A 57,671-nucleotide genomic window follows, 5' to 3' on the forward strand; every position below is an offset into this window, starting at 1 on the left:
AGCTGATTGCCAATAAGACGGGGGTGATTACCGCACGCCATATCGAAGTTGGCCAGGTGCTGGCCGCAGGTCAGGCAGCCTTTGAGCTGGCGATTGCCGGAGAGCGTGAGGTGGTCATTGGAGTGCCTGAACAGGCAATTGCCGGAATCAAAACCGGACAGGCCGCCGAGGTCACGCTCTGGTCCAAACCCGAAGAGAAATTTGCCGCTTTTGTACGCGAGATTTCACCTGCTGCGGATCAGTCACGTACCTTTAGGGTCAAGGTTGCCCTGCGCGAAGGCAACAGTCAGATTCAGCTCGGACAAAGTGCCCGGGTCTTCTTTCAGCACCAGCATGACAATATATTGAGTGTGCCCCTGTCCAGTGTGTCTGCCCATGGACAGCAGGCTTATGTGATGATGGTCAAGCCGGACCATACGGTGCAGAAGCTGCCCGTGCAACTGGGCGCCTATGGCCGTGACAGTGTCGCGGTATTAAGTGGTCTGAATGCCACTGATTATGTGGTGGTGGGCGGTGTGCATCTACTGCATGAACGGCAGAAAATCCATCCGATTGATCGGGAAAACCGTAGCGTGACAATTCAGGCAGGGAGTTAAACATGAACTTTAACCTGTCTGAATGGGCCTTAAAAAATAAGGGGCTGGTGCTATATTTTATGATCCTGCTGGGTCTGATCGGGATCGTCTCTTATTCCAAGCTGTCACAGAGCGAAGACCCGCCATTTACCTTTAAAGTCATGGTGGTACAGACTTACTGGCCGGGCGCGAGCGCCAAGGAAGTCTCTTTGCATGTCACGGACCGGATTGAAAAAGAGCTGATGACCACCGGGCAATATGAGCGGATCATGGCCTATTCACGTCCGGGTGAATCCATGGTGACCTTTATTGCTAAGGATTCTTTACATTCCAATGAAGTTGCCGATGTTTGGTATAACGTTCGTAAAAAGATCAATGACATCCGCCATGAACTGCCGCAAGGTGTACAAGGCCCATTTTTCAATGATGAGTTTGGCGATACCTTCGGGAATATCTATGTAATCAAGGGCGCAGACTTTGATTATGCCACGCTAAAAGACTATGCAGACCGTCTGCAACTCCAGCTGCAGCGTGTTAAAGATGTGGCCAAGGTGGAACTGATTGGCTTGCAGGACCAGAAAATCTGGATTGAAATCTCCAATACCAAAGCCACCCAGCTCGGTATTCCGGTGACTGCCATTCAACAGGCACTACAGCAGCAAAATGCCATGACCCATGCCGGTTTTTTTGAAACCGCCTCAGACCGGATTCAGGTTCGGGTGAGTGGTGCATTGCAGAGTGTGGAAGAGCTGCAACAACTGCCACTGTATGTCAATGGACAGACCATCCAGCTGGGAGATGTGGCGGAGGTTTATCGCGGTTTTACTGATCCGGCCCAGCCTCGTATGCGCTTTATGGGCGAGAAAGGGATTGGTATTGCGGTGTCGATGCGCAAAGGCGGCGATATTATTGCCCTGGGTAAAAATCTGGAACAGGAATTTGCCCGTCTGCAAAAAACCTTGCCACTGGGCATGCAGCTACAGAAAGTTTCCGATCAGCCGGTTGCGGTCAAGCGCAGTATCCTCGAGTTTATGAAAGTGCTGGCTGAGGCCGTAATTATTGTGCTGCTGGTCAGTTTTTTCTCTCTCGGTTTCCGGACCGGTCTGGTGGTGGCCTTTTCGATTCCGCTGGTGCTGGCCATGACTTTTGCCGGCATGAATTTATTTGATGTCGGGCTGCATAAAATTTCTCTGGGGGCTTTGATTCTGGCCCTCGGTCTGCTGGTAGATGACGCTATCATTGCGATTGAAATGATGGCGATCAAGATGGAACAGGGCTTCAATCGCTTACAGGCTGCAGGTCATGCCTGGCGTACGACCGCTTTTCCGATGCTGACCGGTACCTTGATTACTACTGCCGGTTTCCTGCCGATTGCAACAGCCGCGTCCAGTACCGGTGAATATACCCGTTCCATTTTCCAGGTGGTGACCATTGCCTTATTGATGTCCTGGGTGGCTGCAGTTCTGTTTGTGCCCTATCTGGGGGACAAGCTGCTGCCGGACTTTAATCAGGATTTAGTGCAAAAAGCGCCTTGGTATCAGCGTATATGGGCACGTCTGCGCAAACAGCCTGAACCTGCACCGGTCGTGCATCAGGCCGGGGAAGTGCATGATCCTTATCAGACCCGGTTTTATCAGGGCTTTCGGCGCTGGGTCAATACCTGTGTGACCTATCGCAAAACCGTGATTGCTGCGACCCTGGGTATTTTTATCTTATCGATTGTGATGTTTAAACTGGTTCCTCAGCAGTTCTTCCCGCCCTCGAATCGTGCTGAAATTCTGGTGGATTTAAAACTGGAAGAAGGGGCTTCACTAAAAGCCACCGAAGCAGCGGTTAGGAAGGTCGAGCAGTTCCTGTCCAAGCAGGAGGGCATCGACAATTATGTGGCCTATGTGGGCATCGGTTCGCCACGTTTCTATTTGCCGCTGGACCAGCAGTTGCCCCAGACCAGTTTTGCCCAGTTTGTAGTATTGGCTTCTTCCCTGGAAGATCGGAATGAAATCCGCACAGCCTTAAGTGACCAGATTCGGGTGCTATTGCCCGAGGTCAGGACACGTGTGTCTTTACTGGAAAATGGCCCACCTGTTGGCTATCCGCTGCAATTCCGGATTTCGGGAGAAGATCTGGTTCAGGTTCGTGAATGGGCACAGAAAGTGGCGACAACGGTGAGCCAAAACCCGAACAGTACCAATGTCCATCTGGACTGGGGTGAGCCGAGCAAAATGATTCAGCTGGAGATTGATCAGGACCGTGCCCGTCAGCTCGGAGTCAGCAGTACAGACCTGGCCAATTTCCTGAACAGCTCGATTTCAGGGGCAGCCATAGACCAGTTCCGGGAAAAACGCGAGCTGATTGAAATCCGGTTGCGGGGGGATGAAGCTGAACGGGTCGATGTCGGTTCACTCAGCAGTCTGGCGGTGCCGACTGCAACAGGTCATGCGGTGCCTCTGGCGCAAATTGCCAAGATTGAATATCGCTTTGAAGAAGGTCTGATCTGGCATCGTAACCGCTTGCCCACCATTACCGTACGTGCCGATATTCGCAGCCAGTTGCAACCTGCAACGGTGGTCAAGCAGTTGCAAGATGAGCTGGACCAAATCCGTACTGAGCTGCCGAGTGGTTATCTGCTGGAGGTAGGGGGGACTGTAGAAGAGTCTGCCCGTGGCCAGCGTTCGGTCAATGCTGGTATGCCGTTATTTTTAGCTGTGGTTATGACTCTGCTGATGATTCAGCTCAAGAGTATTTCCCGGGCTGTGATTGTGTTTTTAACCGCACCACTGGGGCTGATTGGTGTGGTCTTATTCTTGTTAATTTTCAATAAACCTTTCGGCTTTGTTGCCATGCTCGGCACGATTGCGCTGTCGGGCATGATCATGCGGAACTCACTCATCCTGATTGACCAGATTGAACAGGATATTCGGGCCGGGGAATCGCAGTGGGATGCCATTATCAATGCCACGGTGCGCCGTTGCCGGCCTATTGTGCTGACTGCTTTGGCGGCAGTTCTCGCTATGATTCCCTTATCCCGGAGTATCTTTTTTGGACCGATGGCCGTTGCCATCATGGGAGGATTGATTGTAGCGACTTTATTGACGCTATTTTTCCTGCCTGCCTTATATGCGCAGTGGTTTAAAGTAAGAAAAAGTGTAGATTCTGTTTAAATTTGTCATAATTTTAGGTGCGAAATATTGAAAATTTCAATATAGTAGGGCCTGCTATTTTAATAATTCGAACAAGATACGCTGCTGTAAATTTGGCGCTGTGCTGAACAGCACACTAAGGTTGAAAAACATGAATTCAGACACTCTTACCAAGATGCGACGTTCCCTGGGGATGGCTTATGTGTTCATGTTTTTGGCCTTGTTTACGGTGGTCAGTGGTTTATTGGCCTACTGGCTGGCACGTAAAGTCAGCCAGCTGGATTATGCCGAAGTTTGGTTACAGGCACAGGCCTTGTGGATCATGCGCAATATCGTGATTTATATCGTTCTGGCAGCCTTTGCAGCACTGTGGTTTATTCCTCTGTTTTTCTTTGCCTGGGACAGTCAGCTTTGGGTAAAAGCTTGTACGGTAACTGGTGTCATCTTCAGCTTTATTGCCTTTATTTTCCTGATTAATGCTTGGTTTAAAGGCATTCATAAATTTACGCAAAGAAAAGCTGTTTTCTAAAATCTACATTTTTTTCAGTATTCCCCTTGTAAAACTTGGTTTGACCCCAATTTCAGACCACAGTTGAGTATGAAATAAATTCCGTGAGGAGCATCGCCAGACATGGCTAAACGTGATTATTATGAGGTTTTGGGTATCGCTAAAACCGCTAGTGATGATGAAATTAAAAAAGCCTACCGTAAGTTGGCGATGAAATATCATCCAGACCGTAACCCGGACAACCCTGAAGCTGAAGAGAAGTTTAAAGAAGCTGCGGAAGCCTATGAAGTGCTGTCCGATAGTGAAAAACGCAGCATGTATGACCGTATGGGCCATCAGGCCTTTGAAGGTGGCATGGGGGGCGGCGCAGGCGGCTTTGGCGGATTCAGCGCAGAAGATATTTTCAGCCAGTTTGGTGATATTTTCGGGGGAGCGTTTGGCGGAGGTGGCCGTGGCCAGCAACGCCAGCGCCGTGGTTCAGACCTGCGCTATGTGATGGAACTGACGCTGGAAGAAGCGGTCAAGGGCGTCAAAAAAACCATTACTTTTACTGCACCGGCACCTTGTGAGGCTTGTGATGGTAAAGGTTCTAAAAACCCACATGATGTAGAAACCTGTCCGACCTGTCATGGTGCCGGTCAGGTGCGTATGCAGCAAGGCTTCTTCTCGGTACAGCAAACCTGTAGCACCTGTCGTGGTCAGGGCAAGATCATTAAGAATCCATGTAATAAATGTCATGGCTCGGGTGTATCTGAACGTCAGCAAACGCTGGAAGTGACTATTCCTGCGGGCGTGGACAATGGCGACCGTGTACGTCTGACCGGTAAAGGTGAAGCGATCCGTGATGGTCAGTCAGGCGATCTATACGTTGAAGTGGTGGTGCGTGAGCATGAAATCTTCCAGCGTGATGGGGCCGACCTGTATATGGATGTGCCTGTTTCGATTGCGGATGCAGCTTTGGGTAAAGAAGTGCAGATTCCAACTCTGGATGGGCGTGTCAGTCTGAAAATTCCTGAAGGCACTCAAACCGGTAAACTGTTCCGTTTACGGGGTAAGGGCGTGAAGCCGGTACGTTCGACCATGCAAGGTGATTTGCTCTGTCGTATCGTGGTGGAAACACCTGTCAATCTGTCCGCACGTCAACGTGAATTACTGAAAGAGTTGCAAGCGACTATGGAAGGTGAGGGAAGTAAGACCTCCCCAAAGAAAAAATCATTCTTTGACCGCTTATTTGACTGATCCAGCTTTCAGAGCACTAAAAAGGACGCTTAGGCGTCCTTTTTATGGGCTATAAGAAATTTTCACCTTAGATAGGTTTCTATTTTAATCTCAATCCTGCTTAGGCCCAGGTTTTATACACTTGAATAGTTGGCTTGTTTTTATAATCTCTCTGATAGGCGTATCCAGTCGTGTAAATGTCTGCTTCAAGAAGCTGGATGACTTTATTCTTTTGCGTAGTGGCCTTTTTATAAAATAAATAAATATATATATAAGAAAACTTGATTATTTTTATTTTTAGTGTATAGTGGTTTTAACTAGAAAAAAGTCTTGTTTCGGTAAATCTTCTTTAAGTATCGCAGTTTTATTTATAATCCTTCGTTTTTTCAGATTTTAAGTCTCATTCTTTATTATTTCAAAGTTATACTCAGTCAATAGCTTGGCTAAAAATTATTAAAAATTAATAGGATATATATATGTCAAACTCTAATGTCGTTAAAGGTACGGTAAAGTGGTTCAATGAAACTAAAGGTTTTGGTTTTATTCAACAAGAAGCTGGTCCAGACGTTTTTGCTCATTTTAGTGAAATTGCGAACTCAGGTTTTAAAACCTTATTTGAAGGCCAACAAGTTGAATTCAGCGTAGCACAAGGACAAAAAGGCCCGAATGCTGTAAATATTGTTGCTATCTAAGTAATTGTAAGTAGTACTATAAAAAAAGCACTTATGAGTGCTTTTTTTATGATGTTTAAATTTAATAAGAGCTTTACCCATTGGGAAAATCTAACAACTAGGATATAAATTGTTAAAAAATAATAATTTAATTGCAAAATCTCAAAATGGTACTGAAATTTTAGTATCGTTAACCCCGTTAAATAAAATGCAAAATACACGTCAAGGTTTAAAAACAGTGGAAGTCGGTAAAAGAGTTCTTCTAGAGTCAGGTATTGAAGTTGACTTAAATCTAGATGGGCGTAGTTTCTACACTTCTTCAAATAATTTATTTAAGCTCAATCATAGAGTTTCTAAAATTTAAAATCTTTTAGTATTAACACCTTATATTGATATTTCCTTATTATAATATTTCCAGAGAAAAAAATGCTTAAACAAAATATCTGTGTTAAAGATCAGTTTGGGGTTAAATACTCCATACAAGCTACTTTTAATGATCATGCTTCTAATTTTCATTCTAATGTAAAACATATCACGGTAGAGGGTGAAAATATCCGCCCCAGTCTTGAAATGTTGTTTAAAAGTGGGTTAAGTGGGAAAATTTTCAAAATTTTATCCTTAATTTAAATTTGCATGTGAAGTGTAATACCATGTTGTTGTCATCCTGCCTGACTCGGGCTGTTAAAGCCGCGTCTTTTTCTCGAACGATGATTCAAACATGGCATGGTTTTTGAAAGCTATGCATCCGTATCGTCATCCAAATCGCTGACTTTTCTAATAATCCTCTGATTAAGCCATTGGTATTTTTCTTCGAGTCTTGTTGCCAAGCGCTATAGACATCAGCAAAATATTCATTTATCTCTCTTTCTTCAGCAGCAGGTTCATGCAGGCTGAACTCCTTACCATTGTCTGCGGTAATGATTTTTAGCAGATCTTGGATAGGTTGGAACAGACGGATTGTGGTTTGGCAGATTTTCTCTGCCTGAGGTGAGCGGCAATTTATTCAACCAGAGATAGCCTGTCTGCCGATCTTCAATCGAAACCAGTGCTTGCGAATGGTTTTCTTGCCCACCATTTATCTATTTCCAGATCAGCAAAGCCAGTCTACTGCTCAATTTTAATAAGCCGATCCTGAATACGTTTACACTTACTCAACGGGTGACGGGTTCCAGAAAAGCCCTCCATCGGATAGGGCATAAATCTGATATTTTTCTTCCTTTCCCTATTTTAAGCTCTGTTGCATTGTATTTGAAAATTCAAGCAATAAAAAAAGCACCATTTGGCGCTTTTTTTAAGATCGAAATTTTAGCGTTTGACCACGATGGAATCGATACCACTATTTTGCAAGGTTTGCTGGGCAATAATGGCGGCTTCGGCTGAATCATAAGGGCCGGAAACAACACGGTACCAGATCTTGCCATTTTCCACACTACGTACCACATCTGCTGAGAGGCCATTTAAAATAATTTCAGCACGACGTGCATCTGCCTGATCCGGATCATCAAAACTGCGGACCTGCAGAATATAACTGGCGGGTGCGGGTTGTGGTGCTTCCGTCATTTCCTGACCGGGTTCTAGTGTGCTTTCAGGTTCAGTCACTTCAGGCTTAGGAGCTTCCACAATCACAATGGTATCTTGGGATTTGGCTTCAGGAACGGCCTGCTCTGGAATTGGGGTAACTTGTTGCTGTGGCAACAGATCATAAAAACGGTAATCCTCATTGGTCTCTTCTTCCTGATAATGCTGGGAAGTGACCTGATTTTTAGGTTTGACGGGCTCCCAGGGTTTCCACAACAGGAGAGCCATTAAAAAACTTAACACGATTAAAATGATCACGAGTGTGCCAAGCCAAGCTGGAATCAGTGGCTTTTTAGGCTTATTCGGTCTTTGAGATACACCGCGCTGCGTTTTTCCAAACACTGGGGATTTCCTCTTCTTTATATTTTGATAGGAAAAGCATAACAGCAGTTATGCCCTTACTATAGCGCAATCCTGAGACATCAGGATCTAAATATTCTTATTTAGATTGCAAACTTTCAAGATTTTATAATTTACTTGAACTTTCAAATAGATATAAAAGTCAGGAAAACCATGAGCAAGGCAGAGCAATGGCAAAAGGTCGCCTGCTGGCTCTGCACAGCTTTCATCTTCTAAGCATGTAAAGCAGTGCTTTGCTTTATAGACTTTTTTCGTGCCAAGCTCTCGTCTTGCGTCAATGTAAAAGCAGTGCTTTACATTGACTCGGGTGCAGAGACGCCCAGAAGTTCCAGACCATTACGCAGAACCTGACGTACGTTGACCGATAACAGCAAACGTGCCTGGGTTAATTCTGCATCATTACCCAGTACCTTGTTTTCGTTATACCAGCCATGGAACAGGGCAGCCAGTTCTTTCAGGTAGTTCCCAATCTGATGCGGTTCATAGCTGTTGGCAGCGCGCAGTACAATTTCAGGATAGGCAGCCAGTTTGGCCAGAATTTCAGTTTCGGCCTCCAGTTCCAGTTTTGCAGCCAGAGTACGTGCACTCGCTGCATCAAAGTTCACTCCGGTAGTCACAGCTTTTTCTAACATACGGCAGATACGGGCATGTGCGTACTGGATGTAATACACCGCATTGTCTTTGCTTTGCGATACTGCCAGATCCAGGTCAAAGTCGATGTGCTGTTCAGATTTACGCATGACATAATAGAAGCGGGCCGCATCGTTACCCACTTCTTTACGCAGGTCACGCAAGGTCACGAACTGGCCTGAACGGGATGACATTTGCACCATTTCGCCGCCACGCCATAAGCTGACGAACTGTACCAAAAGTACGGTCAGTTTCTTTGAGTCATAACCTAGCGCATCAATGGCTGCTTTCACACGTGCAATATAGCCATGGTGGTCTGAACCCCAGATATCAATAATATCGGTATAGCCACGTTGTAATTTGTTCAGGTGGTAGGCAATGTCAGAAGCGAAATAAGTGGTCTGTCCGTTACGGCGTTTGACCACACGGTCTTTTTCATCGCCAAATTCAGTTGACTTGAACCAGATATTGCCTTCAGCTTCATACAGGAAACCACGCTGATCCAGCGTTTGTAATGCTTCTTCAATTTTTTCAGTCAAGGAGGCTTCACTGAACCATTGGTTAAAAGTAACTCCAAACTCGCCCAGGTCATCTTTAATGTCATCCAGAATGGCTTTGAGCGCAGCCTGATGGAAGACACGGTAGCCTTTACCGAGCAGGGTTTGTGAGTTAAAAATCAGGCCATCAATATGTTTTTCTTTATCGCCTGACAGAACCACTTTATTGCCTTCAGCATCTAATTCAGCGGCGTATTGCACATCTTCAGGCACGTCTTTATACACGTCAGCCACAGGGCGTACATGTGCATCGCCATCTTGGTCGATAATACTTTGTGCGATTTCTTTAACGTAATTGCCTTGGTATGCATTTTTCGGGAACACCAGTTCCTGACCGTTTAATTGCAGATAACGTAAATAGGTTGACGTTGCCAGAATATCCATCTGACGGCCGGCATCATTGACATAGTATTCGCGGTCTACTTTGGCACCGGTGGCCTCAAGTAAATTAGCCACAGTCATGCCATAAGCTGCCCCACGGCCATGACCTACATGCAGGCTAGACGTCGGGTTAGCCGAAACAAATTCGACCTGAATGCGTTTTTCCGCATTGGCCTGAGTACGGCCATAAGTCGCTTGTTGGGCCTGAATCTGATCCAGTACGGCAAAGCGCTGATTGGCATTCAGAAAGAAGTTGATAAAGCCCGGACCTGCAATTTCGGCCTTGCTGATATCTGCCACTTCAGGTAACGCAGTCAGGATTTTTTCTGCTAAATCACGTGGCTTCATACCGGCAGCTTTAGACGCGATCATGGCAATATTTGAGGCAAAGTCACCATGGCTTCGGTCCTTGGTACGCGTCAAACTACTTGTGTTGTTCCAGTCAGATGGGAGTACGCCTTGTGCCTGTAAAGTTTGCACTGCATGATCGAGAGCTGCTTGTATTGCCGTATTCATAATCAGTCGAAAATAGATATCGCAGAAAAACAGCAAATATAGCAAATTTCATGCTCTTTAGGTAAAACCATTTGGACGAAATACAATTTATGACAATGCAGAAAAAATCACTCATCCAGAAATTTTTTTATTTAAACTTGAAAAAATCAAAATAGGTATCATGTGAAAATCATGATAATTTCGAATGCTCTACTTTAAGGCCCAAACACTGCTTTCAAAGGAATGAATTTGGCTTAATATGAGTATTCTGCACACAGTCTAAGAGTCAGTATGAATTCGCAACAACGCCCGGTCCTGATCGGCAATATTCCTAAACTTCCGGCGAAATGGGCCTTAATTATAGTACCTTTTATTTTGTCCTGCCTGATGAGCGGCATTATTTCCATGATCAACATGCTGCGCAATTTAGGCTGGATCGAAGGCTTTATGGCACTCTGGTTTCACAACTGGATGATTTCCTGGGCCATTGCCTTTCCTATTGTGGTAACGCTATTGCCTTTTGTACGTAAATTCACAGGTTTATTTGTGGATATGTCGGGCAATCCACCCTCCAAATAAACATTGATCCGGCAACCCTCCTGCTACTGAATCCTGCTCAATAAAAAATAAGGTCCGGCTGTTTTAGGGCAGAGGCGTGTAGGAGGCGGAGTCAAGCTAAATCAGGTGCTCAACCACAGCACGGATAATGCCCAGTACTAAACCGATACAGGCACCCACCACAACGCCATTAACCCGGATCATATGCAGGTCGCCACCCACTTCATTTTCAATCTTGTCGATCATCTCGGTTGAATCCCATTCGTGAATGCGTTCGCTGATAAAACGAATCACTTTTTCACTATACTGGTCACTGAGCTCAACCGCGAGGCTACTCAGGCGCTGGTTGAGCAGCTCCCGTACAGCCGTATTGGAAACGATATTTTCCCCGACCTGCTGTATGGCCACGCGCAGGTTCTCTGCAATCCCCGAGTCCGGTTTTTGTAGATCGTCCTTGATCGCATCGCATAAAATCACCACCGCACCACTGATAAAGTTCAGTACCTGCGGACTGTCAAGCAGGGCATTTTTAGTGTTATTCAAACGCTGGCTGGCCAGACTGTCATGATCCGCCAGTTGCAGCATCAGTTCCTGAGCTGCGGCCTCAATGTGAAGACGCCAAGGATGAGCCGGATCTGCCAGCATGGCTTCCACCCGCTGGATGACGGAGTCTATACTGCGCTGCTGCACATCAATACCGATCCAGCTGGCACCTTTGGCCAGTCGCCAGACTCCCATTTCCTTAAACAGGGTACGGGTCAGTTCGCGGGTCTGTTCCGGATGCGAGGTCATCCAGGCATGTACCACATCCAGACCGCGTTGTAATACATCCTGGTGGAAATCATTTTCTAAAACGGCGCGTAGCATTTCACTGGCCAGGGTATTGATCTGGGTGTTTCTGACCCATTGCACACTGTTGCTGTGGACAAATCCGGCAATTTGCTGCTGTCCGACAAATTCAAACACTTTAGGAACGGTCTGTTGAATGACCTGGGTGACCTGAGTGCTGTTATGCGGGTTGGCCAGCCAGCGTCCCGCCGCTAGACTCAAATCGGTATCGGCTAGGCTGCGCTCGACAATTTGGGGTGAGAGGAAATTTTCCTGAACAAAGCGTCCCATCGACTCGGCAATCCGGGCCTTGTTGCGCGGAATAATTTCGGTATGATCCCGCAGGAATTTTGGAATAGGCAGCTGGCCAAAAGGATTGCGGAACAGCACCGTAATGGCATACCAGTCAGCCAGTCCACCCACCACGCCCGCTTCGGCTGAAAGCATCAAGATATGAATCAGCCAGACATATTCAGGCAGCAGCTTGGCAGCAACCATCAGGGCCAACCAGGCCAGTACCGCCACCACCAGAGCGATCGTGGCAAAACGTTTACTGCGTTGTAAGCTCGGTGATGGTTGTTCTTTCTGCATACATGATCCTGTTATTGAGGAGTTGCCGGCTGGGGTTGCAGGACTGTACCGGATGGACTCACTCCATATTTAGCCCCAAGTGACTGTAAAATCAAGCGCGCATCAAAGGCATCCTGAGGTGCCTGGCCGGCCCGGAAGCACTCAATGGTATAGGCCACCTGGGCCGGGTCCAGAGTCACGGTATAAGGGCGGTCATAAAATGGGTCTGGCCAGAACCCCGGATAACGGCGGTAGTAAGCAGAGGGATAGAAGCTCGGTGCAGGATAGACAATCGCCTGGCGGGGGGGCTGCTGAGTCCGGTTGCTTGGATCATCCAGAACGCGAAAAAACTGGAAGCCATTCTGTACCGTCGTTTGGGCGGCTTTCAGCAGGGTAATTTCTTCTGCCGTAGCAAAACTCATATTGGGACGGGCCTGAAAGCTAATCCGGTAAGTCGTGGCATTTAAGGGCGTCGTGTTATAGCGCCCTAACTGATCAAAGGTCAAAGGTTTGGAGGGTGTGGTTGCGCAGCCACTCAGGCCAAGTGCAACAACTAGACCAAGTCCTAATAGGGTGTTTTTCATCTCCAATCTCCTGATAGATGATCCAGCAGTCGCAGAGCTTGAAAGGGAGAATCAAAAACTGCTGTCTGGCTGGGTCAGGAAAGTTAACTCTTCAGCGGTCGATGGGCGACCTAAAATCCGGTTACGGTGAGGATAACGCCCAAAGCGGTCAATAATCACCTTATGCTTTTTTTCAAACTCCAGATTAACCGGATTGCCCAGATGCTGGAACAGCTCCAAGGCATATTCATGAATCAGTCTGGATTCGCTATGCATGAACGGCATGTACAGGAAACTGCATTGTTCCGGGCTGAGCTGTTTGTCCAGATCCAGGCTAATTGTCTCCTGAGCCAGAGCCAGAGCCAAGGGATCCTGAGCAAAGGCCTGAGGAGAGTCACGAAACAGATTACGGGAAAACTGATCCAACACAATAATTTCAGCCAGTCGGCCTGCTATGCTTTTGCGCCAGCACCAGAGTTCGCCACGAGCTGCCTGTTGATGGATACTCATGAATTGTTGTGCAATATGCTGATCAAATTCCAGACTTTTGCTAAACCAGAAGGGCTGATGGTCGGCGTGGAACCAAAAGTCTAAAACATCTTGATAATTCATAGTATTTACAATTCTTTAGTCTGTATTGGTTAATAAATCACAAATTTCACATGTCTTATAGAGGAACTTTGTGTTAAAAAATTGCCCAGTTAAAAATCAATAGTTTGCCTGAAAACCCGGCAGGATGTAATGTGCCGACCAGAAATCACGTTATACTGCTATAAATTGATGATTCTACTTTATTAATAGTTACCCCCATGAAGCGAGATTGTAATGAGTCAACCTGAATCGACCGCCCACGATGTATTACCTGACTGGGTGGATTCATCGCTCATCCAAGGAATGCTGCGCGGTATCGAGCGCGAAAGCTTGCGTATGCAAAGCAACGGTTTCTTGTCCCAAGCGCCGCATCCTCGTGCCCTAGGTTCAGCCCTGACTCATCCACATATCACCACTGACTATTCTGAAGCCTTAATGGAGTTTATCACTCCACCGCAAAGCAGCATTCAAAAAGCCTTGGACTATCTGACCGATATTCATGCCGTCGCGCATCGCCAGCTGGAGAATGATGAAAAGCTCTGGCCGCTGTCGATGCCGTGCATGCTGGACCACAGTGATGAAAATATTCCGCTGGCCCAATATGGGACGTCTAATATCGGGCTGTTTAAAACCCTGTACCGTCATGGCTTGGGGGTGCGTTATGGCCGCCGTATGCAGACCATTTCCGGGGTGCATTATAACCTGTCTTTCCCGGATCATTTCTTTGAAGCCCTGCAACAGCAAGAAAGCGATGAAAATTTACGGGCACTCAGCTTGCAGGACTATCGCAGTCACCGTTATATGGGGCTGATCCGTAACTTTATCCGCCTGACGCCACTGGTAATTTTTCTGGTCGGGGCCAGCCCGGCGGTCTGCCAGTGCTTTATGAGTGGCCGAGATCATCATTTACTGCCGCTGGTTAAAGGCACCCTGTATACCCCGTATGCGACCGCTTTGCGCATGGGACGTTTTGGCTATCAGAACTCTGCACAGAAGCAACTGGGCATTCACTACAATGACCTGCAAGGCTATCTGGAAGGACTGCAAAAAGCCGTCAAAACCCCTTATAAGCCATTTAGTCGTCTGGGCCTGAATGACCCGCAGGGACAGCCAATCCAGATCAATGATCATGTACTGCAAATTGAAAATGAATATTACAGTCTGGTGCGTCCCAAACAGGTCCCCGAAGCCGGTGAGACCCCGTCACAGGCCCTGCAAAACCGCGGGATTGGCTATGTCGAGCTACGGGCGGTAGACGTCAACCCGTATAGCCCGATTGGTATTAATGAAGATACTGCCGGTTTCCTGGAAGTGGTTGCATTGTACTGTCTGCTGCAAGACAGCCCGGCATTGTTGGCTGCAGAGCAGGAAATTATTGAACGAAATCAGACCGAAGTGGTCAATCGTGGCCGTGCCTTCAATGCCGCTATTGTCGAAGATGGCCAGCATTATCCGATTGAAGACTGGTGTGCCCAGCTGCTGACACGTATGCAGCCCTTGGCTGAGCTGCTTGACCAGACTTATGACACAGGACTTTATCAGCATGCCATGCAGATCATGCAAGGTCGGGTGGATGAAGTCGATGCCACTTTATCTGCCTTAATTGTCGGAGATATCCGTGCTGCAAGCAGCATGTGGCATTTTGGACAGCATCTGGCCCAGCAGCATAGTCAAGTCTATGAATCGCATCCGCTCAGTGCCGAAACAGCAGCTTATTTTGATGAAATATCACAAAGCTCATTGCAGCAACAACAGCAGCTCGAGCAAGCGTGCAGTATCAACTTCAGTGATTATTTAGCGCAATATCGATAAAACAAGAAAAGAGGATTGACCATGCAATGGAGTTATCGCGGGGTAAGCGGCATGCTGTTTTTGGCTGCCGTGGTCGGGATGGTATTTGCACTTTATCTTGAACATGTCCAGGGACTGGCCCCTTGTCCGCTCTGCGTGTTTCAACGCATCGGGCTTATTGGCTTGGGACTCATCTCCCTGATCGCTTTTTTGCACAATCCAGCCTCCAGTCTGGGCAAGCGTCTGTATGCCTTGTTAGGTGCTTTGAGCATGTTATGGTCAGCCGGGGTGGCTGCACGGCATGTCTGGCTACAGAGTCTGCCACCGGATAAGGTGCCGAGCTGTGGTCCCGGTCTGGAGTACTGGCTGGATACCCTGCCGATGAAGGCAGTATTACAGCAGGTACTGAATGGTTCAGGGGAGTGTGCAGTGGTTGATTGGAGCTTTCTGGGGCAGTCCTTGCCGCTATGGTCACTGGTATTCTTCAGCGTATTATTACTGATTAGCCTGTGGCAGCTCTTGCGTAAATATCCGGCCAAGCCGCTAAAACGCCTGCGAGATCAATACTAAGCAATCTAAAAAGCCCTCATCAGAGGGCTTTTTTTCAGGTTAAGGCAATGCCTTCAATACTGTTCAGATCGACCAGGTGCTGATAAATCTGGGTACAATTCTCATCCTCCACACTTGGGTAAAACCAGCGTGCAATCTGTTCAGCCACCAAGGGATGGTATTGAATTTCAAAATGGTTCAGGCCATAGAAAATTGCCTTATGGGCATCTGGAACTTTTAGATCGTAGCGTGGATTTGGATGTTCTCCCAGCGCACTTTTGACGCTGACCAGATAGTCTCCAATCACATTACGGGTCTTGTTCTTGCGCTTTTCCAGTTCGATCGTTCCGGCCACCAGATAGGCATCGATATGTGAAGGAATCGGTGCCGGTTTGCGGTTGTCATCCATAAAGCCAATCCGTACCGGATTATGCTCCCAGTCATCATCGCGTACGCTGCCATAGCGCAAGTCCAGAATACCGTTGCTGCGAATATTGACGAGATGCCCGACAATTTTCACCAAAGGAAAATGTCCGAGTTTGTCTTGGAGGTTAAAACCGAAACGTTCCAGTACTGCCCCATGATGAGGCGAACCCAGACAGACCAGATTCTCGACCATGGGAATCCAGTCATGAACATTCTGCTTGCCATAAAACAGGGCACTTCGGGAGACCAGTCCCCCCATGCTGTGGCCGATCAGGTCAATGCTGGTAATCCCCGGATTACACTGGACAAGTTCCTGCAAGGTGTTGGCCAGACTATGACCATTGGCAGAAATCCGTCGTCCGGTATTGTAGTGCAGATAGAGCATGGTATTGCGGTCACGTTGCGCCAGCAGTTTTTCACCAATTCCTTCATATTTGTGGTTGGACCAGTCTAAATGATTCATACAGAGTCCATGCACAAACAGGCTAATCCGTCCGGTCAGCTCACCTTGCTGTAAAGAACCATAATGATCATAAATGAGCATTGGCAGGGCCAGCGGATTCTGATGTTTTATCAAATAGTCACCAATAATACCGTTCAAGGCACTGACTAAAAAATGCAGGGTCGGAGTTAAAGGCTTATGATGCAATTTGGGAAAGTGTTCAATAATTTGACGCAAACCGGGTGCAATCAGAGTATTGCCATAATGAAAAATCATGTCGTACGACGACTGGTACAGTCGGGCAATATAAGGGATATTTTGCAGGCTTTTGGCGTTCTGGTCACTAAGGCCAAACATGCTGAGTAAAATTTCACGCTGAATGGTTTTAATCAGTTCCTGGGCCACATCGTTCAGGCGCATGGTCACCAGCTGGGCCAGACCTTCCAGTACATCTGCCTGGCTGGGTGGCGTTCGATCCCATCGGCAGTAAGTTTCATGCAATGGTGTTAAACTGGGCATTTGCTTCTGTCCTTTTAATCAACCGTGTAGAGATCTCTTTCTTTTTAAAGTACTTCACGGTATAAATTCTTTTTCTGTAAAGAGTCTGAATCCTTTGCAATACTTTTAACATAGCGAGAATTACACAACATTCAGGGCTTTTTTGTCTGACAATTTAAGCAATTTCAGCTGAGAAAAATGCGAGGTATTTCACATTTTCCAGAGAAATTTCAATCATTGATCAATATGATTAAATACTGATGAATATTATTTATTTACATGGATTTCAGAGTGGAAGCCATTCCATTAAAGGACAGTTATTACTACAATTTTGTAAAAAATATCCTGAAATCACCCTACATTTACCAGATTTAAATATGCCGCCCCAGGCTGCAGTTGAAAAGGTTTCGGAACTGATCCGCAGTTTGCCTCAGGTAGCACTGGTCGGCAGCAGTCTGGGCGGATTCTATGCGACATATCTAGTCGCAAAACATGCGGTTCCGGCTGTACTGATTAACCCGGCAATGCGACCATGGCAGCTGTTTCGTGAACTGTTTCAGGCGGAGTTGCCCTATCCTGTGCATCCGAATTGGAGTCTGGAGGTGGCAGATCTGGCACAGCTGGAGCAACTGGCGCTAAATCCTGCTCAAGATGCAGACAAAATACTGGTGCTGCTGCAACAAGGCGATGAAGTTTTGGATTATCGTGAAGCACATCGTTATTATAGTGCTGCCCGTCCTCCGGCCATGTTAATGACAGAAGCCCATGGCAATCACGGGATGGATGATTTTGCGGAGAAAATTCCGCTGCTTTTACAGTTTTTATCCGACTGCGTCAAAAAGGAAACCGAATAACGTGTCTCAATATACGGCTCAATCTCTTGAAGTTTTATCTGGTCTGGATCCGGTGCGCCGTCGCCCGGGCATGTATACCGATACCTCGCGTCCGAACCATCTGGCGCAGGAAGTGATTGACAATGCGGTAGATGAGGCATTGGCCGGATATGCCAACAAGGTCACAGTGACGGTATATAAGGATGGCTCGCTGTCTGTAGAAGATAATGGTCGCGGCATGCCCGTGGATATTCATCCGGAATATGGCCAAAGCGGGATTGAAATCATTATGACCAAACTGCATGCCGGCGGTAAATTCAGCACCGATAATTATCAGTTTTCTGGTGGCCTGCATGGCGTGGGTATCTCTGTCGTCAATGCCTTGTCCAGCCGGATTGAAGTGTCAGTTCAGCGTCAGGGCAACCTGTATAAAATGGCCTTTGAAAAGGGCGAACCGACCGGCCCGCTGGAAGTGCTGAAAGGCAAAGCGCCCAAACGTGCATCGGGCACTACAGTACAATTCTGGCCAGAAGAAAAATATTTCGATTCTCCTAAATTTGCCCTGAAAGCCTTAAAACATAATCTAAAGGCCAAGGCAGTGTTGGCTGCTGGTCTGCAAATTAACTATATTGACCAGATTAATAACGAAAAAATCACCTGGCAGTTTGAAAACGGTCTGGTGGACTACTTGATGGATGAGCTGGAAGACCGTGAAATTATTCCGGCACCGGCCTTTGTTGCAATGGGGGAGGCAGAACGTGCCAGTGCCGAATTTGCAATTTGCTGGAATGTCGAAGGGGGAGACAGCATTCAGGAATCATACGTTAACCTGATTCCAACCGCGCAAGGTGGTACGCATGTGAATGGTTTGCGTTCCGGAGTGACCGATGCCATGCGTGAGTTCTGTGAGTTGCGTAATTTGCTGCCGCGTAATATGAAACTGTCGGCGGAAGATGTCTGGGACGGCGTAAACTATATCCTGTCCTTAAAATTCCAGGAGCCCCAGTTTTCAGGTCAGACCAAAGAGCGTCTGTCCAGTCGTGAAGCTGCTGGCATTGTTCAGAATATTGCCAAAGATGCCTTTGCCTTGTGGTTGCACCAAAACTCGGATATTGCCCTGCAATTGGCAGAAATGGCAATTTCCAAAGCCGGGCGTCGTTTAAAAGCGGCAAAGAAAGTAGAGCGTAAAAAGATTGTTGCTGGTCCGACCTTGCCAGGCAAATTGTCGGATTGTGTCGGCCATGAGCTGGATCAGTCGGAACTGTTTATTGTGGAAGGGGATTCGGCGGGTGGTTCGGCCAAACAGGCACGTGACAAGAATTTCCAGGCCATCATGCCCATTCGCGGAAAAATTCTGAACACCTGGGAAGTATCCTCAGATGAGGTTCTGGCATCGCAGGAAGTGCACAATATTGCTATCGCAATTGGGGTAGATCCTGGCTCTGATGACTTGTCTGAGCTGCGTTATGGCAAAATCTGTATTCTGGCGGATGCCGACTCGGATGGTCTGCACATTGCCACTTTGCTGTGTGCATTGTTCGTGAAACATTTCCCGGTACTGGTCGAAGAGGGGCATCTATATGTGGCGATGCCGCCACTGTTCCGGATTGATGATGGTAAAGAGGTGCACTATGCTCTGGATGAAGAAGAGCTGGAGGGCATCTTGAAAAAGTGTAAAACCAAGAATCCGCAGATTACCCGATTTAAAGGTCTGGGCGAGATGAACGCCAGCCAGCTACGGGAAACGACTTTAGATCCAAATACCCGCCGTCTGGTACAGCTGGATCTGGATGATGTGCATGTCACCGCAAGTTTACTGGATAAACTGCTGGCCAAAAAACGTTCGGGTGACCGTAAAGACTGGTTAGAGCAAAAAGGTAATCTGGCAGATATTGTGGTTTAGGATGCTGGCTTGAAAGCAAAAAAACCTCATCCGGAGAGTTTCAGTCGATTAGTTGACTGAACTTCTCCAGTTAGGGGAATTTTTATTGTATCCCAATATATTTTTTAAAAACTCGTCAGTTAAATTTTGGTATGTTCATCCCATAAAAAATAAATACCAAATTGTCCTGTTCTAAACTCTCCACCCATCGCTTTGCCTGCATCGGTGAGGAAATGTTTTCCATTTTCTGTCAGATTTAAATATCCTTGATTGACTAAATTTTCAAACAGATCAGGTGTTTTTAAACCAAGTTTTGCGGCCAGTTTTGCAGTGGTCAGTTTGGAATAACCGCTGCTTTCCTCAGTTCTGACTTCGCTCTCAGCAAGTGGTACTGGTTCCGTCTTAATTTCATCCAGAGTAATCCGTACTTCATCACTAATACGAATAATACGTTGAGCTTCCTCATAAGCATCTTTAAAGACCTCTTGATCTTCATCTTTACGTACCAGAATCCCCATTTCATTATTATTGACCTGACTAAACTCATAGAGGTTCAAGCTTGAAATAATACATTCTGATTCATTGATATAGCATTTTGCATGGAGATTTTTACAAAAGCTTAGACGTACATAATCCAGTTTTTGCAGCCATTTAATTTCATCGGGATGCAAATCACTTTTGCCATAGATAATGCGAATATCAATTTTGAGCCGATCTTTATCTTCTAAGAGTTCTTTAATACGATCATTTAAACGCAAATAAGGGCTGATTAAAATTAAACGCTCTTTGGCATTTTTAATTAATTCTTCTAAAAAGAAATTCGTTGCACTGGTATTTAAAAACTTGGCCATGGACTCCCCTGATCATGCTCAAATATTTATTTTGTATATTAAAATACAAATAAAAGAAAAATTATTCTACCTTCAAATATACACCGCTGGCAGAGACATTATGCCCAAAGCCACACGCTGAATCTCCACTGTCTTGCTCTAAAATAAGCTGTTGCCCAGCGCGAGGATTAAAAGCAAAACTAAGCTCAATTTTACAGTTATCTTGCTGATAACGGGTCTGGGTGTGATGCAGGGGCATCATTGTTTCAAATTCACCTATATTGGGGCCATAAATCAGGCTGCCTAAACCCATATATAGACCATTAAATTGAATTTGATAAGATTGCTGATGGGGCTTTACCTCAATACTACTCCAGGCGCCAAAACCGGCATGGCGAACATATTTGCCTGCCAGATTGGAGTTTTTTTGAGGTGCAGGCAGCTGCTGCAGATTAAACTGGCTACTCTTGGCTTGAGGATAAATCGAAAACCAGGCTCGTGCCCACTGCGGCTTGGCCAGTTTGGCATAACTGAGTCCGACATTATTAAACGCTGTTACAATGCTGCTTTCTGAAAAAGAAACACCACTTTCTTCGCTATGCATGTCACAAAATGCAGACCATGCCGCCTGTTGCTCAAATTGTTCAAGGGCTTTGCTATATTGTTTCTGGTCATACAATCTCTTGCCCTTCGCTGCATAGTTTTTAACCTGGGCACATTCTGATCTGAGTTGAGTTTCAAAGCTGGAATCGGCAAAACTCAGGCTACTGAGAGAAAAGATACTCATGCAGATAAGCCATTTATTCATTGTGCTACTCAACTTGGTATTTATTTCAAATAAAACATAGCAGAAGTATCAAGTAAAGGCGGATTTTAAAATTTAGATTTTATACAGGCTTATTGAGTCTGAGTAGAAGTGATTTTTAAGTAATTCTAATCAGAAATGGCTAATCTCTGAATTTTTAATTGAATAGATTCAAGTTTACCAGGAAACATTAGGTAGGGTAGCGCCGGTCTAACCGGATTTGGATCAAGTCAAAGCAGTAGCAGAGACCAACACTTTAAAAAATACAGCTGATTTTTGCCATAAAAAAGCAGAACCCGGGTTCTGCTTTTTATGAGCTGCTTTTTTTTGGCTTAGAAGTGATATTTCACCAGCGCACTCACATTGTTTTCGTCTTGATCTTTACGACCAAACTTATTGTTCCAAACAGAGTGTTCAATACCTACATATAAGCGTGTCTCTGGAGAAATGTGTTTGCCCGCATTCCATTTCCACTGTGTGGTCCAGTTGAGTTCACTCGCTTGAGCATCTTTTTCAGCAGTAGACCAGTCCAGGAAACCATCCACCAGGAAGTCTTCTGCTCCCAAGCTAAACGGTACGCCATAAGTGAAAGTCATTTGATAATCGTCTTTATTACCAAACACCTTTTCATTATTGGCACGATAAAAGTTTAAGCTTGCATATTGAAAATATGGAAGGTCAAGATCAAAACCTAAACCATACAGGAAGTTATCTGCATTGTCTGAGCCTTCCCACGTTGTGGAAATTAATACATCTTTCACAGGACCAAAGGCAAGTTTCTGGCCACTTACTTCACTTAAACTTAAGCGTGGCGATAATTCAAAATAAGTGCTTTTAGCATCATCGCCCCCACGCATACGATCCATGAAGAAAAACACATCTGCATATTTTACTTTAGCAGCGTATTCAACGGTTAGAGTGCTTTGCTGTTCGTCTACCGCTTCATAGTTTTCACCATAAAGACCGGTTACGCTAAAATCTTGCCAAACTGGTTTTGCTTGTGCCAAAGCAGCAGTTGAAGCCAAAGCACACAATGCCGCGATTTGTGTAAGTTTCATTTAAAATCTCTTCCCCCAAGAAAGCAGGTAAAGGATACAGATTAATAAGTAAAAATAAAGTTAAAATTGATCGATGACAGAAATATATTAAAAATCTTGCTTGGTCTCCTTGTCTGTTTTCTTATTACGGGTTCTTCAATACTTTCAAAAATAGGGACTAAATAGCTATGCTTAAAGAAATTTAAATGATCAGAAAACAGTAAGAGTCGGTTGAGCTGCTGCCAAAATTAAAGAAAATTTATGTCCGTTATTCTAGTTAAAGCATACTCAACAGTGAATAATTGGCGGAGTGCAATAGAAGTGGGCACAGTCAGAAGCCATTTACCACCTATTTTCTATAATCAAAATCGGGATTTTTACCCTAAGTTTGCTAAAAAATCTGGCTGATCGCAAAGGCAAGCATGTACCTTGATCAGATTAAACGGCGATGCCCTTGAGGCGGGGGATGAGAGGCACTGTGGTCAGTATTTCATCGGTTGAAGAGCAGGTTTCATCATTTTAGATGGCATGTAGCGGTGAAGAAAAACCTGTTTCCACTCTCAAAATGGGCGGTGCTCCTCCCTCGTACTGAACTCGAAACCGAAGGGGGGGGTAAACCAGTAATTAAAGCATACATGTTTATTACTTCTATAGCGGAAGCCATCGTCACAACCCTATACGCTCACAGACTTAGAGAAAAAATATTTAAAGCTAGCAGCGGGGATCTACCGGATAATTCTCTGCATTCTCATTATCATTCGGAAGAAAATTTAGGCTGATTCTAAGTGGTCGGGATAAGCAATTTTCTCATTGGCCGAATCCAATCACGTGAATAAGATGGTGATGAACGAACTGGAAAGCGGCTTTATTTTACTAAGTAAGGACCTGTCACAATTAGTTATTCTTTTGCTAAAAAAACCAAAATAGCACTTGCATATTTTCTGGATAGAGCCGATATTCAAGGTATAAGGACATGATTCTGCAGATTCATAAAGGTGTTCATCCATTCAAAATGGAGGAGATATTCCAATCATTTGAAGAAGTGAAATGCGTTGCGATACAGCAAACCAGAAACGTGCCAAGATAAAAATTTTGCACTAAGAAAAGTTAAAAAGATTGAGGATGGTAATTTATGAATATCGAACTTCGTACAGATAAACACATTCAGAGTAGCGATCGTTTAATTAGTTATGTACGTGCAGAATTAAGTCAGGAATTCCAGCGCCACAGTGAGCGTATTACCCATTTTTCAGTCCATTTGAGTGATGAAAACGGTGCCAAAGGTGGTGATGACGATATCCGCTGCATGATCGAGGCACGTCCGGCAGGTCTAAAACCGGTGGTGGTGAATCATCGTGGTCATAATGTTGATACCGCCATTCGTGGTGCCATTGACCGTTTAAAACGCAGTCTAGAGCATGTTATTGAGAAAAAAGATACCATACGTCCGGGTGCCCTGGAAATTAAAGAGATGGAAGACGAAGTCTGATCTGGAATCCTGAAAAAAAGCCCTGCGGGGCTTTTTTTATATAAAATGAAAAATAGTTGTGGGAAAGACAACAAATTTTGCTTTCTTCGGCATAATAGGGAAAAACGAATTGAAGCGAGCTCCATCATGTTAACTGCGCAACAACAGCTTTTTGTGCAAGCCATCGAAGATTTAGATCTGGAACAGGTAACAAAACTCCTGGCGGATGGACTCAATCCGAATTTTATTGACCTTGAAAAAGGTCCAGTCATTTCGGTCTGGTCGGATGGATTGTTCAAATGGTGGGAAGACGTCTGTGAGGCTTATGAAGCAAATAGCCCGCTTTCAGATGAAGAAAAACAGGCACGTCTGGATATTCATTTGCAGATTCTGGAAGCATTGATTCAGGCCAAAGTCAATTTACATCTGTGGGATGCTGAAGAAATTTATGGACCGCTCTGGGACGCAGCGAGTGCCGCCTGTGTTCCTGCAGTACAGCGCCTGCTGGATGAACAGGTCAATCCAAACACCAAAGATGAAGATGGGCAGACCATTTTGTCCTCTATTAGCGATTTATTCTTTGATTGTGATTTCGATGAAATTAACTGGTCAGAGGCCCTTGAAGAAGAAAAACAGACTCTGCAACTGTTGCGTGACCACGGCGCAAAAATGACCAAAGAACTGAATTAAATTTGAATAAAGAGCCTAACCAGATGAAGACAACATTAACAACCTTGGGTTTTATTGCGCTGACCAGTGTCAGTGCCCAACTTTTTGCTGAAGTCGAATTTGATCGTCCGGGTGAAGGTATGGGAACCGGCACTATCCCTGTGGGGCAGCTGGCATGGGAGCAGGGTTTGCCAACGCTGGACTATCGCGAGTCAATGGTAGAAGGAAGCAAGCTTAAAGAAACCACTTTAAATGCCGATATATTATTGCGCACAGGTTTAACCGATAGCCTGGAATTACGTTTGGGCTGGGATGGACCGGCATGGAGCCAGCAGAAATGGAACGGACACACTGAAGAAAATGATGGGCTGGGAGATGTCAGTATTGGCCTGAAAAAAGCCATTGATCTGGACGATGACAAACTGAGCATGGCCGTGATGGCTGAAGCGCTTATTGCAACCGGTAATAAGGGGTTTAGCAATGAAGAAGATATATATAGCCTGAGCTCGGCGGTGGCCTATCAATATAGTGATCTGGTCTCGACCTCTATCACCATGCGTTATGAATGGCAGGACTCAAACTGGGCTATTAGCGCAATTCCATCTGTAGACTATCAGTTTACGGATCGCTGGTCGGGCTATTCGGAATTGATTTATCGTAAGGCCGAAAGCCAAGCCAATGAATATGCACTCGGCACGGGCGTAATGTATGCCCTCAACGATCGGATCCAGCTGGATGCCAGTATGGGGGTAGATCTGGACGGGCAGGAAAACAGTTACTTCTCCGGTCTGGGTGTATCCTTTCTCTTTTGATCTATCGCACTCGGTATGATGCAACTTTTAGTAGTTCAGAAATGGAGCGCTTTATGTGCGCCTTTCCTGTTAGGCAGTGTACTGTTCAGTATAGCAGCTCAGGCCGAAACGGCGTTACTGTCACCTGAGCAGGCCTTTCCTCTGAGTGTAGTCTCGGACAGTGCTGAGCAGGCGGAACTCAGCTGGGATATTCCTGAACACTACTATCTGTATCAGCACAAGATTGAAGTCCGACAGGGCAATCAGCCGCTAACATTGGAACTGCCGCCCGCTGAAGAAATCTATGATGACAACTATGGGCATACCCAGGTTTATTATCAGCAGTTAAAATTTCAGATCCCGACTCAGCCCGGACAGTCTTATCAGGTCAGCTGGCAAGGCTGTGCCCAGGATCGGCTGTGCTATCCACCGCAAACCGCGCAGTTTAAAACCAATCTTTCCGGTCTGGTGCAATATGACACCGCAGCTTCCGGGAACACACGTCTATTAGATTTAAACAGCTCTACAACTGCCCAGAATCGTCTGCTTGATACTCTGGCTGATACTCAGCTACAACGCTCAGACCAATCTGATCCAGATATCGAAGAAGCTATAACCGCCCAAGACCAGAAGTGGTCAGTGCGTCTGGCAGAAAGCTCCTGGGCCTATGGTTTGCTGCTGTTCTTTGGTTTAGGGCTTTTACTGGCCTTTACCCCGTGTTCGTTGCCTATGCTCCCGATCCTGACCTCGTTGTTGGTCCGTGATAGCAAAGGCTTAAAAGCCTGGATGATCGCCTTAACCTTTGTGGTTAGTATGGCCACCGTCTATGCTGTATTAGGTTTAATCGCCTCATCGGCCGGGCTGAATTTCCAACGCTGGCTACAGCAGCCGGGTACCCTGATTGCTTTTAGTGCTCTATTTGTGCTGTTTGCCCTAAACCTGTTTGGCCTGTTTGAAATTAAACTTCCGCAGCGCCTGATTCAGCGTCTGGATCAGGTTCAGGCCATGCAGCATGGAGGGAGCCTGATCAGTGCCGCAGTCATGGGCATTATCTCCGCCTTGCTGGTGGGGCCGTGTATGACAGCACCCCTGGCAGGAGCATTGCTGTTCATTTCCCAGACCCAGAGTCAATGGCAGGGTGCCTTGTTACTCTTTGGTCTCGGATTCGGTATGGGGACACCCTTACTGCTGGCCAGTATTCTGGGGGCCCGGATATTACCGCGTGCCGGACACTGGATGAATCAGATCAAGGTGCTATTTGCCTTTATCATGCTGGGGCTGGCGCTGTATTTTATACGCCCGCTGATTTCTGAAGCTATGTTGCAGGGGGTGTCGCTGGGCTTAGGCATGGCCTTTATTGTCTATGTGCTGTGCCGTATTTTCTGGCAGCGTACTGGCCTGAGATGGTTATATATCCTGTGTCTAGTCGTCGTGCTGCCTTATCTGGCATATAGCCAATATCAACAGAGCCAGCGTTTTTTTGTTAAGCAAAGTCACAGCACTGCCACGTGGCAAGTGGCCAAAACAGCTGCCGAATTTGAATCCTTGTTAAAACAGATACCGCATGGCCAAAAGGTCATTATTGATATCTATGCCGACTGGTGTGTGGCCTGTCAGCCGATCGAGCAGCGTGTTTTAAAATCAGCCACGGTACAGCAGGCACTGGCACCGTACGTGCTGATCAAACTCGATTTAAGCCAATATGATGCAGCCCATCAGTCGTTGTTTAATCAGTGGGAAATTCTGGGGCCACCGACCTATTTGTTTCTGAATGGCCAGCAGCAGGAAATCCGTGGTTTGCGTTTAACCGGGGCATTTAATGAAGCGGAATTATTGGCTCAGCTGAAACGTCTGGCACAATTCCATTAACCTGCTGGATTACCGTGTTAAGAATATAGCTCAAGTTCGGGTTGGGTCGATGTAATATAGGCTCTGACCTGATTCCGGCCTCTGGCTTTGGCCTGATACAGTGCCCGATCAGCCTGGCTGAGTAGCTGCTGCGGGCGCAATTCTGCTTGAGAAATCGCAATACCAAAACTGGCCGTGACAGAAATTTTGGTACCCTCATCACTTTGAATCTCAAGCTGCTGAATAGCAAGACGGCAACGTTCTGCAATCTGTTGCGCCATTTCAATATTGGTATCTTTAAGTACCAAAATAAACTCTTCACCACCAAAACGGCCTCCAACATCACTTTTACGTAATTGCTGGCTCAGTACGGCACTGACCTTTATCAGGGTTTCATCACCTTTGTGGTGACCATATTGATCATTAATTTTTTTAAAATGGTCCAAGTCTAGCAGGACCAAGGCATAGCTTAAACAGGCGCTATGATTTAATTTTTCCAGACATTGATTGATACTGCGCCGGTTAAACAGACTGGTTAAGGGATCAAGTTGGCTCAGGTGCTGAATCAGCCGTTCACGGTGCCGCCATTGGCTAAGCAGGATTTCAAACAGCATGGTGCAGATGGCCAGAATGGGTAACATAAAATACAGCATGGAGCCCAGCCAAAAGCCATTATCAAAAAACTTGCCCTGTATATTGAACAGGGGCGAATAGGGAATTTGATGACGAAAGCTCAGATAGGTGCAAACCGTCAGAAACAGGAATGCCGGTATCAATATGCTATAGATCAGGGCGCGATGAAACAGCACCAGACCCACTGTCATCAGGCACACACAGGCTAGGGTCGAAACGGGACTCATGACCCCCACCACATAAGCATCCCGGCAGAGGGAGATGACAAAAACACCGACCGTCAGATGAGGCAGATAGCGTTCAGCGCGCGCATGGCCTTGCCACTTATAACAAGGATAGATCAGAGCGAGCAAAACCAGTAAAAAACTGCTGTCGAGGATGAGCTGTAAGTGAATTAGTTTAATCTGTACATATTGCCAATATTCAGGATGAAACAGCACAAACAGATCCCAACTAAGCCAGCTCAGATGGACAATGCAGCCCAGTACCAACATCAAGATACATTTTTTTAAAATCCCCCAATTGATGACGACTTCATCTTCGATCAGATATTTTTTGATTCTCAGCCGCAGGATTTTTGCTAATAATCCTCTTATCTGCTTCATCTATTTCGCCTTAAACTTTATCGTTATTATGAAAGCGCTTTACTTTTTAGCATGGATATCTTTATAAAACTGACTATAACATAACTTAAAATTGATTAAAAAATTCCTGTTTTACCACAAAAAAGATAAAGCTACATTTGTCTGTATAGGCCTTTTGTTCCGTATTTGGAATGTTCTGTTTTATGGGCTGGGATTATCTCATTGTTGAAAAATCATTAAACTATGCCTATTTCTAGACAGACCAATTCATACAGGCAAAATAGATGCAAGTTTTACATATTGATTCAAGTATTTTAGGTGATGCTTCAATTTCCCGTCAGTTGAGTCAGGCCATTGTGAGCCAGTTGCAACAAAAGCATAAAGACACCTTACAGGTAGAGTATCTAGATCTGGCGACACAACCGATTCCTCATCTGACTGCCGAGATTCTGATGGGGCAGGATGCAGAACAGACAGCTCTGGGGGAAGAGATTTTGCAGCAGTATTTGCGTGCGGATATTATCGTGGTGGGAGCGGCAATGTATAACTTTGGCCTGCCTTCTACTTTAAAAGCCTGGATCGACCGTATCAGTGTGGCTGGGCGTAGTTTTAAATATACTGAAAATGGCCCGATTGGTTTGGCGGGTGACAAGAAAGTCTATATTGCCAGCAGCCGTGGGGGGATCTATGGTGAACAGAGTCCGGTTGACTTTCAGGAAGCATTCCTGAAAACCGTGTTTAATTTTACCGGGGTGAGTGATATTCAGGTGATTCGTGCCGAAGGCGTGAATATGGGCGATGCAAGCAAGCAGCAAGCTCTGGAGACTGCACACCAGATGATCAGCGCGCTCTAAGGCAGAAAATTGAAAAGGTCAGCCTGGGCTGACCTTTTTTATATCAGGACTTGAGAGCCTAGTCCTGATCCAGACGATGTGCAAACTCTGCCAAGTCAGCCAGAGATTGTCGGGCTTCATCAAACCAGGCGCTAAACATCTGGAAGTTATGCCACATGCCCGTATAGATTTTAAACTCAACCTCAACATGGGCCTGCTCGGCCTTTTCTTTGAAACGGGTGGCGTCATCCAGCAAAATTTCCTTAGAACCGACCTGAATATGGATAGGAGGTAATCCGCTCAGCTCGGCAAAGTAAGGAGAAACGCCGGGATCACCTCGGTCTATGGCGCTGGGCACATAATATTCGATCCCGGTTTTAAGCGTTTCGATTGACAGCAAGGCATCATGTTTCTGGTTATACCGTAAAGATTCACTGCTCAGAGTCAAATCCAGCAGTGGAGAAAGCAGAATAAGTCCACTAACTTGCGGGCGACCTTCCTGTTTGATTTTTAAAGCGAGGGCCAAGGCCAGGTTAGCGCCACACGAGTCACCGGACAGAATAATATCTTTGGGCTGAATTCCCTGATCAAGCAACAGGTTGTAAACATCATATAGCGCCTCAAGCGGCTCCGGATAAGCCGATTCCGGTGCAAGCGGATAGTTCACATGCAAGACCTGCATCTGGGTACGGGCTGCAATTTGGGTCATAAAGGCCCGGTGGGTATTGAGTGAACCTAAATAGAATGCTCCTCCATGAATATGAAAAATCATCTGGGTCGATTGCTGCTGGGGTTTGATCTCTTCAGCACGTAAACCGGCCAGACGCAAGGAACGAATTTGTACAGACGGGTCTTGCGGGAACAGTTTGCATAGCTGTTCCAAGGCGATACGCAGCGAGCTAGGAGGAAGGTTCAGACGACTTGGCGCACGAATGGCGGCTTTTAAAAAACTTTCTGTAATGAGTTGTTTCGTGAGGGGACTCATCTTCATTATCCTTCCATATTTTTATGCTTTTATTCAAAATGAGATTATTTACCAACCTGATTTACAAGGTTACACTAAATAGTCACACGTAAAAATTGCAAAATTGTTGTGTCTTTTTAATACTAAATTGGTCTATCAACAGACTAGGGAAATGAAAAAAAATGAAAAAAATCGCGCTAACCTTAGGATTACTTGGCTTATCGGTATTAGCAAATGCCGCAGATCCTCTGAATGGTACCGTTTGGAAAACGATTGATGACAAAACTAAACAGCCAAAAGCCATGGTGAAGTTTACTGAACAGAAGAATGGTACTTTATCTGCCAGTATTCAATCGGTATTGACTCCGGGTGAAGAGAATGCCTGTACAAAATGTGAAGGACCTTATCATAACAAGTCATTAAAAGGCTTGACCATTGTGAAAGGTCTGAAAAATGTGGGTGGCACCAGCTATGAAGGTGGTTCTATTCTGGACCCACAATCTGGCAAAACCTATAAGCTAAAAGGCAATCTGGCGGAGGGTGGCAAGAAGCTGGAGCTGCGTGGCTTTATGGGGATTTCTGCTTTGGGTCGTAACCAGACCTGGATTCGTGCAAACTAATCCATCCTGTATATGCAAAAAGCCTGACATCTGTCAGGCTTTTTTTTATATGCTGATTAATCCTGTTTTTCTTCAACTAGAGCGCGATAAGCAGCTTCGTCAAATCCGGCAATAAAGCCATCAGCAGTCTGTAAAATCGGTCTTTTAATTAAGCTGGTATGCGTGGTTAAGGCTTGCACCAGATGATCTTCACTGGCCAGTGCGGTTTGCTGCTCTTCTGCACTGAGTTTACGCCAGGTGGTGCCTTTTTTATTCAGAACCACGTCCTGACCGAGTGCATCCAACCAGCTTTTTACACATTCTGCATCAATGCCCTGTTTTTTATAATCATGGAATTCATAGCTCAACCCCAGTTCATTGAGCAGATCAAAGGCTTTTTTCATTGAATTGCAGTTTTTAATACCATAAATTCTTAACATCATCATCACTCATTTAAAGTCTTGGACTAGCTTAACCAAATTTAGTCAAGACGGCCACGGGGGGCTGCAAAACAGGAGTGTCCGTCTGCATAGGAAAATTTCGAATCAGGGCCAAGCTGTCATGAAACTGACATAAGGAGGGGATAAGATTCTGGATAGAACAATAAGAAATAAAGTTTTAAATAAGAGAACAATCAGCGGATATATAAAAAAATCAAAACAATAATCAAGAATAAGAGTCATTATAATATGAGAAAACCCGCATCAATCATCCTGATTATGCGGGTCTCAGTATAACGTCCAATGTCACATCCATGAAAAACAAACTAAATTTGATGGTCTGTTTTATTTTCTTCCTACGGCTTCCTGTCCTTTATGTGTCATCCTGACATATCCCTGTGCCGTGCAGCTATCATGCTATGTTCTTAAACTCAAAGAAATCCAAGAAATACGTCATGGCATGTAAGCAATTCACCTTAATTGAGTAAACAATTGTTTACTCAGTTCTCAAGCCTTTTTACAATTTGTAATCAATAATGACCGGTGCATGATCACTAAACCATTCATCTTTATAGACCCAGGCATTCACCGTACGGGTTTTCCAGTCTGGAGAACAGGCGTGGTAGTCAATCCTCCAGCCGACATTCTTGGCGCGGGCCTGACCACGATTCGACCACCAGGAATATAGCTCGGCTTCCTGGCGTACTTCACGGAAGGTATCTACATAGCCCAGTTCATCATAAATATGGTCCAGCCAGGCGCGTTCATGCGGTAAACAACCGGAAGATTTCTGGTTGCCCGACCAGTTTTTAATATCAATCCGTTTATGCACAATATTGTAATCCCCACAGACAATGACCGATTTATTTTCATCGCGCCATTGTTTCAGAATCTTTTGATATTCTTCTAAAAAGTGGTCTTTACGGGCCTGAGCTTCTTCACCCGATGAACCGGATGGCAGATAAAGCGAACAGATATATACAGTTTGTTCTAGGCCCAGATCGAATTCAGCGGCAATAAAACGGCCCTGTGAGTCTGCCAGTTCAAAACCCAGACCATCGGTGAGGGAGACAAAAGGCAGACGGCTATAAATGGCGGTGCCGGCATAGCCTGGACGTTCGGCTGGAAAGAGATGGGTGTACCAGCCTTCAGGCTTAAATTTATCGGTCCACTGAACATGGGTAATGCGGCTTTCCTGCATGCAGATCACATCGGCATCGGACTTTTCCATCCATTCCAGCAAACCCTTGCTTACAGAGGAACGTAAGCCGTTGACGTTAATTGAAACGACACGAAGAATTTTTTGATCACTTGGATAGCTACTCTTTGGTATCATGCGCAAGTCTTACCTTAATTAATGGATTCAGGAGCACCTCATGTCAACGCCAGCTCAGTTTAACCCGCAAGCTTTTATCGAACTCGCATTATCACGTGGTGTGCTTAAATTTGGTGAGTTTACTTTAAAATCGGGTCGTGTGAGCCCTTATTTTTTTAATGCCGGCTTGTTAAATGATGGCGAAGCCTTGTCTCTCTTGGCATCAGGCTATGCAGCCAAGCTGATGCAATGTGATCAGGTCGAAGTGGTTTTTGGTCCGGCATATAAAGGTATTCCATTTGTTGCTGCAACTGCGGTCGCACTGTCGCAAAATCATGGTGTGAGTATACCTTGGGGCTTTAACCGTAAAGAAGCTAAAGATCACGGTGAAGGTGGCGTATTGGTCGGAGCTTCGGTTGAAGGTAAAAAAGTCTGGATTATTGATGATGTGATTACTGCCGGAACTGCGATCCGTGAAGTGGTCACTATTCTGAAAAATGCCGGTGCACAAATTGCCGGGGTACTGGTTGCGTTAGATCGTCAGGAAAAAGGTCAGGGCGAACTTTCTGCAATCCAAGAAGTCCAAAAAGAACTTGAAATTCCAGTACATGCACTGATCACCATGAAAGACTTAATGGATTATCTGGATGGTAAAGGCGAGCAGGAAGCACTGGCAAAAATGGAAGCCTATCGCGTTAAATACGGTATTTAAACCGGTATAGCTAGCAGTGGATAAGGAAGCTCAGGCTTCCTTTTTTATGACTTTAAAGCAGCCAGAACACCTGATTGTCTCACTATCCATGAAAACCTAGACAATTTTGCTGGCCAAAAAAATCGTATCTGTCGACCTGATGGGCATATTCTGAGCAAAAAGTGTTAAGGAGAATTATCATTTTAAATGGGGAACATCGGATAAAAATATAGTCTATTTATAGCTTTTTATTGACTTAACTGTTGAGACCCTCTTTCTTTTAATTTCTTTAGCCAACCCAAAAGCTGAACCGCTTTAACAGATAGTCGCTTATCTCCGGCCGTTACTCCAACAGGATCCGTTCGTCCAGGGAACAGATCTTTAATTTGCCCCCCACTGATTATCTCTTAATACCTAGCGTTTACTCATAAAAGTATAGTGGGCACAAGGTGGTTTCTCTCAAGTTAATTGATGACACGCCTTAGTAATAGAAAAGTGGACAGTTCTAGATCAGAGAGCAAGTGATGAGTTCTTTGGCTTTTATGACCAAAAACTCGGTGAGATCGACCTTCTAAACTCACATCTCGAATTGTGAGCCAAGGCTTATAGTTATTTCCAAAACCCTGCCCTCGTCCTTCTTTAATCCACTTTTGAATTTTGAGTTCATGATTTTGTGTGTTCTTAGAATTAGCCATAAAAAAATCCACACAACATGCTTTTTAGAGCATATCTTGTGTGGATTTTTTGAGCAATATAGTATTACACTTTATTACTCAGTATGAGACTTTATTACTTGGTATGAAGCTTTATTACTCTCATACAATAACCAGCCTTGCTTCAATTCTGATTATTCTACGGTCACTGATTTTGCCAGGTTACGCGGTTGATCTACATCCGTACCCCGCAGGACGGCTACATGATAAGACAGCAACTGAACCGGAATGCTATAGACGATAGGGGCTAAAAGTGGATCTATTTCAGGAATATGCACCACATGCTGGCGTTCTTTGGCCTTGATGCCGCTATGCTCATCAGCAAAGACAAATAACTCGCCACCACGTGCCTGAACTTCTTCCATATTGGATTTTAATTTGTCCAGCATGTCATCCTGCGGTGCCAGAATGACCACAGGCATATCATTATCCACCAGTGCCAGCGGGCCATGTTTCAGTTCACCTGCTGCATAGCCTTCTGCATGGATATAGGAAATTTCTTTCAGTTTCAACGCACCTTCAAGCGCGATCGGGAAATGCGTCCCACGGCCGAGGAACAGACAATGGTTTTTTTCTACAAACAGTTCAGACAGGCGCAGAATTTCATCATCATAACGCAGGGTGTCCAGAATCACTTTAGGAGTATGCCAGAGCCCGGTCGTAATCGCGGTAACCTGTTCCGTTGAAATCGTGTTTTTGACAGTACCGATTTTCAGTACCAGCAACATCAATGCAGTCAACTGGGTGGTAAAAGCTTTGGTCGATGCGACCCCAATTTCAGGTCCTGCCAAGGTCAGCAAGCTGTGCTCAGTTTCACGTACCATCGACGATGTAGCCACGTTACAGATGGTCATTGTGCTGATGTCTAAACCTTTGGCCTGAGCGCGTTTCTGCGTATCGCGTAAGGCCGCCAGGGTATCTGCGGTTTCACCGGACTGAGAAATACAGACATACAGGGTGTGATTTACAATCACTGGCGTGCGGTAACGGAATTCACTGGCAATTTCAACCTGACAAGGCAGGCCGATCAGCTGCTCAAACCAGTATTTGGCAATCATACCGGCATGGTAGCTGGTCCCACAAGCAATGATCTGAATCTGCTGGATCTTGGAAAAATCCTGCTCTGCACTAACCAGAAAGTCTTCACGCAGGGCATTTCCATTGAGTGCTTGGGAAATGGTTTGCTGGATGGCTTCAGGCTGCTCATAAATTTCTTTGAGCATATAGTGCTTGTATTCGCCTTTAGAGGCATTACTCACCGCAGCATCCAGTTCTTTCACCGGACGCTCAACCAGTTGACCATCCACAAACACTTCAATCGTGCTACGAGTCAAACGGGCAATATCCCCTTCTTCCAGGTAGATAAAGCGGTTGGTAATCGGCAGCAGGGCCAACTGGTCAGAACTGATAAAGTTTTCACCAATTCCAACCCCAATCACCAGTGGTGAGCCTTCACGCACCGTGATTAACTCATCCGGATGATCGGTATGAACAATACCCAGTGCATACGCGCCTTTTAGTTGTGGCACCACCTGTTTTACCGCTTCCAGTAAAATCGGGGTCGATTTCAGTGCATCATTGACCAGATGGGCAACGACTTCAGTATCAGTCTGTGAAGTGAATACATAACCTAGAGCTTCAAGGTCATCTTTCAGCTCTTGATAGTTCTCGATAATGCCGTTATGTACCACAGCCACATTGCCGGAGATATGCGGATGGGCATTGTTCTCAGTCGGCTTGCCATGTGTGGCCCAGCGGGTATGGGCAATCCCGAGCGAACCAATAATCTGTGATTCATTGACTGCATTTTCAAGGTTGGCAACCTTGCCGACACGACGTTCACGTAGAACCTGATTCTGGTTAATCAGGGCTAAGCCGGCTGAGTCATAGCCACGGTATTCAAGACGTTTCAGGCCTTCAATTAAAATATTGGTAATGCTGCGTTCCGCAATGCCACCGACGATACCACACATAATATTTCCCCTTATTTCTTGATCTTTTGCGGACGTGGATAATTTTCTTTGGCAAATTGCTTGGAACGTTCCACCGCTAAACTGTTCTCTGCCACATCACGGGTAATGGTTGAGCCTGCACCGACAGTGGCACCGTTGCCAATCTGTACCGGAGCAACCAAGGAGCTGTTGGAACCAATAAAGGCATTATCTCCAATGATGGTTTTAAATTTATTGGCGCCGTCGTAGTTGCAGGTAATGGTACCGGCACCAATATTAGAACCACTGCCGATTTCGGCATCACCTAAATAGGTGAAATGATTGGCCTTGGAACCTAGGCCAATACTTGAATTTTTGACTTCGACAAAGTTGCCAATATGTACGTCATTGGCCAGTTTCGCCCCTGGACGTAAACGTGCAAAGGGACCAATCTGTGCATCTTCACCGACAACAGCCTGATCGAATACGCTATATGGCTGTACTTTGGTGCCCGCAGCAATTTTGGTATTTTTAATCACGCAGCCTGCGCCAATTTCAACCTGGTCGCCGAGTTCGCAATCACCTTCGATAATCACGTTGATATCAATTTTCACATCCTTACCGACTGTCAAATGGCCACGTAGGTCAAAACGGTTGGGATCAATCAGATGAACACCTTGCTGCATCAGCTGCTTGGCTTGATACGCCTGGAACTGGCGCTCCAGGGCAGCCAGTTGTACGCGGTCATTGACGCCTTCGACTTCAAAAGCCAGCTCAGGTTCTACCGAGGCCACCTGCATGCCATCGGCTAGCGCCATCGCCACGATATCCGTCAGGTAATATTCGCCTTGTGCATTATCATTGCTTAAACGTGGCAGCCATTCATGCAATTTGGCATTGCTAACAGCATAAATCCCGGTATTGATTTCCTTAATTTGGCGCTGTGCGTCAGTCGCGTCTTTATGTTCAACAATCGCTTGAATCTGGCCATCTTTACGGACAATACGACCATAACCTGTTGCATCTGGCAAGGTTAAGGTTACCAGGCCAATGCCTGTCTCTTGGGTAGCATTCAGCAGGTTTTGCAAGGTAGCCGGCCTAATACAAGGCACATCACCCGATAGGATCAGGGAGATGCCATCCTGTGGCAAGACCGGTAACGTCATTTGTACCGCATGACCGGTACCCAGCTGTTCCGCCTGTTTCACCCATTGGATAATTTGATCTGCAAATGCAGTTTGGACACGATCACCGCCATGTCCATAAATGGTAATAATATTATTAGCATTCAGCTTTTTCGCCGTTTCGATCACATGACCAAGTAAGGGGCGTCCTGCAAGAGGTTGTAATACTTTGGGTAAATGAGAGCGCATACGCGTTCCTTTACCTGCAGCAAGAATAATGACAGTCGTTGACATGTTCTCATCCTAAATGTAGCTAGGCCATGGTAAAAAAAGATAAATCAGAATACAGAGAGCTGCCCAAAGGCCGGCAATAATATCATCCAGCATGATGCCGAATCCCCCGCCGACTTGGCGGTCAATGACCCGGATTGGCCAAGGTTTCCAGACATCAAACAAACGGAACAGGGCAAAGCCAACCAGAAGCCACAGCCAGTTCATCTGCCCCATATAGAGAACGGGTAGAAACGTGATGGATTGCCCAGCAAATTCGTCCCAGACAATCCGGCCATCATCATGTACACCCATCAGCTCAGCGGTTTTGCCACAGATATAGATGCCAATCAGTGACATGATCACCATGGCAAAAAAGCTATTTAAAAAACCCAGAGAGAGCCAGAACGGCACAAATAACAGCGCAAAAGCTGAGCCAAACGTCCCCGGCGCTTTCGGTGCCAGGCCAGAACCAAAGCCCACTCCACTAAATACAATCAATCGGTCCTTCCAGGACATCGCTTTAAAATTTATTGCAGGTTTATGCAAAATGTTGATACCCATTAAATTGAAGCAAATGATCTATGCCATTTTTTTCAAAAGTTAAACCGAGTGAAGAATGAACAGTGCCGATTATACTAATCGAAACATCAATTTGTTTTTGCAATAATTTTTCATAATTTTGCGGACTTATTGTAAAGCATAATTCATAATCATCGCCACCGGCGAGCGCATATTGCCATTTTTGCTCATCACGCAAGGTGTGCAGGGCAGGGCTGAGCGGGAGCTTATCCAGTGCCAGGGTTGCACCCACTTGAGAAGCTTGAAGAATATGTCCCAGATCTTGAGCCAGGCCATCCGAAACATCAATCATGCTATGTGCCAGGCCTTTTAAGGCAACACCGAGCTGGCAGCGTGGGCTCGGATAATCCAGCCGCTGCTGTAAGGGGTGGCCGGGATGATTCAGGGCAAAAGCTGCATCGCCGACGGTACCGCTGACACAGATCAGGTCACCCGGTTGGGCACCTGAGCGCGGAATAGCCTGTCCGCTATCGACCCAGCCAAGTGCAGTGATGCTTATGGTCAGGTGAGGGCTTTGTGTGGTATCGCCACCAATTAAGCTCACCCCAAATTGATCGCAGCAATCATACAGGCCCTGACTAAAGGCTTTGAGCCAGGCATGATCAATTTGGGGTAGGCTCAAGGCCAGCAAAATACTGTGCGGGGTGGCACCCATGGCAGCAATATCGGACAAATTAACAGCAACCGATTTCCAGCCAATCGCATGCGGGTCAGTCTCTAGGGGGAAATGTCGTCCAGCCACTGAAGTATCGGTACAGATCACCAGTTGTTGCTGTGGAGGAGGGGTGAGCACGGCTGAGTCGTCACCGACGCCTAAATCGACAGAATTGAGATTCCGCCGATTAAAATAGCTATCAATAATCGAGAACTCAGCCATACAACAATGCGACTTAAACTAGTGGGCTTGCTGTTTTTCTGCTGTACGTAGCGTCGTGGCTAAACGGTCCAATACACCGTTGATGTATTTATGGCTGTCTGCACCGCCAAAATGTTTAGCCAGTTCGATTGCTTCGTCCAAAACCACACGATACGGAATTTCCAGATGTTCTTTCAATTCGTAGGCGCCCAAACGCAGTGTAGCCAGCTCAACGCCGTCCAGTACGGTAATTTCACGATCCAGTACCGGAATTAAGAGCGCATCCAGTGCTTCATGATTGGCAACCACTTGAGTCAACAATTCATGATAATAGCTCAGATCCACTTTATGCATGGCATTTTCCACACGCGTACGTGCTTCAATCTCATGCACCGGATTGTGGCTCATCTGCCATTCATAAATTCCTTGCACAGCAAAACGACGTGCTTTACGTTTTGCTGCATAAGTTGCTTGAAGTGTTTGCGACATAGCGTTAGATAGCCTTTAACAAGTTAACCATTTCAATCGCAGTTAAAGCAGCTTCACTGCCTTTATTTCCTGCTTTTGTACCCGAGCGTTCAATCGCTTGTTCGATACTGTCCGTAGTGAGTACACCGTTAATGACCGGTAAGCCAGTGTCCAGGCCAACCACGCCCAAACCTTTGGCACATTCACCCGCTACAAAATCGAAATGAGGGGTGCTACCACGAATCACTGCGCCAAGTGCAATGATGGCATCGAAACGTTCCGAAACAGCCAGTTTTTTTGCAACTACCGGCAGTTCCCAGGCACCCGGTGCATGAACAACCGTAATATTATCCTCTGATACGCCATGACGTTTCAACGTATCAATAGCACCTTCTAACAGATGTTCAACAACAAAGCTATTAAAACGACCAACTAAAATCGCGAAACGGCCTTCGCTCGCGAGATGCAACATACCTTCAATACGGCGAATAGCCATAGGAACCTCGATTATTTCTTAAGATGTTTGTTGTGCAGTGATGTATTCCACCACTTCTAAGTTAAAGCCGGACAGGGCATTGAAACGTAATGGAGAGCTGAGCAGCTTCATTTTTTCCACGCCCAGATCACGTAAAATTTGTGCGCCCACCCCAATGGTTTGATATTGCTGAGACAGTGCAGCATTGGATTTGACATTTTTCGGTGCTTTCAGGGTCTCTAAAGCCGGGCCTAAGTCCTGTAAATGGCGCTGGCCGATCCAGACCAGTACACCGCGGTCGCTGGTAGAAATCTCTTTGAGTGCTCGGTCCAGATTCCAGGTACTTTCACTGTCCGGTTTTTTGACTTTTAAAAGATCGCGGGTCGGGTTAAAACCATGTACGCGTACCGTCGTGACACCTTGTTTAGGCTCGCCTTTTACTAAGGCTAAATGAATATCCGGATTGCCGAGCTCACGGTAACGATACAAGTCAAAGCTGCCATATTCAGTCTCGATGACTTGATGATCAATACGCTCAACCGTCTGTTCATTGGTCATACGGTAATGAATCAGGTCGGCAATGGTGCCAATTTTCAGACCATGCTTTTCGGCAAATACTTCCAGATCCGGACGGCGCGCCATGGTGCCATCTTCTTTAATAATTTCACAAATTACCGATGCGGGTTCCAGACCGGCAAGGCGGGCCAGATCACATCCTGCTTCGGTATGACCTGCGCGGTGCAATACCCCACCTGGCTGTGCCATTAAAGGGAAAATATGGCCGGGCTGTACAATATCTGTTGGCTTGGCATGTGCCGCCACTGCAGTCTGAATCGTGTGAGCACGTTCAGCGGCTGAAATGCCGGTGGTAATCCCTTCTGCTGCTTCAATAGACAGCGTGAAGTTGGTGCCGTGCTGGGCACCGTTCGCATCGACCATTAACGGTAAATTCAGCTGCTGGCAACGCTCTTTACTCAACGTCAGGCAGACCAGACCACGCGCATGGGTGATCATAAAGTTGATGTCCTCCGGGCGGACATGCGTGGCAGCAATAACCAGGTCACCTTCATTTTCACGGTCTTCATCATCCATCAGGATGACCATTTTTCCTGCACGGATATCTGCGACAAGCTCTTCAACTGTATTGAGCGGCATCAATCTTCACCTTCTTCTTTGATCTTTATCAGACCGAATCATGACATTATTGCTGCATAGTCTAACGCTTTTTAAGCAATTTTGCCTATGCCTATTACTTTGCCTGTAGCGTTCATTGTTATACACAGTCTTGCAGATGATGGAAAGTCGACTTTAAAGTAAAGCTCAGCTTTGTGCTGTATTTTTGCACAGTTACAAAGCAAGAAAAATGAAAAATCTGGATAAAATGCCAGCTGTTAAAAGTAAATTGGTTTTTATAGAATTTTCGCAGTTTTACTGTTTTAGGGTTGTTAAGAATAACCTTTAAAAGTGCTCATAAAACCAGACAGCCTGACCTGCTGTTAGGAATGGTCTGATCTATTTTGGTCAGGCCAAAAGAGATTTTTGTTCCAGCCATTGAAACAGTTGCTGATATACCTGCTCTCTGGCCGGTTTTTCTGAAAGTACCAGATCATGGACAGCATTTTGAATGGAACACAGCTGTACATCGCCCTGTAGCTTTTGGGCATGGTCAATTATATCTTGCACCTGAAGAATTACGTCACTGCTTTGTGCAGCGTGATTAAAGCGTAAAGGATAGCGGGTTTGATGGGCATGCATGATTAAAGTAGGGACTGTAAGATAAACTCCCTGATGAAGATGTTTTTGGGCCTCATAAATGGCATACACAAAACTTAAACGTACCAGAGGATAGCTTGGTTTTTTCCATTCCAGATTGAAATTCCATTCTCCTTGATAACTGATATGCAAGCTGGGTACATACCAGCGATTAAGACGGCTTGGAAACTGCAGGTCTGGAAAGCGTTTTCCTAAACGGCTCAGTTGGGGCAATAAAATCTTTTTCTCTAGATAGCGCATGTTGAAGTCATAAAATGGGCTGTTGAGCCAGAGTCCCTTGATTAGAGGGTGATTGGGATGCCGGGCGGTATAAAGGGTGGTAATTAATCCACCGGTTGAATGCCCGCATAGAAGTATCTGGTCATGGCCTTCTTGGCCAATCAGCTCGAGTGCCTGATTAATTTCAGCATCATATTCAGAGAGACTGTAGACATTGTAGAGCTTCTGGTGACATAAATGGGAGCGCCCATATTTTCTTAAATCCAGAGCATAAAAATCAAAACCTTGCTGATTAAAGCGTTCTGCCATTTCAGTTTGAAAAAAGTAATCAATAAAACCGTGGATATAAAGCACGGCCTTAGAGGTGGTTTGGGCTGCTTTTTTACGCACCAGCGTGGCAATGACCGGGCCTTCATAATCTTCAGGAAAATTGAAAGTGGTCTGCTCATAACCCTTACCTAAAATATCAGCCTGATAGACTGGCGCCAGAGCACTATTTTTCATTTTGTTATACTCATGATTTTTTAGATTATCCTTAAGGATAAGTATGAGTTTGTCAAACTCTGCTGAAAGTTTTTAATATAAAATCAACAACAAAAAAGCCCCAATCTTTCGATCAGGGCTTTTAAAATTTGGAGGGCTTTGTTGCATACTATCTATTTTGAGGTAATGCCTCTGGGTTTTGGCCAAACTCTGTCGACGATAGCCAGCCCACTTTTTTCAAATCATTCTTTTTGGCTTTTTGGACATCTGACTGTTTTCAACTATTGATTTCTGGCTCAAGATTCCGACTTTTTTTATTTTTACCTGGATGGTGCATTTTTTCTGGTGGAGTTACTGCAGGTGCGTGACGCTCTGAAATCACTTGTCTGCAATGTTTGTATTATAACCCGAATCACGGATAAGAAATTGACTAGAGAAAATAAGAGGACTAGAGCCATCAGTTAAGTTGCCACACCAAACCTAACGCTCTAGTCCTGATGTTTAGTAGTACCAAATTATTCTGTGAAATTGATGATTTCTTAAATTTGAAGAAATGTACTAGGAATTTCTCAAACAAAACTGCCATTCTTTAAGAATCAGAACTGCTCAACTGATGATCTCGGAAATCTGTTTTATCGCCATTTGGTAGAGGTATTCTCATTTTAATAATTTTTAAAGCATTCTTCATAGGGTTAAAGGAAGATAAAAACCACTTATTTAGAAGTCTACCTTATTACCAATGATTTAATGTCATAAATCATTGGTCAAAATTGCATCACGTGGTAGAAGCTCAATGGGCTGGTTTTATGGCTGTAAATTACATATTGCGATGAATCAATTTGGTGAAATTGCCTGTTCTGCTTTATCGAATGGACATGTTGCTGACATAAAAATGGTTGAGCAATTGGTTGCTGGTATAGAAGCACAACTTTACGGGGATCGAGGTTACATCAGCCAAGAATTAAAAATCAGATTGAAAGATCAAGGTATTGATTTAATTACTTATCATCGAAAGAATATGCAGGCTATTCAACTACAAGAATCTGATGAATATCACCTAAGACAACGCAATAAGATAGAAACATTATTCAGTTTATTGAAGGGGCAATACAATTTAGTGACGAGTAAAGCACGTAGTCTTCATGGATTTCTGAGTGGAATTTACGCCTCACTATGTGCATATCAATTAACCCATCAAAATAAGCCAACAATTCAAATTAAGGAATCATCGGCTTAAGCAGGATCCGGGTTAATTAGGTGATCGCCTAAGCGAACACCCTCAGTTTAAAAAACAATTGTACAAAGCTATTTATAGATCCCCATATGTCAGCATCGCGTTAAGTTTTATTAGCTATCTTTTTAATAAAATTCTAGTACGTAGCTACTAAACTTACCCCATAACGACGTCCATCTAACAATTGATCACCGTCTACATCTTCTGCTTTTTCATCCAATATATTATATACACCAAATTTGCCTTTCAAGTTCGCATTAAACTGGTAATTAAAACCGGCATCGAGGAATGTATAGGCTGGATTGGCCATAGTCATTGATGAACGCCCCAAAGACTGGGAGGTTTCGCTACGATGATGCAATCGGCTCCATATATCTAGCTGGTCATTAATCCCATAGTCAACCGTGATATTGAACATGTGTTCCGGCATCTGATTCAAGGAATTACCTTTATATTGACCTGACTGGATTTCAGTATCCGTATAGGTATAGTTTGCAGCTAGATTAATATTATCAGCCAACTCTACATCGTATGTTGCTTCAATACCTTGCATTGCCGCTTTATCAATATTAAAGCGACTACCGTAGAAGTTCCACATCAGTGGATTACCATTATTATCTAAACGATCAAAAGGATCAGGACATACCCATGTAGATGGCTTATTATTTTCACCATTTGGTGATTGGCAGATGCGGTCTTCACTAATCCGGTCTTTAAACTCAGTATAATATGCAGTTAAAGTTGTATTTGAGCGAGCCCCTTGCCAAGCCGTACCTAATTCATAAGTTATGGATTTTTCGGGTTTTAAATCATCATTGCCCATAATAAAGGCACTGCCTTTACCTGTTACTGAATGCACCTCACTTGAAGACTGCTTTAAATCTGGTTGCTTATAACCAGTCGATACACCACCTTTTAAAATCCAGGCATCATTAAGGTTATATACCCCATAAATACGAGGTGAGAAATTACCATCATAGTTTTTATCATGATCATAACGTACACCCGTTGTCAGATTAAAACGCTCAGTAATAGACCAGGTATCTTCAGTAAATAATGCAAAGCCCCAACGCTCTAATTCAGTAATAGGGAGCTTTTCATTTTGATTGGTAGCACGATCAATCATTTCTTCATTTTTAAAATATGCACCAAAAACCAATTGATGTTTGCTTAGATCCCAATCCCATTGAGTATTGGCAATCCAGGTATCTGTTTCAATACCGCTGGTAATACCATTGCTACGATCTGGATTTTTTGAGTTTTCAAGTTGCACATAGCTACGACTGGTTAACGTATCATTGTAATGGCCGTCATGCGTTAGACTATATACACTGCGATAATTGCGACCTTTACTGCCTGTTGCCTGTTTTTCACCCGGCCCTGCAACAGCAACAGTTTTACCTACTGTCGTTGCAGCTGTTTGATTAACAAAGTTAGCATCAAGCTTTAAGTCATGGTCATCGTTAAGAATGTAGGTTAAACGGCCATTAATACTTTCTCGTTCCGTATTACGGAAACCACCAATATATGCATCTTCTTCACGTTCTTGTTTATTTAGTCCGAGCTGTAAACCGAGTTTATTGGCAATTAATTGTCCTGCTAAGTAGACTGAACCTTCTTTGATATCACCAGATTGATTACTGTCTTGTAATACTGTACCTACTTCAACTGTGCCGGTCCATACATCGGTAACCTTTTTGGTAATGATGTTAATAACACCCCCCATTGCATCAGTACCATACAACGTAGATGCCGGGCCACGAATAATTTCAATGCGCTCAATAGCTGCCATAGGCGGTAAAATATTTTTTTCAAAACCGCTGTCGTCACCATTCGGATTTACGTCTTTAGAATATTGGCGTTTTCCATCGACTAAAAATAAGGTGTAATTTGATCCCATACCACGAATACTAATACTTTGTGCAGATCCTGAACCGGTCACTACCACCCCGGGAGTATTACGTAGAACATCATTGATATCATTATAATTACGTTTGTCTAATTCTTCCCGAGTAATCACTGTCATTGAAGCGGGTGCTTGGTTCACATCCTGCTCATAACCTGCAGCAGTTACAACAATTGTCTGTAACTTGGTTGCTTCGGTCGCTTTGGGTGTTTCGAACTGTGAAAGGGGCGTTTCTTCTGCAAATATTGTACTAGTCATTAGTGTTGATATAGCAAACGCTAAAGTAGACTTTAAAAATGGCTTAGTCATTGGTCACTGCATCCTAATATGTCTAAAAAGACTATGTGAAATTTATTGCAAAGTGTAACAAATGCTCTTGGTATTGCAACTGATAATTATTATCAATATCATTTATTTTAATGGGGATTATATAACTTAGTTTTACGAATTAAAGTTAATAGAGAGTCTGGATATTCGGATAGAAGCTTACGATCTATAGAGAGGCTTTTATATTAATAAATAACCCGAATCCTGTTTAAGCCAACCATTCGATTACTCGAATGGTTGGCTTATTTCGGTGGCTCAATTGATATGCGCACAATGAAGCATAAATCCCTCCTAGAAATCCACAAACACTACGTGCTCTACTCGTCACTAAATTGTATTGTCCTTTCAATAAGCTGAATAACGTTTCTATTTTATTGCGCTGCTTTAAGTGATATTCATCTGATGCAGATAATTTAATAGACTTCATGTTCTTTCGGTGATAGGTAATTAAATCAATACCTTGTTCTTTTAATCTGCTTTTTAATTGTTGACTGATGTAGCCACGGTCGGCATAGAGTTGCGCCTGTAAACCTTCAGCTAATTGTTCAACCATTTTAATGTCAGCAACATGTCCATTTGATAAAGCAGAACAGGCAATTTCACCAAATTGATTCATCGCAATATGTAATTTACAGCCATAAAACCAGCCCATTGAGCTTCTACCACGTGATGCAATTTGGACTAATGATTTATGACGCTGAATACGTTGATTTTTACAAACTGGCAGAGTTGTTGAATCAATCCATAAATATTGTGTAGCTTGGTCTTTCATCAGCGCCACATGTAAAGCGTGTAGGGCCAATTGGTGCATATTGATCAGATGAATCATCCTTTGATAGCAAGGCAAGTACTTAAATAAATGGCTTTTATCTTCTTTTAACCAGGTGAAAAAGGCTTTGAAATTATTGAAGTGAGAATACTTATACCAAATGGCGATAAAGATGATTTCAGAGATACTCAGCTGCGCTTTTCGGATTCTTAAGCAGTGATGGCTTTGCTTGAGGAATTTCCAGTAGGTTGCTTCAAATTTAAGAAAGAAATCATCAATTACACAGAATAATTCGGTACTATTGAACATCGGGACTAGAGTTGTGAGTTTGGTGTGATAACTCAACTGATGGCTCTAGTCCTCCTATTTTTCAAGTTAATTTCTTATCCGCGATTCGGGTTAAATATGATTAACTTATCTATAAATAAGAAAGCATAAGAAGCTAAATAGCTCAGTTTAGAAAATAAATATATGTTATTTAAAATTAAAAAAATTAAGAAAAAGTCTCATTATGGTTAACTAAATTAAATGAAAAAATAAGACTTACTATATTGAAGGTGTTGAGGTTTTTATTATGTACAAGGTATTAAATTAATTATTTATTTGGGTATTATTTATAATAAATACTGGATAAATTTTAATAACTAAATACTTGTGTGAGAAGGCTAATTTGTCTAGAATAAACATATTATAGAAGATATGTATATGTTATATAGTTAAAAATTTATTTATATTTCAATGCTACTCAAGTAGGTATTAATAATATTTATAAAACTAATATGATAAATTTAATTATAGAAAGGATTTATTGATCCTGTAGTTTTTTATATGTATATTAGTTTAAAAATTTAATACCTATCCAAAAAATAGAAAAGGCCCTAGAATGCTGTAAAGTTATAGGTTTTGAGGATTTCAATGCAAAGTGCATTTTTAATATATGAGGGGGTCGATTATATAGTTTGGTAAATGATGGGAAATTATTATAATATGATTAATAGATCTCTTTCATAAATCAAAAAATGATCTTCTTTTTGGTTGATATCTGCACTCCAGATTTCTTGGCATTCGTGCATAATCTGCGGATGGAATACATCGATTCAAAGAAGCTTTCTGAAACACAGTTCAAGCGATACACAGGCATCTCATGGTCAACCTTTGATTTAATGGTTGAGCAATTGAAGATGCATGTTCCTGCCAAAGGCAGACCACCTAAATTGAGCTTAGAGGATCAGATCCTCCTGTGCTGAAGTTATTGGCGTGAATACCGAACCTTATTCCATGTCGCAACAAATTATGGCGTGTCAGAGCCCACTGCTTCAAGAATCGTACGCCATGTAGAGGATTGTTTCATTAAGTCTAATCTGTTTAATCTACCGAAGAATTTGCCTGAAGGCGAAGGCATAGACTGGAATGTGGTGATCGTAGATGCCACAGAAATTCCAATCCAAAGGCCTAAAAAAACAGAAGAAAAGCTATAGCGGCAAGAAAAAGAAGCACACCTTCAAAGTACAGGTCATCATTCATTATAAAACTCAGAAAAAATCCTGAGTTTATGCGCTGATCGCGGTTCAATACATGATTTTGAACTCTTTAAACGCAACTTGAATCAGATTCCTGTAGGTGCCTTTATCCTTGCAGATAAGGGCTATCATGGAATTTATACAGTGTATCCAAATAGCCTATTGCCTCTAAAAGCAAAGAAGCGCTGTAAACTGGATACTGAACTAAAAATCTATAATCAGGAAATCAACAAAAGAAGAATAGCAATTGAGCATGTATTTGGTCGCTTAAAAACCTTCAAAATTCTTGCTGAGCGATATCGCAATCGAGGCAAAAGACTGGGATTAAGATTCAATTTAATTGCTGGAATTTATAACTTCTAGCTGAGTAAAAAATGACTTATGAAAGAGGTCTAATTTTTCTAGTTAAATTATAAGAAAATAATTTATATGTAAAAATATTATTTAAAGATTGCATGGTCACTTTACATATAAAGTTAAAAAAATCAAACTGTGCTTCAGGTGAATTTAAACGAAAAAGCCAATCCGAAGATCGACTTTTCAAATAAGGATGGGTAAATTACAACTTTAGATCAAGAAAAAAATGCCTGAAATCACAGCAATCACCGCACAGATCAATATAATTACTTTAATTTTACTCTGTAGATAACTCAGACTTAAACTCACGACCAATGCGGCAAAAGTTAAACTGCCGAGCCAATAACTGATCATGTTGCTGACTGTGCCAGCGAACAGGCATACAATAAGTGGCAGAATCAATATCACCCAGCCAAGAATGTTGGTCAGTCTGGTTTTGGAAGCATCTAACTCTTTAGCAAAAATCTGTTTCTGATGTTTGGACATAGACGCGGCGAGTGTAAAAAAACCCAGTGAAGTCAAAGCCCAAATCAATAAGAAGAACATCATGCCTGATTCTCCTTGAGCATCGCTTTGGATTTTTTCGGCGGCAAGCCTTTATAGTTTTTCACTTTCTTGAACGCAAACCAGAACAGGATTGCAAGCATCCACATCGCCAGATCAAAAGAAGCAATCATCCATTGACCATTCAGGAGGGTATTCCAGATTGCCTGACCGCCAGTCAGGAAATTAATGATTGGCAACAATGCGAATGCCGCAGTTGCAAGCACTAGAAGCTCTAGCCAGGCTTGTCGGTGGCTACGAATCATGGCATACAGCGATGTCAGCAACCAAATGATAAAGAAACTACGAATCTCCCAGTTCAGTCGCATGTCTATATCTGCCGGAATAAAGCGATTGGCATAAAAGTAGGCAGCACAAGCAATCGGTAAACCAATAATGGCAGCGATATTGGTGACTTCCACAAGACGATAGCCAAAGGATTTATAGCCTTGCTTCTGTTGTTGTGGCGCACGCTTTACACACCAAAGAATCAAACCGGTCGCAATCATTAAAGTGCCGACCACACCTGACATAAACAGTAACCAGCGTAGAGCCAGATCCACGCCACGTGCTTCATGCAAGGTAGTGAATACGTTATAGATACCATTTGCAACTGAAGGTGTTTTTAGGGTAGTTCGATCCGCCTTTAACTCGCCTGTCACGCCATTGAAAGTAAGACTCGGATAAATGTTACGATAAGCCACACTCACGCCATTTAAAGCGCGGAGTTCAATTTCGGCTTTGGTAGTATTCGGCTGGATGATACTGATTGTGCCTACCGGATTACTTATCCATTCTTTTTCCGCTGTTGCCATTATCGGTGCCAGATCTGTTAATGGAGCAGGGCGTGTAGATGGAGCTTTACTTTGAGAGTGTCGACCTTCACTACGCTGCCGATACTGCTCACTATTACTAGATTCAGTTTGAGTACTCTTATCCTGAATCAAGCTCTGACGTTGATCCTGCAGAAATGCTCCTCGATTTTCATAAATCTGGTTAATACCCCACGGCATCAAAGGAAAGACCAGCAGTAATAAACCGCTAAAGGTAATCATGATATGAAAGGGCAGAGCAAATACCGCAGTGGCATTATGTGCGTCTAACCAAGAACGCTGACCTTTGCCCGGACGAAAAGTGAAAAAGTCTTTAAATATTTTCTTATGGGTAATTACACCGCTAATGATGGCGACTAGCATGAGTAGAGTAGCAATACCGACAATCCAGCGTGACCAGAGCCGGGGCAAGCCGTACAGCTCAAAATGAAAGCGGTAGAGGAAGGAGCCTCCACGTGTTTCACGGGCCTCCAAAATTTCCCCTGTTGTACTATCAAGAGTAATACGGGTACCGCCACGACGTGCACGAGGATCTTCACCGACACTGCGAATATTCAATGTAGTGGTGGTCTGGCGTGAGTTAGGAAGCTGAATTGCCCAACTGCCAGCATCCGGATGATGCTGTTGGAGATAAGCCAATGCGACACGGGTTTGTTCGATTTGGCTCTTTTGTGGGATTGATTGATGAAATTCCGGTTTCATCCAGAGGCTGATTTCATTCTGGAAAAAACTTAAGGTTCCGGTCAAAAAAATCGCATATAAAAGCCAGCCTAAAATCAGACTAGCCCAGGTATGCAACCATGACATCGACTGGCGTGGACCTTCCTGTCTTGCATCTACTCTCATCTTAATTTCCTAGGAATTTATAGGTGATATAGAGCAAAACACTGGGAATCAGGATACCGAGAGTCGCTTTGAGAGTCTTGTTTACCATAAATACCCAAATAAAGGCCGCAGTATTTAAGCTAAAAGCAATCAAGGTGGCCGACATGGCTGCACTGCTTCCAGCCTCCATGAATAATTGGGCAATCACGATAGCAGCCAGTGAAGCAAGGATATAACCACCGACACCTGCCAAAATAAAGCGATATAAAATCATTCCACGATAAGCCAGTATATTTGCTTTAACTTTATTTTGGCTTGATGGAGTGGTTGAAGTCATTGTTTCAGTTGCTATTACATGCATATTCGGGCTATTTATCATCGAAAATTCTATCTATAAATTTATTAAACGACTTAAATGAGAATGATAACAATTATTATATGCATTGTGGAAGTCATTATTGGGGATTTGCCAACTTTACGTTAAATTTATAGTTAAATTGTGAGTGATTGCCTTATTTCATCCTCCTATTTTTATTTTTTCCAGTAAAAAATAAAATATTTTTAAAACTTATAGTTAGATATATTTTGAATTCAAATTATTGGATAACCGACCATCTATTCTTGTTGATGGCCTACTAGTCATTTTGATTGCTAGTAGACTACTAAGATATAAAATTACATAGCAAATTTTGCTGACGCCAAGCGACTCATACTCACGCCACGCTCCGCAGCTTCAAGTACTAGTTTTTGATGAACTATTGATGGAACACGAATAGCAAACCGTCCGCTATACTTTTTTCTGAAAGTGGTACAGGTAATTTCTCATTATTGCTGATCATATCTGCTACAACTTCACTAACAAGATCAACAATCCCTGAAAATGCTTTAGGTTGTTCAGCATCAAGCCAAGACAGTGATGGAAATTCGGCACATAGACCGACATACTCATTTTCTTCTGCTAACCATGTAACACGATAAGTATATTGTTTGCTATCCATTTGTCACCTCACAATGTTTTAAGTTTATCAAGTGCAGCTAATACTAGCCTAACCTGATAAGGTTTAGCTTTTCCGCTACCATCTTGAAGACTAATACAAGGATCACCTTACCACGGTGTTCTAAAGACCGTGTGACTACTACTTGTTTGTTTTGGTTCACCAAAATATTGCTTACAAAGCTTGAGTAAATCGACATAGCGGATATTTTTTGGGATATTCCGCAGTTGTTCTATAAGTTGATCAAGATTTACCATTTGAATGCTCAATAGTACCAATGATTAATAGTCTCAATATTAGATCTCTTTCATAAATCTTGGATTCTCAAATGAAGTGCAACAGAGAACTATTAAACAATCTTACTCAGCCTAATCATATTTCCGAATAAACAAAGCCATTTTTTTTATTTTTTAATATACAAAATTTACTTTAGCGTATCTATTTATAGCCAATATATTAAAAAAGATATCGAGTTAAATCATCATGAGCCGAGCAACTAAGCCACTAATTGTGACAGTCATTGTAGTGATTGCAATTGCTACATTTATCTATTTTCAAGCTAAAAAACTAGATACGAATCCTCAAGCAGTATCAAAAAATGACAAACCTGTTGTGATTGCATATCAAACAGGAATTGACCCAACTAAAATTGCACAGGCAAAAGGTGAATATGAAAAAGACAGTGGAAACGATATTCAGTGGAAAAAATTTGATACAGGAGCAGATGTTGTCAATGCTTTAGCATCTGGTGATGTCGATATTGGAAATATTGGTTCAAGTCCTGTAGCGGCTGCGGCAAGCCATGATTTACCTATAGAAGTATTTTTTGTAGCTGCGAAACTAGGTTCTTCAGAAGCATTAGTTGTAAATAATAAAGCAGGAATTCAATCACCAGCTGACTTAAAGGGCAAAACTATTGCCGTACCATTTGTTTCAACAGCACATTACAGCTTGTTATCAGCTTTGAAACATTGGAATATTGATGAATCAGAAGTCAAAATTATTAACTTACGTCCACCTGAAATTTCAGCAGCTTGGGAGCGTGGTGATATTGAGGCAGCCTATGTATGGGAGCCAGCATTAAGTAAATTACTTGCGTCGGGTAAATCTTTGGCAGATTCCAAACAAGTCGCTGATTGGGGTGCACCAACATATGATGTTTGGGTGGTACGTAAAGATTTTGCAGAGAAAAAACCTGAATTTTTAAAGTCTTTTGTACAGACATCATTAAATACGATTAATGAATATCAACAAGACCCTGAAGAATTTAAAAATAATACAGAATATTTAGCACGAATTTCTGAGTTAACAGGCTCAAACGCAAAAGATATTCCATTACTTTTATCTGGCAATATTTACTTAGACAAAGAACAACAACAGCAACTTTTTGTAGAGAAATTTGCTAAAAATATTCTAGATACCGCTGAGTTCTTAAAATCACAAGGCAAGGTAGACAAAGTTAAACAAAGTTATCAAACCAATGTTAACGCAAGCTTTTTAAAACCTTAAGGAGCCAAACATGAGTGTACTTAAGGCAGAAAATATCAGCTTAAGTTATAACAACAGCACGACACCAATATTGGAAAATATTTATCTCAATATTCCCGAGTCCTCTCTTACTATAATTTTAGGTGAGTCAGGCTGTGGCAAAACTACATTATTGAATATCTTGGCAGGTTTTCAACAGGCAGATGATGGTGTAGTAAAAATTGATAATCAAGTGCTCACAGCTCCAAGTGATCAGCGAGCGGTTGTATTTCAGGAACATGCTTTACTACCTTGGCTAAATGTCGCTGAAAATGTAGGCTTTTCTCTGAAGTTAAAAGGTTTAGCGACTAAAGAAATTGAACAGCATGTGAGTCAAATTTTAAAAATAGTTGGGCTTTCACATGTGACAGAAGCCAATATCTGGCAGCTCTCAGGAGGGATGAAACAACGTGTTGGAATAGCAAGAGCTTTAATTAGCCATGCGCCTTTTATTTTACTTGATGAACCTTTTGCTGCTTTAGATGCATTTACACGTGAAAATATGCAACAACTAGTTTTAGATTTATGGATCCAACAAAACAAAGGTTTTTTCTTAATCACGCATGATATCGAAGAAGCACTATTGTTGAGTCATCAATTGGTATTGATGTCTGCACATCCTGGGAAAATTATTGAAATATTACATTTAAATTTCGCTCAACGTTATAGAGATGGTGAGTCGATCCGTTCAATTAAATCAGATTCGGATTTTATACTGTTACGTGAAAAGTTATTTGAGCAATTACGCCAACAGAAATTAGAATCTTTGGAGGTTTAAATGAGTTCAAATCAACCACGAACGGTACTGAAATTTAACCCCATTATTGCACCAAAACCGAACAGTAAAACAGTGGCTAAACGTCTTCATATTTTTAAGCAATATGCAACCACAGTATTAAGTTTAGTAAGTGTACTTTCTGTTTTACTTGCTTGGTATGTGGTTACTGCACTACATTTGATTCCCGAATTATTTTTGCCAAGTCCTGCTGCTGTTTGGCAAAAGTTTGTAGAAGTCAGCCAACAAGGCTTCATGAAAGCAACACTCTGGCAACATTTGGCAGAAAGTATTGGGCGTGTTTTTATTGCTCTTTTTGCTGCAATTGTCATTGGTATACCTGTGGGTTTATGGATGGGCTTAAACCGTTGGGTAAGAGCTGTACTTGATCCACTCATTGAATTGCTACGTCCAATCCCACCACTTGCGTATTTACCTTTATTGGTCATTTGGTTTGGTATTGGTGAAACGACAAAAGTTTTACTTATTTTCTTTTCAATTCTTGCACCTGTGGTGATTAGTTCTACTTATGGCGTGTTAAGTCATCAAACCAACCGTGAGCGTGCAGCACTTTCCTTAGGTGCATCTAAACGTCAAGTTTTACAGTATGTGATTTTACCAACGGCACTACCTCACATTATTACAGGTATTCGTATTGGTTTAGGGGTAGGTTGGTCAACTTTGGTTGCAGCAGAGTTAGTAGCAGCTGATCGTGGTATTGGTTTTATGGTGCAGTCAGCCGCACAGTTTTTAATCACTGATGCGGTAATACTTGGCATTATTGTAATTGCACTAGTTGCAGTAAGTTTTGAATTATTTTTACGCTGGTTGCAAAAACAACTTGCACCTTGGTACGGACAACAGTTTTAAAGTAGAAGATGAATCATGAGCTTAAATATTGAAAAAATAAATCCAAATATTGGTGCAATTATTTCAGGAATTGATCTAAACCAAATTTCTGAGCATGAATTACAACATCTTCATGATGCTCTACTTGAGCATCAAGTCTTGTTTTTTCGAAAACAAAACTTAAGTGCAGATTCGCAAGTTGCTTTGGCACATAGTTTTGGTCCATTACATATACATCCAATTTTCCTATCGTTGCCACAAGCACCTGAAATTATTGTATTAGACAGCCATCAACAAGACTTAAAAGACAATGAGCTTTGGCATACAGATGTGACATTTAGCCATACACCCCCACTTGGCTGTGTGTTGCAAGCGATCAAACTTCCACAAACAGGTGGCGATACTTTTTGGGCAAGTGCAACAGCATCCTTTAAAGCTTTGCCTGAGGCATTAAAGCAAAAGCTTCGTGGTTTAACTGCTACACATGATATTCGTAAATCATTTCCTGTAGAACGCTACGGTAATACACCTGAAAAATTAAAACAGCTTGAACTTAGCTTCCAAAAAAATCCGCCTGTTGTACATCCTGTCGTGTGTAGGCACCCAGTTACACAAGAAGAAGTGCTTTTTGTAAATGAAGGTTTTACGACACGTATTAATGGGTTATCACAGCAAGAAAGTGATGAGTTACTGATATATTTATTTGAGCATAGTGTAAAAGCGGATTTTCATTTACGTTGGCAGTGGCAAGAAGGTGATGTTGCAATCTGGGATAACCGTTGCACACAGCATAAAGCACTGTTTGATTATGGCGATGCACACCGCATTATGCACCGAGCAACTATTATTGGTAGCGTACCTGCTTATAAACTCACAAGTTAATTCACTACAAACGTCATAAAATTTTTGTTGAAGTTAATTCAAAACCTCTCGACCTGAGAGGGTTTGTTTTTTAAGTTGAGATTTAAAAAAAATATGTAAAAGGTTAATTTTAAATTAAATTCTGAACAGCCACCAATCTCCTAGACAAATTTGGTCCATATATTAACGAGGTATGGCTCATGTTGAGCAGACCATTCGGTCGTTGAGTCAAGTCAAATCAAGATATCTTCTCAATTTACTCGGGCTTGGTGAGAAGAGGATCAATTATTTGTACGATAAAGTTTAGGTACAGGTTTACTCATTTACAAAATTAAATGCTGAATAAGCCCTAAAAACATTGGGCTGCACAACCAAGCTTATGAAAGTTAGGAAATTTAGTAATTTATGTTTATCCAATTCATTATAAGACTAAAGTTATAGAGTCTCTATTCCAACCGCAATTATGTGGTGCGGATAGATTGATTTATATACATCTCTTAAGTTTCTAATAACGTATAAGATTTTAATAGATTGCAGAATTGGTCATACCAAATATTAAGTTAAGTTATCTTTCTTGTGTTTTTGGGTTACTATTACTAATATAATCGCTCTAAATGTCCATTTTATTCCTTAATTACCTAAATTGGTCATACCAGTTTGATTTATAAGTATAATGAACTGTTCAATCTAGTAGTTAAGCATTTCAAGGAGTAGACAATGCTTCAACAGTGGCAACAAATTTATGATCCCATGAGTAATATTTGGGTTTCGAGTGCTATTGCGCTAGTTCCAATTGTTTTCTTTTTTTTAGCGTTAGCTATTTTTCGCATGAAGGGTAGTGTAGCCGCGACAATTACTGTTTTTTTAGCCTTTCTGGTTTCATTATTTTTATATGAAATGCCAATCGAAATGGCATTGGCATCAATGGTATATGGCTTCTTCTACGGACTGTGGCCAATTGCATGGATTATTATCGGTGCGGTTTTTATATATAAGATTTCAGTGAAAACAGGACAGTTTGAGGTTATTCGTTCCTCTATTCTATCAATTACAGAAGATCAACGTCTGCAAATGTTATTAGTAGGATTTGCTTTTGGTACGTTTTTAGAAGGTGCAGCAGGTTTTGGTGCACCTGTGGCAATTACTGCGGCATTATTGGTAGGACTCGGTTTTAAGCCTTTGTATGCGGCTGGGCTATGTCTGATAGTAAACACTGCACCTGTTGCTTTCGGTGCAATGGGAATTCCGATCATTGTGGCTGGGCAGGTTTCAGGTGTTGATACCATGGAGATCAGTCAAATGGTGGGTCGTCAGTTACCCTTTATGGTGCCAATTGTATTGATATGGATCATGGCAATCATGGATGGTTGGCGTGGAGTTAAAGAAACTTGGCCTGCTATTTTAGTTGCAAGCTTATCTTTTGGTTTAGCACAATATTTAACATCAAATTTTGTTGGGCCTGAGTTACCCGATATTACTGCTGCAATTGCATCATTGATCAGTTTAACTATATTACTTAAGTATTGGAAACCAAAACATATTTTTCGTTTTCAGGATAAAGATATACGGGTAGATGAAACTATTATCGAGCAAGCTCGTAAGCAATATAGTGTGGGACAGATAGCCAAAGCTTGGTCTCCATTTTTGATACTTACAGCAATGGTGACGGTCTGGAGCATCAAACCTTTTAAAGATTTATTTATTAAAGATGGTGCCCTAAGTGATTTTGTAATTTCAATTAAAGTGCCGTATCTGCATCAATTGATTCAAAAGCTGCCGCCTGTTGTGCCTGAAATTAAAGATTATGATGCGATTTATAAATTCGATTGGTTATCGGCAACGGGTACAGCAATTATGTTGGCGGCATTACTCACGATTATTTATTTAAAAATGAAACCTAAAGCGGCAATTTCGACATTCTTTGAAACAGTGAATGAACTGAAAACACCAATTTATTCGATTGGTATGGTGCTAGCTTTTGCGTTCATTGCAAACTATTCAGGTCTGTCAGCGACACTGGCTTTGGCACTGGCACATACGGGTCAAGCTTTCACCTTTTTCTCACCATTCTTGGGTTGGGTCGGAGTGTTTCTTACAGGTTCAGATACTTCAGCTAATGCATTGTTCTCAGCGTTACAAGCAACTACAGCACAGCAAATCGGCGTGCCTGAAGTTTTATTAGTTGCTGCCAATACCAGTGGTGGAGTAACAGGTAAGATGATTTCCCCTCAATCGATTGCAATTGCTTGTGCGGCAGTGGGTTTGGTTGGTAAAGAATCTGATTTATTCAGATTTACAGTAAAGC

Annotated in this window: 54 protein-coding genes and 2 pseudogenes (2 of these 56 cut by a window edge); 27 read left to right on the forward strand and 29 right to left on the reverse strand. The window is 43.5% G+C overall.

The window, feature by feature from the left end; translation table 11 throughout:
• From E5Y90_RS00235 to E5Y90_RS00265, 7 genes are all read left to right on the forward strand, one after another.
• Positions 1–596, forward strand: the 3' portion of a protein-coding gene (locus E5Y90_RS00235) for an efflux RND transporter periplasmic adaptor subunit (protein WP_174659066.1). 508 nt of this gene lie to the left of the window's left edge; the window shows 596 of its 1,104 coding nt (coding positions 509–1,104); its start codon lies off the left edge, out of view; it ends in the stop codon at positions 594–596.
• A gap of 2 nt (positions 597–598) precedes the next feature.
• The gene (locus E5Y90_RS00240) at positions 599–3,736 is read left to right on the forward strand and encodes an efflux RND transporter permease subunit (protein ID WP_174659067.1); all 3,138 of its coding nucleotides are present in this window, start codon (positions 599–601) and stop codon (positions 3,734–3,736) included.
• 130 nt (positions 3,737–3,866) lie between these two features.
• A complete protein-coding gene (locus E5Y90_RS00245; protein WP_174659068.1) occupies positions 3,867–4,244 on the forward strand; it encodes a hypothetical protein in 378 nt (125 codons plus the stop codon).
• A 102-nt stretch (positions 4,245–4,346) separates the two neighbouring features.
• Complete coding sequence (dnaJ, locus tag E5Y90_RS00250) at positions 4,347–5,462, forward strand: molecular chaperone DnaJ (protein WP_151207175.1); 1,116 nt, start codon at positions 4,347–4,349, stop codon at positions 5,460–5,462.
• A 455-nt stretch (positions 5,463–5,917) separates the two neighbouring features.
• The gene (locus tag E5Y90_RS00255) at positions 5,918–6,133 is read left to right on the forward strand and encodes a cold-shock protein (protein WP_151205465.1); all 216 of its coding nucleotides are present in this window, start codon (positions 5,918–5,920) and stop codon (positions 6,131–6,133) included.
• A 109-nt stretch (positions 6,134–6,242) separates the two neighbouring features.
• Positions 6,243–6,476 carry a hypothetical protein gene (locus E5Y90_RS00260; RefSeq protein ID WP_151205464.1) on the forward strand — a complete coding sequence of 78 codons (234 nt, stop codon included), beginning with the start codon at positions 6,243–6,245 and terminating at the stop codon, positions 6,474–6,476.
• 62 nt (positions 6,477–6,538) lie between these two features.
• Positions 6,539–6,739 (forward strand): hypothetical protein, encoded by a 201-nt coding sequence (locus tag E5Y90_RS00265; protein ID WP_174659069.1) that lies wholly within the window; start codon positions 6,539–6,541, stop codon positions 6,737–6,739.
• 678 nt (positions 6,740–7,417) lie between these two features.
• Here the strand turns inward: E5Y90_RS00265 and E5Y90_RS00270 are convergent.
• Both E5Y90_RS00270 and argS read right to left on the reverse strand, forming a co-directional pair.
• Positions 7,418–8,032 (reverse strand): SPOR domain-containing protein, encoded by a 615-nt coding sequence (locus tag E5Y90_RS00270; protein ID WP_174659070.1) that lies wholly within the window; start codon positions 8,030–8,032, stop codon positions 7,418–7,420.
• Positions 8,033–8,343: 311 nt separating this feature from the next.
• Positions 8,344–10,134 carry an arginine--tRNA ligase gene (argS, locus tag E5Y90_RS00275; RefSeq protein WP_174659071.1) on the reverse strand — a complete coding sequence of 597 codons (1,791 nt, stop codon included), beginning with the start codon at positions 10,132–10,134 and terminating at the stop codon, positions 8,344–8,346.
• 270 nt (positions 10,135–10,404) lie between these two features.
• Between argS and E5Y90_RS00280 the strand changes: the two genes are divergently transcribed.
• Positions 10,405–10,692 (forward strand): DUF2798 domain-containing protein, encoded by a 288-nt coding sequence (locus tag E5Y90_RS00280; protein ID WP_151205460.1) that lies wholly within the window; start codon positions 10,405–10,407, stop codon positions 10,690–10,692.
• Positions 10,693–10,788: 96 nt separating this feature from the next.
• Here E5Y90_RS00280 and E5Y90_RS00285 read toward each other — a convergent pair whose 3' ends face one another.
• The 3 genes from E5Y90_RS00285 to E5Y90_RS00295 are packed head-to-tail and all read right to left on the reverse strand — an operon-like array spanning position 10,789 to position 13,244.
• Entirely contained in the window at positions 10,789–12,090 is a 1,302-nt protein-coding gene (locus E5Y90_RS00285; protein WP_174659072.1) for a DUF445 domain-containing protein, read from the reverse strand.
• Between the two features lie 11 nt (positions 12,091–12,101).
• Complete coding sequence (locus E5Y90_RS00290) at positions 12,102–12,653, reverse strand: CC0125/CC1285 family lipoprotein (protein ID WP_151207187.1); 552 nt, start codon at positions 12,651–12,653, stop codon at positions 12,102–12,104.
• 51 nt (positions 12,654–12,704) lie between these two features.
• On the reverse strand, positions 12,705–13,244 hold the full coding sequence (locus tag E5Y90_RS00295) for a DUF924 family protein (protein WP_151205615.1): 540 nt from the start codon (positions 13,242–13,244) through the stop codon (positions 12,705–12,707).
• A gap of 213 nt (positions 13,245–13,457) precedes the next feature.
• Between E5Y90_RS00295 and gshA the strand changes: the two genes are divergently transcribed.
• Both gshA and E5Y90_RS00305 read left to right on the forward strand, forming a co-directional pair.
• On the forward strand, positions 13,458–15,035 hold the full coding sequence (gene gshA / locus E5Y90_RS00300) for a glutamate--cysteine ligase (RefSeq protein WP_174659073.1): 1,578 nt from the start codon (positions 13,458–13,460) through the stop codon (positions 15,033–15,035).
• Positions 15,036–15,056: 21 nt separating this feature from the next.
• Positions 15,057–15,584: a disulfide bond formation protein B gene (locus E5Y90_RS00305; protein WP_174659074.1), complete on the forward strand. Its 528-nt coding sequence runs from the start codon at positions 15,057–15,059 to the stop codon at positions 15,582–15,584.
• Positions 15,585–15,618: 34 nt separating this feature from the next.
• Here E5Y90_RS00305 and E5Y90_RS00310 read toward each other — a convergent pair whose 3' ends face one another.
• Positions 15,619–16,950 carry an alpha/beta hydrolase gene (locus E5Y90_RS00310; protein WP_174659075.1) on the reverse strand — a complete coding sequence of 444 codons (1,332 nt, stop codon included), beginning with the start codon at positions 16,948–16,950 and terminating at the stop codon, positions 15,619–15,621.
• A gap of 239 nt (positions 16,951–17,189) precedes the next feature.
• Here E5Y90_RS00310 and E5Y90_RS00315 point away from each other — a divergent pair, with 239 nt between their 5' ends.
• Positions 17,190–17,783, forward strand: a complete 594-nt coding sequence (locus E5Y90_RS00315) for a YqiA/YcfP family alpha/beta fold hydrolase (protein ID WP_174659076.1) — start codon at positions 17,190–17,192, stop codon at positions 17,781–17,783.
• A 1-nt stretch (position 17,784) separates the two neighbouring features.
• Positions 17,785–19,665 carry a DNA topoisomerase IV subunit B gene (parE, locus tag E5Y90_RS00320; RefSeq protein ID WP_174659077.1) on the forward strand — a complete coding sequence of 627 codons (1,881 nt, stop codon included), beginning with the start codon at positions 17,785–17,787 and terminating at the stop codon, positions 19,663–19,665.
• 119 nt (positions 19,666–19,784) lie between these two features.
• Here the strand turns inward: parE and E5Y90_RS00325 are convergent, their stop codons facing one another.
• The 3 genes from E5Y90_RS00325 to E5Y90_RS00335 all read right to left on the reverse strand — a co-directional run bounded on the left by E5Y90_RS00325 (position 19,785) and on the right by E5Y90_RS00335 (position 22,337).
• Positions 19,785–20,495, reverse strand: a complete 711-nt coding sequence (locus tag E5Y90_RS00325) for a phospholipase D family protein (RefSeq protein WP_174659078.1) — start codon at positions 20,493–20,495, stop codon at positions 19,785–19,787.
• 61 nt (positions 20,496–20,556) lie between these two features.
• Positions 20,557–21,282: a hypothetical protein gene (locus E5Y90_RS00330; protein WP_174659079.1), complete on the reverse strand. Its 726-nt coding sequence runs from the start codon at positions 21,280–21,282 to the stop codon at positions 20,557–20,559.
• A gap of 329 nt (positions 21,283–21,611) precedes the next feature.
• Positions 21,612–22,337, reverse strand: coding sequence for an outer membrane protein OmpK (locus E5Y90_RS00335; protein ID WP_174659080.1), 726 nt, complete (start codon positions 22,335–22,337; stop codon positions 21,612–21,614).
• Between the two features lie 1,111 nt (positions 22,338–23,448).
• On the opposite strand from E5Y90_RS00335, the gene E5Y90_RS00340 reads away from it, so the two are divergent.
• The 4 genes from E5Y90_RS00340 to dsbD all read left to right on the forward strand — a co-directional run bounded on the left by E5Y90_RS00340 (position 23,449) and on the right by dsbD (position 27,113).
• Positions 23,449–23,805, forward strand: coding sequence for an HPF/RaiA family ribosome-associated protein (locus E5Y90_RS00340; RefSeq protein ID WP_174659081.1), 357 nt, complete (start codon positions 23,449–23,451; stop codon positions 23,803–23,805).
• A gap of 126 nt (positions 23,806–23,931) precedes the next feature.
• Positions 23,932–24,474, forward strand: a complete 543-nt coding sequence (locus tag E5Y90_RS00345; protein WP_174659082.1) for an ankyrin repeat domain-containing protein — start codon at positions 23,932–23,934, stop codon at positions 24,472–24,474.
• Between the two features lie 23 nt (positions 24,475–24,497).
• Positions 24,498–25,265 carry a transporter gene (locus E5Y90_RS00350; protein ID WP_174659083.1) on the forward strand — a complete coding sequence of 256 codons (768 nt, stop codon included), beginning with the start codon at positions 24,498–24,500 and terminating at the stop codon, positions 25,263–25,265.
• A gap of 18 nt (positions 25,266–25,283) precedes the next feature.
• Positions 25,284–27,113: a protein-disulfide reductase DsbD gene (dsbD, locus tag E5Y90_RS00355; RefSeq protein WP_174660530.1), complete on the forward strand. Its 1,830-nt coding sequence runs from the start codon at positions 25,284–25,286 to the stop codon at positions 27,111–27,113.
• Between the two features lie 17 nt (positions 27,114–27,130).
• Here the strand turns inward: dsbD and E5Y90_RS00360 are convergent, their stop codons facing one another.
• Positions 27,131–28,330 (reverse strand): GGDEF domain-containing protein, encoded by a 1,200-nt coding sequence (locus E5Y90_RS00360; protein ID WP_174659084.1) that lies wholly within the window; start codon positions 28,328–28,330, stop codon positions 27,131–27,133.
• A 263-nt stretch (positions 28,331–28,593) separates the two neighbouring features.
• Here E5Y90_RS00360 and E5Y90_RS00365 point away from each other — a divergent pair, with 263 nt between their 5' ends.
• Positions 28,594–29,163, forward strand: coding sequence for an FMN-dependent NADH-azoreductase (locus E5Y90_RS00365; RefSeq protein WP_174659085.1), 570 nt, complete (start codon positions 28,594–28,596; stop codon positions 29,161–29,163).
• Positions 29,164–29,221: 58 nt separating this feature from the next.
• Here the strand turns inward: E5Y90_RS00365 and E5Y90_RS00370 are convergent, their stop codons facing one another.
• On the reverse strand, positions 29,222–30,133 hold the full coding sequence (locus E5Y90_RS00370) for an alpha/beta hydrolase (protein ID WP_174659086.1): 912 nt from the start codon (positions 30,131–30,133) through the stop codon (positions 29,222–29,224).
• Positions 30,134–30,288: 155 nt separating this feature from the next.
• Here E5Y90_RS00370 and E5Y90_RS00375 point away from each other — a divergent pair, with 155 nt between their 5' ends.
• Positions 30,289–30,726, forward strand: coding sequence for a DUF2147 domain-containing protein (locus E5Y90_RS00375; protein ID WP_151204686.1), 438 nt, complete (start codon positions 30,289–30,291; stop codon positions 30,724–30,726).
• 56 nt (positions 30,727–30,782) lie between these two features.
• Here E5Y90_RS00375 and E5Y90_RS00380 read toward each other — a convergent pair whose 3' ends face one another.
• Positions 30,783–31,145, reverse strand: coding sequence for a Spx/MgsR family RNA polymerase-binding regulatory protein (locus E5Y90_RS00380; protein WP_151207259.1), 363 nt, complete (start codon positions 31,143–31,145; stop codon positions 30,783–30,785).
• 517 nt (positions 31,146–31,662) lie between these two features.
• Positions 31,663–32,481: an exodeoxyribonuclease III gene (locus E5Y90_RS00385; RefSeq protein ID WP_174659087.1), complete on the reverse strand. Its 819-nt coding sequence runs from the start codon at positions 32,479–32,481 to the stop codon at positions 31,663–31,665.
• Positions 32,482–32,521: 40 nt separating this feature from the next.
• Here E5Y90_RS00385 and pyrE point away from each other — a divergent pair, with 40 nt between their 5' ends.
• Entirely contained in the window at positions 32,522–33,172 is a 651-nt protein-coding gene (gene pyrE / locus E5Y90_RS00390) for an orotate phosphoribosyltransferase (protein ID WP_151207218.1), read from the forward strand.
• A gap of 461 nt (positions 33,173–33,633) precedes the next feature.
• On the opposite strand, the pseudogene E5Y90_RS17410 reads toward pyrE, so the two are convergent.
• The 9 genes and pseudogenes from E5Y90_RS17410 to E5Y90_RS00430 all read right to left on the reverse strand — a co-directional run.
• A pseudogene (locus E5Y90_RS17410) lies at positions 33,634–33,846 on the reverse strand (heteromeric transposase endonuclease subunit TnsA); the annotation flags it as partial.
• A gap of 152 nt (positions 33,847–33,998) precedes the next feature.
• A complete protein-coding gene (glmS, locus tag E5Y90_RS00395; protein ID WP_151204689.1) occupies positions 33,999–35,837 on the reverse strand; it encodes a glutamine--fructose-6-phosphate transaminase (isomerizing) in 1,839 nt (612 codons plus the stop codon).
• An 11-nt stretch (positions 35,838–35,848) separates the two neighbouring features.
• Positions 35,849–37,213 carry a bifunctional UDP-N-acetylglucosamine diphosphorylase/glucosamine-1-phosphate N-acetyltransferase GlmU gene (gene glmU, locus E5Y90_RS00400; protein ID WP_174659088.1) on the reverse strand — a complete coding sequence of 455 codons (1,365 nt, stop codon included), beginning with the start codon at positions 37,211–37,213 and terminating at the stop codon, positions 35,849–35,851.
• Positions 37,214–37,222: 9 nt separating this feature from the next.
• Positions 37,223–37,753, reverse strand: coding sequence for a phosphatidylglycerophosphatase A (locus tag E5Y90_RS00405; protein WP_174659089.1), 531 nt, complete (start codon positions 37,751–37,753; stop codon positions 37,223–37,225).
• A complete protein-coding gene (thiL, locus tag E5Y90_RS00410) occupies positions 37,731–38,648 on the reverse strand; it encodes a thiamine-phosphate kinase (protein ID WP_174659090.1) in 918 nt (305 codons plus the stop codon). Before thiL ends, E5Y90_RS00405 begins: the two co-directional genes overlap by 23 nt.
• 18 nt (positions 38,649–38,666) lie before the next feature.
• Positions 38,667–39,116, reverse strand: a complete 450-nt coding sequence (nusB, locus tag E5Y90_RS00415) for a transcription antitermination factor NusB (RefSeq protein ID WP_151205652.1) — start codon at positions 39,114–39,116, stop codon at positions 38,667–38,669.
• Positions 39,117–39,120: 4 nt separating this feature from the next.
• Positions 39,121–39,591 carry a 6,7-dimethyl-8-ribityllumazine synthase gene (gene ribE, locus E5Y90_RS00420; protein ID WP_151205653.1) on the reverse strand — a complete coding sequence of 157 codons (471 nt, stop codon included), beginning with the start codon at positions 39,589–39,591 and terminating at the stop codon, positions 39,121–39,123.
• Positions 39,592–39,609: 18 nt separating this feature from the next.
• Positions 39,610–40,725, reverse strand: a complete 1,116-nt coding sequence (gene ribBA / locus E5Y90_RS00425) for a bifunctional 3,4-dihydroxy-2-butanone-4-phosphate synthase/GTP cyclohydrolase II (protein WP_174659091.1) — start codon at positions 40,723–40,725, stop codon at positions 39,610–39,612.
• Positions 40,726–41,091: 366 nt separating this feature from the next.
• Complete coding sequence (locus E5Y90_RS00430; RefSeq protein WP_174659092.1) at positions 41,092–42,066, reverse strand: alpha/beta hydrolase; 975 nt, start codon at positions 42,064–42,066, stop codon at positions 41,092–41,094.
• A gap of 476 nt (positions 42,067–42,542) precedes the next feature.
• On the opposite strand from E5Y90_RS00430, the pseudogene E5Y90_RS00435 reads away from it, so the two are divergent.
• Positions 42,543–43,282 (forward strand): annotated as a pseudogene (locus tag E5Y90_RS00435) (IS982 family transposase).
• Positions 43,283–43,415: 133 nt separating this feature from the next.
• Here the strand turns inward: E5Y90_RS00435 and E5Y90_RS00440 are convergent.
• On the reverse strand, positions 43,416–45,494 hold the full coding sequence (locus E5Y90_RS00440) for a TonB-dependent receptor domain-containing protein (protein ID WP_174659093.1): 2,079 nt from the start codon (positions 45,492–45,494) through the stop codon (positions 43,416–43,418).
• A gap of 226 nt (positions 45,495–45,720) precedes the next feature.
• Complete coding sequence (locus tag E5Y90_RS00445; RefSeq protein WP_174660531.1) at positions 45,721–46,590, reverse strand: IS982 family transposase; 870 nt, start codon at positions 46,588–46,590, stop codon at positions 45,721–45,723.
• 989 nt (positions 46,591–47,579) lie between these two features.
• Between E5Y90_RS00445 and E5Y90_RS00450 the strand changes: the two genes are divergently transcribed.
• Positions 47,580–47,759 (forward strand): hypothetical protein, encoded by a 180-nt coding sequence (locus tag E5Y90_RS00450; protein WP_267314039.1) that lies wholly within the window; start codon positions 47,580–47,582, stop codon positions 47,757–47,759.
• A gap of 123 nt (positions 47,760–47,882) precedes the next feature.
• Positions 47,883–48,164 carry a transposase family protein gene (locus E5Y90_RS00455; RefSeq protein WP_267314040.1) on the forward strand — a complete coding sequence of 94 codons (282 nt, stop codon included), beginning with the start codon at positions 47,883–47,885 and terminating at the stop codon, positions 48,162–48,164.
• Positions 48,165–48,368: 204 nt separating this feature from the next.
• Here the strand turns inward: E5Y90_RS00455 and E5Y90_RS00460 are convergent, their stop codons facing one another.
• From E5Y90_RS00460 to E5Y90_RS00475, 5 genes are all read right to left on the reverse strand, one after another.
• A complete protein-coding gene (locus E5Y90_RS00460; RefSeq protein WP_174659094.1) occupies positions 48,369–48,707 on the reverse strand; it encodes a DUF3325 domain-containing protein in 339 nt (112 codons plus the stop codon).
• Positions 48,704–50,380 (reverse strand): PepSY-associated TM helix domain-containing protein, encoded by a 1,677-nt coding sequence (locus E5Y90_RS00465; protein WP_174659095.1) that lies wholly within the window; start codon positions 50,378–50,380, stop codon positions 48,704–48,706. The genes E5Y90_RS00460 and E5Y90_RS00465 overlap by 4 nt, the downstream gene beginning before the upstream one ends.
• 1 nt (position 50,381) lies before the next feature.
• On the reverse strand, positions 50,382–50,738 hold the full coding sequence (locus E5Y90_RS00470; protein WP_174659096.1) for a hypothetical protein: 357 nt from the start codon (positions 50,736–50,738) through the stop codon (positions 50,382–50,384).
• A 296-nt stretch (positions 50,739–51,034) separates the two neighbouring features.
• Positions 51,035–51,178, reverse strand: coding sequence for a toxin-antitoxin system HicB family antitoxin (locus E5Y90_RS17660; RefSeq protein WP_367273581.1), 144 nt, complete (start codon positions 51,176–51,178; stop codon positions 51,035–51,037).
• Complete coding sequence (locus E5Y90_RS00475; protein WP_228723965.1) at positions 51,115–51,357, reverse strand: antitoxin HicB; 243 nt, start codon at positions 51,355–51,357, stop codon at positions 51,115–51,117. Before E5Y90_RS00475 ends, E5Y90_RS17660 begins: the two co-directional genes overlap by 64 nt.
• 480 nt (positions 51,358–51,837) lie before the next feature.
• Between E5Y90_RS00475 and tauA the strand changes: the two genes are divergently transcribed.
• The 5 genes from tauA to lldP form a co-directional block, all read left to right on the forward strand.
• Positions 51,838–52,863: a taurine ABC transporter substrate-binding protein gene (gene tauA / locus E5Y90_RS00480; protein WP_174659097.1), complete on the forward strand. Its 1,026-nt coding sequence runs from the start codon at positions 51,838–51,840 to the stop codon at positions 52,861–52,863.
• Positions 52,864–52,873: 10 nt separating this feature from the next.
• Positions 52,874–53,659 carry a taurine ABC transporter ATP-binding protein gene (locus E5Y90_RS00485; RefSeq protein ID WP_174659098.1) on the forward strand — a complete coding sequence of 262 codons (786 nt, stop codon included), beginning with the start codon at positions 52,874–52,876 and terminating at the stop codon, positions 53,657–53,659.
• Positions 53,660–54,526 carry a taurine ABC transporter permease TauC gene (gene tauC / locus E5Y90_RS00490; RefSeq protein ID WP_174659099.1) on the forward strand — a complete coding sequence of 289 codons (867 nt, stop codon included), beginning with the start codon at positions 53,660–53,662 and terminating at the stop codon, positions 54,524–54,526.
• 15 nt (positions 54,527–54,541) lie between these two features.
• Positions 54,542–55,387, forward strand: a complete 846-nt coding sequence (gene tauD, locus E5Y90_RS00495; RefSeq protein ID WP_174659100.1) for a taurine dioxygenase — start codon at positions 54,542–54,544, stop codon at positions 55,385–55,387.
• Between the two features lie 696 nt (positions 55,388–56,083).
• A protein-coding gene (gene lldP, locus E5Y90_RS00500; protein WP_174659101.1) for an L-lactate permease crosses the window boundary here: on the forward strand, positions 56,084–57,671 show its 5' portion. It continues 77 nt past the right edge of the window; 1,588 of the gene's 1,665 nt are visible here — the first part of the coding sequence; the start codon lies at positions 56,084–56,086; its stop codon lies off the right edge, out of view.

Origin of the sequence: Acinetobacter sp. 10FS3-1 (assembly GCF_013343215.1) — a bacterium.
Lineage (GTDB): Bacteria > Pseudomonadota > Gammaproteobacteria > Pseudomonadales > Moraxellaceae > Acinetobacter > Acinetobacter lwoffii_C.

Bases quoted from the DNA above. Each gene is read 5' to 3' on its own strand.
- E5Y90_RS00370 (WP_174659086.1), bottom strand. From the start codon at position 30,133: ATGAAGATGAGTCCCCTCACGAAACAACTCATTACAGAAAGTTTTTTA.
- E5Y90_RS00330 (WP_174659079.1), bottom strand. From the start codon at position 21,282: ATGAATAAATGGCTTATCTGCATGAGTATCTTTTCTCTCAGTAGCCTG.
- gshA (WP_174659073.1), top strand. From the start codon at position 13,458: ATGAGTCAACCTGAATCGACCGCCCACGATGTATTACCTGACTGGGTG.
- E5Y90_RS00465 (WP_174659095.1), bottom strand. From the start codon at position 50,380: ATGAGAGTAGATGCAAGACAGGAAGGTCCACGCCAGTCGATGTCATGG.
- E5Y90_RS00385 (WP_174659087.1), bottom strand. From the start codon at position 32,481: ATGATACCAAAGAGTAGCTATCCAAGTGATCAAAAAATTCTTCGTGTC.
- E5Y90_RS00485 (WP_174659098.1), top strand. From the start codon at position 52,874: ATGAGTGTACTTAAGGCAGAAAATATCAGCTTAAGTTATAACAACAGC.
- E5Y90_RS00350 (WP_174659083.1), top strand. From the start codon at position 24,498: ATGAAGACAACATTAACAACCTTGGGTTTTATTGCGCTGACCAGTGTC.
- glmU (WP_174659088.1), bottom strand. From the start codon at position 37,213: ATGTCAACGACTGTCATTATTCTTGCTGCAGGTAAAGGAACGCGTATG.
- argS (WP_174659071.1), bottom strand. From the start codon at position 10,134: ATGAATACGGCAATACAAGCAGCTCTCGATCATGCAGTGCAAACTTTA.
- E5Y90_RS00470 (WP_174659096.1), bottom strand. From the start codon at position 50,738: ATGATAAATAGCCCGAATATGCATGTAATAGCAACTGAAACAATGACT.
- E5Y90_RS00315 (WP_174659076.1), top strand. From the start codon at position 17,190: ATGAATATTATTTATTTACATGGATTTCAGAGTGGAAGCCATTCCATT.
- nusB (WP_151205652.1), bottom strand. From the start codon at position 39,116: ATGTCGCAAACACTTCAAGCAACTTATGCAGCAAAACGTAAAGCACGT.
- tauA (WP_174659097.1), top strand. From the start codon at position 51,838: ATGAGCCGAGCAACTAAGCCACTAATTGTGACAGTCATTGTAGTGATT.
- E5Y90_RS00440 (WP_174659093.1), bottom strand. From the start codon at position 45,494: ATGACTAAGCCATTTTTAAAGTCTACTTTAGCGTTTGCTATATCAACA.
- dsbD (WP_174660530.1), top strand. From the start codon at position 25,284: ATGCAACTTTTAGTAGTTCAGAAATGGAGCGCTTTATGTGCGCCTTTC.
- E5Y90_RS00280 (WP_151205460.1), top strand. From the start codon at position 10,405: ATGAATTCGCAACAACGCCCGGTCCTGATCGGCAATATTCCTAAACTT.
- E5Y90_RS00295 (WP_151205615.1), bottom strand. From the start codon at position 13,244: ATGAATTATCAAGATGTTTTAGACTTTTGGTTCCACGCCGACCATCAG.
- E5Y90_RS00245 (WP_174659068.1), top strand. From the start codon at position 3,867: ATGAATTCAGACACTCTTACCAAGATGCGACGTTCCCTGGGGATGGCT.
- tauC (WP_174659099.1), top strand. From the start codon at position 53,660: ATGAGTTCAAATCAACCACGAACGGTACTGAAATTTAACCCCATTATT.
- E5Y90_RS00290 (WP_151207187.1), bottom strand. From the start codon at position 12,653: ATGAAAAACACCCTATTAGGACTTGGTCTAGTTGTTGCACTTGGCCTG.
- E5Y90_RS00365 (WP_174659085.1), top strand. From the start codon at position 28,594: ATGCAAGTTTTACATATTGATTCAAGTATTTTAGGTGATGCTTCAATT.
- ribE (WP_151205653.1), bottom strand. From the start codon at position 39,591: ATGGCTATTCGCCGTATTGAAGGTATGTTGCATCTCGCGAGCGAAGGC.
- E5Y90_RS00360 (WP_174659084.1), bottom strand. From the start codon at position 28,330: ATGAAGCAGATAAGAGGATTATTAGCAAAAATCCTGCGGCTGAGAATC.
- tauD (WP_174659100.1), top strand. From the start codon at position 54,542: ATGAGCTTAAATATTGAAAAAATAAATCCAAATATTGGTGCAATTATT.
- ribBA (WP_174659091.1), bottom strand. From the start codon at position 40,725: ATGCCGCTCAATACAGTTGAAGAGCTTGTCGCAGATATCCGTGCAGGA.
- E5Y90_RS00335 (WP_174659080.1), bottom strand. From the start codon at position 22,337: ATGAAACTTACACAAATCGCGGCATTGTGTGCTTTGGCTTCAACTGCT.
- E5Y90_RS00310 (WP_174659075.1), bottom strand. From the start codon at position 16,950: ATGCCCAGTTTAACACCATTGCATGAAACTTACTGCCGATGGGATCGA.
- E5Y90_RS00285 (WP_174659072.1), bottom strand. From the start codon at position 12,090: ATGCAGAAAGAACAACCATCACCGAGCTTACAACGCAGTAAACGTTTT.
- thiL (WP_174659090.1), bottom strand. From the start codon at position 38,648: ATGGCTGAGTTCTCGATTATTGATAGCTATTTTAATCGGCGGAATCTC.
- E5Y90_RS00325 (WP_174659078.1), bottom strand. From the start codon at position 20,495: ATGGCCAAGTTTTTAAATACCAGTGCAACGAATTTCTTTTTAGAAGAA.
- E5Y90_RS00255 (WP_151205465.1), top strand. From the start codon at position 5,918: ATGTCAAACTCTAATGTCGTTAAAGGTACGGTAAAGTGGTTCAATGAA.
- glmS (WP_151204689.1), bottom strand. From the start codon at position 35,837: ATGTGTGGTATCGTCGGTGGCATTGCGGAACGCAGCATTACCAATATT.
- E5Y90_RS00340 (WP_174659081.1), top strand. From the start codon at position 23,449: ATGAATATCGAACTTCGTACAGATAAACACATTCAGAGTAGCGATCGT.
- pyrE (WP_151207218.1), top strand. From the start codon at position 32,522: ATGTCAACGCCAGCTCAGTTTAACCCGCAAGCTTTTATCGAACTCGCA.
- E5Y90_RS00305 (WP_174659074.1), top strand. From the start codon at position 15,057: ATGCAATGGAGTTATCGCGGGGTAAGCGGCATGCTGTTTTTGGCTGCC.
- E5Y90_RS00445 (WP_174660531.1), bottom strand. From the start codon at position 46,590: ATGTTCAATAGTACCGAATTATTCTGTGTAATTGATGATTTCTTTCTT.
- E5Y90_RS00405 (WP_174659089.1), bottom strand. From the start codon at position 37,753: ATGGGTATCAACATTTTGCATAAACCTGCAATAAATTTTAAAGCGATG.
- E5Y90_RS00475 (WP_228723965.1), bottom strand. From the start codon at position 51,357: ATGGATAGCAAACAATATACTTATCGTGTTACATGGTTAGCAGAAGAA.
- E5Y90_RS00430 (WP_174659092.1), bottom strand. From the start codon at position 42,066: ATGAAAAATAGTGCTCTGGCGCCAGTCTATCAGGCTGATATTTTAGGT.
- E5Y90_RS00240 (WP_174659067.1), top strand. From the start codon at position 599: ATGAACTTTAACCTGTCTGAATGGGCCTTAAAAAATAAGGGGCTGGTG.
- E5Y90_RS00380 (WP_151207259.1), bottom strand. From the start codon at position 31,145: ATGTTAAGAATTTATGGTATTAAAAACTGCAATTCAATGAAAAAAGCC.
- E5Y90_RS00265 (WP_174659069.1), top strand. From the start codon at position 6,539: ATGCTTAAACAAAATATCTGTGTTAAAGATCAGTTTGGGGTTAAATAC.
- E5Y90_RS00345 (WP_174659082.1), top strand. From the start codon at position 23,932: ATGTTAACTGCGCAACAACAGCTTTTTGTGCAAGCCATCGAAGATTTA.
- E5Y90_RS00460 (WP_174659094.1), bottom strand. From the start codon at position 48,707: ATGATGTTCTTCTTATTGATTTGGGCTTTGACTTCACTGGGTTTTTTT.
- E5Y90_RS00375 (WP_151204686.1), top strand. From the start codon at position 30,289: ATGAAAAAAATCGCGCTAACCTTAGGATTACTTGGCTTATCGGTATTA.
- dnaJ (WP_151207175.1), top strand. From the start codon at position 4,347: ATGGCTAAACGTGATTATTATGAGGTTTTGGGTATCGCTAAAACCGCT.